Genomic DNA, 43,639 nt, shown 5'->3' on the forward strand with positions numbered 1-43,639 from the left:
TGTCCGTGCCGTCCTGCGGGCGGGCACCTGCGCCGGTGTCCGTGCCGTCCTGCGGGTCGGCACCTGTGCCGGTGTCTGCGTCGTCCCGTGCGGCGCCCTCCCGAGCGGGGCCTGGAGCGGTGCCGGTGTCCGTGCCGTCCTGCGGGCCTGGGTCGTCCTGCTGAACGGGGGTCGCCTCTATGCCCGTGCCGCCCTGTGGAACTGAGGTCGTGTCCTTCGTCATCGCCGTCCTCCCGGTGCGCGCCCCCTGTGCGCCGTGGCGGACGCACGTTATGCGGTGGCGCGCCGGAGTTCGCGCGAGTTGGGCGGGAAATCACCCGAACGGGGGGCTGGCCCTGGACACCGACCCCCTTTCCCTACGGAGGCGCGGCTGCGATGATCGGTGCGGACGTTGTTAACCCGCGTTAACCGGAGGGTGTCATGAGCGAGGAGCGGTTCGGGGAGTTCGTGCTGGTGCGGCGGCACGACCACGTCGCGGAGCTCGTCCTCGACCGGCCCAAGGCCATGAACGCCGTGTCGACGGACATGGCCCGCTCGATCGCCGGGGCCTGCGCCGCGCTCGCCGCCGACCGGGACGTGCGCGTCGTCGTCGTGTCCTCGTCGCACGAGCGGGCGTTCTGCGTCGGGGCCGACCTGAAGGAGCGGAACTCCTTCAGCGACGCCGACCTGGTGAAGCAGCGGCCGGTCGCGCGCGGGGCGTACACCGGCGTACTGGAGCTGCCGATGCCGACGATCGCCGCCGTGCACGGGTTCGCGCTCGGCGGGGGCTTCGAGCTGGCGCTGTCCTGCGACGTGATCGTGGCCGACCGTACGGCCGTGGTGGGGCTGCCGGAGGTGTCCGTCGGAGTGATCCCCGGCGGCGGCGGGACGCAGCTGCTGCCCCGCCGGGTGGGTGCCGCGCGGGCGGCCGAGCTGATCTTCACGGCGCGCCGCCTGGAGGCCGCCGAGGCGCACGAGCTGGGGCTCGTGGACCAGTTGGTGGACGAGGGCCGGGACCGGGCGGAGGCCCTGGAGCTGGCCGCCCGGATGGCCGCGAACTCGCCGGTCGGTCTGCGCGCGGCCAAGCGCGCGCTGCGCCTCGGGCACGGGCTGGATCTGCGGGCCGGACTCGAGGTGGAGGACGCGGCATGGCGTGCGGTGGCGTTCTCGGCGGACCGGGCGGAGGGCGTGGCCGCCTTCAACGAGAAGCGCGCACCGCGCTGGCCGGGTGAGTGACGACGACTCGCGGCGGCCGGCGGCTGCGCCGGCCGTGTCCCCCCGCGGGCATCGATGGATGCGGCCCACCGACAGATGCATCAATGTCCCGGAATGCGCAAAACATCCCTAGCCTGGGGTAATGGGCGAGAACAGGCGGCTGGCCGCCGTCGTGGCGTTGGCGCAGGGGATGGCCGCGGCGCACACTCCGCGTGAGTCGTGGCGGGCGGCGGCGCTCGGTGCCTGCCGGGCGCTGGAGGGGAGTTTCGCCGCGCTGTCGGTGTGGGAGCGCGAGCGTGGTCGGCTGCGGGTCCTGGTGAACGTGGGGGATCGCGCGCCCGAGGAGGAGGAGTTCCCCGAGGATGAGACCTACCCCGTGCACCAGTTCCCGGAGATCACCGAGTTCCTGCACGAGCGGTGGGCTTCCGGCGGTGAGCCCGACGCCTGGGTGGAGACCGCCGAGGGGTCCGCGGCCGGCCGGTCCGGCTACTGCCACCAGCGGGTCGCGGCCCTGCGCCGGCGCGGTCGCGGCTGCTGCGTGGTCGCGCCGATCGTGCAGCACGGACGCGCCTGGGGCGAGCTGTACGTCGCCCGCTCGTCCGGCGACCCCTTCTTCGACCGGGCCGACTCCGACTTCGCCACGGTGCTCGCCGCCGTGGTGGCCGCGGGCCTCGCGCAGACCGAGCGGCTGGAGGAGGCCCGCAGGCTGGCGTTCACCGACGCGCTCACCGGGCTGGCCAACCGCCGTGCCGTCGACGTCCGGCTGGAGGAGGCGATCGAGCGGCACCGCGAGGACGGGACGGTCGTCAGCCTCGTCGTCTGCGACCTCAACGGCCTCAAGCGGGTCAACGACACCCTCGGCCACGCCGTCGGCGACCGGCTGCTGGAGCGGTTCGGGTCCGTGCTGTCGCTGTGCGGGGCGATGGTGCCCGGCGCCCTCGCGGCACGCCTGGGCGGTGACGAGTTCTGTCTGCTCGCGGTGGGGTCGTCCGCGGACGAGGTGGTCAAGGCGGCCGACGAGCTGTGCCGGCGCGCCGCCGAGCTGGAGCTGGGGGAGGGCGTCGCCTGCGGGGTGGCGTCGACCGAGGACGCGATCGGGCCGGTGCGGTCGGCCCGGCGGCTGTTCCGGCTCGCCGACGCCGCGCAGTACCGGGCGAAGGCGCTGCGCGCCGAGCGGCCGGTGGTCGCCGGCCGGGAGGGACCCGAGGATCCGGTGGTCCGCCTCGCCGACGAGCCGTCTCCCGCGCCGCAGGGTCGGGCCGAACGGCGCCGCTTCCGTGGCCGCCGGGCGTGAGGTGCCCGATGCGTCCGGCGCCGGGCGTGAGGGCCGCAAGGGCGCCGGACGTGATGTGCGTGGGGCCGTGGCGCGGGTCACCCGGGAGGTAAGGGGGGGCGCACCCGTCACCCACTAGTGACATCTTCGCATTCACTGCGTACGCTCCTGAATATGGATATGCACACTGTGGTGGTGGGGACGTCCGGTGTCACCGCGTCCGACGTTCTCGCCGTGGCGCGCGGCGGCGCACGGGTCGAGCTCTCCGGGGAGGCGGTGGCGGCCCTCGCGGCGGCCCGGGAGACCGTGGAGGCACTGGCGGCCAAGCCCGATCCCGTCTACGGCGTCAGTACCGGTTTCGGTGCCCTGGCGACCCGGCACATCAGCCAGGACCTGCGCACCCGGCTGCAGCGCAACATCGTCCGCTCGCACGCCGCCGGCATGGGCCCGAGGGTGGAGCGCGAGGTCGTACGGGCCCTGATGTTCCTGCGGCTGAAGACCGTCTGCTCCGGCCGCACCGGCGTGCGCCCCGAGGTCGCGCAGACCATGGCCGACGTCCTGAACGCCTCGATCACCCCGGTCGTGCACGAGTACGGCTCCCTCGGCTGCTCCGGCGACCTGGCCCCGCTGTCGCACTGCGCCCTCACACTCATGGGCGAGGGCGACGCCGAGGGCCCGGACGGGACCGTCCGCCCGGCGGCCGAACTCCTCGCCGAGCACGGCATCCAGCCCGTCGAGCTGCGCGAGAAGGAGGGCCTGGCCCTGCTCAACGGCACCGACGGCATGCTCGGCATGCTGGTCATGGCCCTCGCCGACCTCGACACCCTCTACAAGTCCGCCGACATCACCGCCGCCCTCAGCCTGGAGGCGCTCCTCGGCACGGACAAGGTCCTGGCCCCCGAGCTGCACGCCATCCGCCCGCACCCCGGCCAGGGCGCCAGCGCCGCCAACATGCTGGCCGTTCTGAAGGGTTCGGGTCTCACCGGCCACCACCAGGACGACGCCCCGCGCGTCCAGGACGCCTACTCCGTGCGCTGTGCCCCCCAGGTGGCGGGCGCCGGCCGGGACACCATGGCGCACGCCCGCCTGGTCGCCGATCGTGAACTCGCCTCCGCCGTCGACAATCCGGTCGTGCTGCCCGACGGCCGGGTGGAGTCCAACGGCAACTTCCACGGCGCCCCGGTCGCCTACGTCCTGGACTTCCTCGCCATCGCGGCCGCCGACCTCGGCTCCATCGCCGAGCGTCGCACCGACCGGCTGCTCGACAAGAACCGCAGCCACGGCCTGCCGCCGTTCCTCGCCGACGACGCCGGCGTGGACTCCGGCCTGATGATCGCTCAGTACACGCAGGCCGCGCTGGTCAGCGAGATGAAGCGGCTCGCCGTACCGGCGTCCGCTGACTCCATCCCGTCCTCCGCCATGCAGGAGGACCACGTCTCCATGGGCTGGTCGGCGGCGCGCAAGCTGCGCACGGCCGTCGACAACCTGACCCGGATCATCGCGGTCGAGCTGTACGCCGCCACGCGCGCCATCGAGCTGCGCGACGGTCTGATCCCGGCTCCCGCGAGCCGGGCGGTCATCGGCGCGGCTCGCGAGGCGGGCGTGGGCGGGCCCGGCCCGGACCGCTTCCTGGCCCCGGACCTCGCCGCCGCCGACGCCTTCGTGCGCGACGGCCGCCTCCTCGCCGCGGCCGAGACCGTCACCGGCCCGCTGCAGTAGGGGCGAAGGAGCGCCGGGAACGTCAGAGGCCGAGGCGTTCCCGGCGTACCGAGTACACGACGAAGCCCGCGCCGACGGCGAGGAAGAGCGTGCCGCCGACGACGTAGGGAGTGGTGTCGACGCTTCCGGTGTCGGCGAGTTCCGTGCCGCCCTCGGACGAGGAACCGGCCTGGGCGGCCACCCCGTCCCGGGGCGCCGACCCGGCGCCGGACCGTTGCCCGGCCGTGACCGCCCGCGCCGCCACGGACGTCGAGGCGTCCCGCCCCTGCTCCCCGACGTGTGCCGTCGACTCCACCGCGGTCACCGCCGCTCTCGCCGGCGCGTCCGTCGCGTTCGCGGAGGGGACGAACCACAGGGCGCCCAGCAGGGTGCCCGCGGCGGTGGCGGTCAGCAACGTGCGGCGAGCGGATGACACGGAATATCGATCCCCTTGTGGCGCTGGCGAATTGGCCGTGTGGGCTGATGTTAGTGAAAATCGCGGGTCACAGGAAAGTCACGGGAGGTTTGTGTCTCCGGGCAGCGTGTGACTGGACATGCGGACGAAGGGCAACGCAGGACAGGAAAACGGGAGATCGGCGGGAGGCGCCGAGGCCGTGTGACGGAAGACACAGCGGCAGTCTCGTGGAATCGGCGGATCCGTTCGTACTGATCGGGGAACGGGTGGCGGCGGAGCCGTGGCGGACGCCCGGACCGGCATCCCGCCGGCCGGCGGGCCGGCGGCCGGGCGGCTCCGGATCGTGGCCCGACCAGCACAGGGCCGGCACCGGGCCCGCCGACGGGGCCGGTACCACCCCCGGTTCGCGGTACCGGGGGCCCGGCGAGGATGATGGCGACCGGCACGCGCACCACTCGGCATCCACCCACCCGACCGCCCCCGGCGGACGTGGTGAGGCCCACATCTGTGCGGCCTGGGGAACCGGACGAAACGGTCTTAGCGTTGATGATTCGTGACGGGGGACGCGTGGGGTCTCGGGGTTTTCGTAGCGATGGAGAAGCGTTTGATGACGAACAGTAAGCGGCGCAAGGCCCTGTTGGCCTCGTCCGCACTGCTCGGTGGTGTACTGGTGCTCTCGGCCTGTTCCGGCGGCGGCAAGGCGGCCGACGGGAAGGGCGGCGACACCTCCCAGGCCAAGGCCGACAAGGCGGCGGCGCAGGAGTCGTCGGAAGCCCAGATCAAGATCACGCCGGCGGACGGCTCCGACAACGCCTCCATCAACAACTCCGCCGCCGTCACCGTGGCCAAGGGCACGCTGACCGCCGTCACCATGACCACGGCCGACGGCAAGGCGGTCCCGGGCGGGATATCGGCCGACAAGACGAGCTGGAAGCCCAGCGGCCAGCTCGAGCGCGCCACCACCTACAAGGTCTCCGCGACCGCCACGGACGCCAAGGGCCGCGCCGCCCACGAGAACGCCTCCTTCACCACCGTCGCCCCGGCGCACAGCTTCATCGGTTCCTTCACGCCGGACAACGGCACCACGGTCGGTGTGGGCATGCCGGTGTCGATCAACTTCGACAAGGCGATCACCAACAAGGCGGCCGTCCAGAAGGGCATCACGGTCACCTCCTCCAGCGGCCAGCAGGTCGTCGGCCACTGGTTCGGCGCCAACCGCCTGGACTTCCGGCCCGAGCAGTACTGGAAGGAGAACTCCACCGTCACGCTGAAGTTGGCCCTCGACGGGGTCCAGGGCGCCCCGGGTGTCTACGGCGTCCAGCAGAAGACGGTCACCTTCCACATCGGCCGCAACCAGGTCTCCTACGTCGACGCGAAGACCAAGCAGATGAAGGTCACGCAGGACGGCAGGACCATCAAGACCATCCCGATCTCCGCCGGTTCCCCCGAGCACACCACCTACGAGGGCCGGATGGTGATCTCGGAGAAGTTCCAGCAGACCCGGATGAACGGCGCGACGGTCGGCTTCAAGGACTCCGACGGCAAGGGCGAGTACGACATCAAGGACGTGCCGCACGCCATGCGCCTGACCAGCTCCGGCACCTTCATCCACGGCAACTACTGGGGCGGGCCGGGCGTCTTCGGCAACGTCAACACCAGCCACGGCTGTGTGGGCCTGCAGGACGCGAAGGGCGCGAACGACCCGAGCACGCCGGGCGCGTGGTTCTACAACCACTCGCTGATCGGTGACGTCGTGGTCGTGCAGAACACCGGTGACAAGACCGTCCAGCCCGACAACGGCCTCAACGGCTGGAACATGAGCTGGGCGCAGTGGACGGCCGGCTCCGCCGCCTGATCCACCGTCAACCCACCGCCGATGCCGCCCTCCGGGGCGGCATCGGTCGTCTCCGGGCGCGGCGGCGTGCGCGTCGCGGCGGTGGCGAAGCCTCCCCGGGCGCAGACAGCGCCCCTCGGAGGCTCTCTTCTCATGGTTCTCTGATGCGGGCCTTATCCCTTCATCACGGTGCGTCCCTACTTTGCGGCGCATGTTCTTCACCTACCTGAGGCGCGAGTTGCGCCGCCGCAGAAAGGCGGCCCTCGTCGTCGCCTCCGGCCTCGCGTTGGGCATCGCGCTGGTCATCGTGGTCAACTCCGTGTCCAACGGCATGGGCAAGGCGCAGGACAAGGTCCTGCAGTCGCTGTACGGCCTGGGCACGGACATGACCGTCACGAAGGCGGCGAGCCCGACCGGCGACAGTGCGCAGCGGCCGCGCTTCAAGTTCGACGCCAAGGGCGACGACGACAACTCGACGCAGAGCAACGATCTGGTCATGGCGCAGGGCTTCACCACCCTGCCCTCCTCGACGGTCACCAAGGTCGGCTCCCAGAACGGCGTCTCGTCCGCCGTCGGCGGGCTGAGCCTGCGGGTGGTGAAGGTCAGCGGCCAGTTCACCCGCGGCAAGTTCCAGCAGGAGGGCGGTGCCGGGCAGTTCGGGCGCCCGAACGCCCAGCAGTCGCCGCAGGGCAAGGTCACCGGCGGTGGCGCCGACTTCGACGTCAACCAGTACTCGGTCTACGGCACCGACGTCACCCAGCCGGCGCTCGGCCCGCTGACCTCCTCGAAGATCACCAGCGGCCGTACCTTCAAGACCACCGAGACCGACGCGAAGGTCGTCGTCGCCGACTCGGCGTACGCCAAGGAGAAGGAACTCAAGGTCGGCAGCACGGTCACCGTCAAGAACGTGAAGTACGAGGTGATCGGCATCGCGACCGCCGACAGCGGCGACGCGGCGGCCAACCTCTACATGCCGCTGAAGCAGGCGCAGACCATCAGCGACAACAAGGACAAGGTCACCACGGTCTTTGTCAAGGCGACCGACTCCCAGCAGATCGACTCCGTCAAGAGCGCCATCCAGAAGAACGTCTCGGGGACCACCGTCACCACGTCCGCCGACCTGGCGAACACCGTCTCCGGCTCGCTGTCCACCGCCTCCGGTCTCGCCACCAACGTGGGCAAGTGGCTGTCGATCGCGGTGCTCGTGGCCGCGTTCCTGGTCGCCGGGCTGCTGACCTCCTCGGCGGTCTCCCGCCGGGTCCGCGAGTTCGGCACGCTGAAGGCGCTGGGCTGGAGGTCGGGCCGGGTCACCCGGCAGGTGGTCGGCGAGGCCGTCGTCAACGGGCTCGTCGGCGGCGCCCTCGGTATCGCGCTCGGCCTGGCGGGCGCCTACGCGGTGACGGCGGTCAGCCCGACCCTGCAGGCGCAGCTCGGCACCTCCGCCGGCGCGGCGGACCGTGCCGGCGGAGGCTTCGGCGGCGGCGGCGGCTTCGGTGGGGGCGGGGGCTTCGGCGGCCCCGGCCGGCAGGCCGCGAAGTCCCTGGAGGTCGCGCTCACCGCACCGGTCAGCCTCACCACCATCGCCGTGGCGGTCGGCCTCGCCGTGGCCGGTGGCCTGATCGCGGGCGGGTTCGGCGGCTGGCGGGCCTCCCGGCTGCGGCCGGCGGACGCGCTGCGCCGCGTCGAGTGACACCCGCGCCGCCCCACCCCGTCACGCACCCCAGGAGAGCACCATGTACGAACTCACCGGCGTCACCAAGCGCTACACCCGCGGCAAGGAGACCGTCCTCGCCCTCGACGGCGTCGACCTGACCGTCCCCGACGGCGACCGGCTGGTCATCCAGGGCCCCACCGGCGGCGGCAAGTCCACACTGCTGCAGATGCTCGGCGGCCTGGACCGGCCCACCTCCGGCGAGGTCGTGCTGGACGGCACCGACATGGCCCGGCTGCCCGAGGCCAGGCTCACCAGGGTGCGCAGCGAGAACATCGGCTTCGTCTTCCAGTCCTTCAACCTCATACCGACGCTGACCGCGCAGGAGAACGTGGAGACCGCCCTCGTACCCCTCGGGATCAAGGCGAAGGACCGGCGCGAACGGGCCGCCGAGGCGCTGAAGTCGGTCGGCCTCGGCGAACGGCTCGGCCACCTGCCCGGCGAGATGTCCGGCGGCCAGCAGCAGCGCGTCGCCATCGCCCGCGCCCTGGTCAAGCAGCCCAAGGTGCTGCTCGCCGACGAGCCCACCGGCAACCTGGACGAGTCGACCCGCGACGAGATCATGGACGTGCTCGAACGCATGTGGAAGGAGCACGGGCTGACCTTCGTCATGGTCACCCACGACTCCACCCTCGCGAAGAAGGCCCCGCGCCTGGCGACCATCCGCAAGGGCCGCATCACCGTCAAGGACAACCCGCAGGCGTGATCCCACGCCGAGAAAGCCGGCGCCCCGCGGGCGGCGTTCGCGACGGTGCGAACGCCGCCCGCCGGGGCATTCGGTCAATCGACCCTAGCTTCCGGTGCCCGCCCGGGTGGCGTCCGTGCCCCAGCTGGCCAGCAGGCGCAACGCCTCCGCCGACGGGGAGCCCGGCTCGGCGTGGTAGACGACCATGGACTGGTCGGCGTCGTCCGCGAGCTTGAACGACTCGTACTGCAGGGCCAGTTCGCCGACCAGGGGATGGCGCAGGCGCTTGACGCCGTGGCTCTTCTCCTTGACCTCGTGGGCGGCCCACAGGCGCCTGAAATCCTCGCTCTTGACGGACAGTTCGCCGACCAGCGCGGACAGCCGTGGGTCCTCCGGATAGCAGCCGGCCTCCATGCGCAGCCCGCACACCACGTCGATCGCCTTCTGCTCCCAGTCCAGGTACAGATCCCGGTACTCGGGCTTGAGGAAGACCATCCGCGCCCAGTTGCGCTCCAGTGCCGACAGCTCGGACCAGTCGCCGAAGACCGCCGCCGCCATCCGGTTCCACGCCAGCAGCTCCGAGCGCCGCCCGACGACGTACGCCGGGACCCCGTCCATCGTGTCCAGCAGCTGGCGCAGCGAGGAACGCACCTGCTGGGTCCGCACGGTCTGCTTCTTCTTGTGCTTGGGCTTGGCCAGATGGGTCAGGTGGGCGTGCTCGGCGTCGGTGAGGCGCAGCGCGCGGGCGATGGAGTCGAGGACCTCCGCCGAGACGTTGCGCCCGTTGCCCTGTTCCAGGCGTGTGTAGTACGCCACCGACACACCGGCCAGCTGGGCCAGCTCCTCCCGGCGCAGGCCCGGCACCCGGCGGTGGCGGCCGTAGTGCGGCAGCCCGACGTCCTCCGGCTGGAGCCGGGCGCGGCGGGTGCGCAGGAACTCGCTGAGCTCGGCCCGCCGGTCCAGACCGGCACGGGCCTCCGTCGAGGTCGCCGGTGCGGTGCCGGGCACGGTCCCCGGCCGGGTGCCCGGCGTGAGGTGGGCCATTTCGTCCATACGTCCAGTATCCGTGGTCGTACGTACGGCAGCCTGACCCCGCCAGTAGTAGGAACCGCGAACGTAGGCAGAGCCGTGACCTGGGTGAACGCCCACAGGCGAGGCACTGTGGAGAACGTGCCCGGCCAGAAGGCGGCCGGGTGCGACAACCGCTAGGAGAACCCTCGTCATGACCACCGTCGCCGCGTACGCCGCACCGGCCGCCAAGGCTCCGCTGGAGCGCACCACCATCGAGCGCCGTGCCGTCGGCGAGTTCGACGTGCTGATCGACATCAAGTTCGCCGGCATCTGCCACTCCGACATCCACCAGGCAAGGGAGGGCTGGGGAGAGGCGATCTTCCCGATGGTCCCCGGCCACGAGATCGCCGGCGTCGTCTCCGAGGTCGGCCCCGGCGTCACCGGGTTTGCCGTCGGCGACCGCGTGGGCGTCGGCTGCATGGTCGACTCCTGCCGCGAGTGCGACAACTGCAAGGACGGCCTGGAGCAGTACTGCGCCAAGAGGCCGACCTGGACGTACAACGCCGTCGGCAAGGACGGCGAGCCGACCTACGGCGGCTACTCCGAGAAGATCGTCGTCGACGAGAACTACGTCGTCCGCATCCCCGACGGCCTGTCCCTGGACGTGGCCGCCCCGCTGCTGTGCGCCGGCATCACCACGTACTCCCCGCTGCGCCACTGGAACACCGGCCCGGGCAAGAAGGTAGCGGTCGTCGGCTTCGGCGGTCTCGGCCACATGGGCGTCAAGATCGCGCACGCGCTCGGCGCGGAGGTGACGGTCCTGTCCCAGTCCCTGCGCAAGCAGGACGACGGCCTGCGCCTGGGCGCCGACCACTACCACGCCACCAGCGACCCGACGACCTTCGAGAAGCTGGCGGGCACCTTCGACCTGATCCTCAACACGGTCTCGGCCCCGCTGGACTTCCCGGCGTTCCTGTCCCTGCTGCGCACGAACGGCGCGATGGTGAACGTGGGCCTGCCCGAGGAGCCGGTCCAGATCCCGCTGTCCGGCCTGTTCGGCAACCGCCGCAACCTGACCAGCTCCAACATCGGCGGCATCCGCGAGACCCAGGAGATGCTGGACTTCTGCGCCGAGCACGGCATCGGCGCCGAGATCGAGCTGATCGGCGCGGACCAGATCAACGAGGCGTACGAGCGGGTCGTCGCCAGCGACGTCCGCTACCGGTTCGTCATCGACGCGGCGACGATCTGACGCCCACGGGCGCCGCGGCCGCCCCTGGCCGGGCTCACTGGCCGGCGTCCGCAGCCGGCATCAGTGGGCGGCGTCCCTGAACGGCGTCCGGCACGCCCGGCACCCGTGGGACCTCGGTCTGGCCCTCGGCGACGCCGCGCAGACCATCCGGGGACCGGACGTGAGCCTCGCCGACGTCTCCTGGCCGGCCGCCGCGTACGTGATCGGGCACGTCGGCCGCGAGCCGGCCTTACGGCTCCTCGGCACGGTGGAGCGGCTGCGCGGCGGACGGCACCGGGCTGTCCTCGGCGCGCTGCACGGGGAGCTCGAGACCGTCTACGGGCAGGCGGCGCTGCGCCGCTGCCTGCGGACGCACCCTCTGCTCAGGCACGTGCTGACCACGGCCGAGGACACCGCGTCACGCTCCCGGAACCAGCGGCGGCCGGGTGACGTACTGCGGGTCGGAAATGTCTGGAGGACGCAACGGTCCCCGTCCACCCGGTACGCCGGCAGCGTGAGCGGCAGGGGCCCGGACCCCGAGGGGAAGGCACGCGTCAACGCGGTGATGCTACGCCGTCGCTCCGCGGGCCGGCTGGGTAGCGCCCGGCCGGTCGTCTCCACCCGCAGCGGGCGGCTCCCCGGAGCACTCCTACTGCTGTCGGCGCCCTCGGGATCGGAGTGCCAGACGGTGAAAGCTCCGCCAGGCGCCGCCTGCCCGCGTCCCGGTCGAGCGTCTCCAGCCGGCCCCCCACCCGCACCTCGGCCGCCCGCACCTCGGCCGGCCGCGCCCGGTCGAGCTGCGCCCGGATGTGCGGACGGAACCGAGCGGCGAAGTCGTCGAGACACGTCACCTCGAGACCCCCTCCCAAAAAGCCACCCACTGGCTCTCCGGGCCGTGCGGCGCCGGGAGACACGCGCGCCACCGGCATTCCGCGGCCGTCCCGTTCCGCGGCCGGCCTGGCTGAGGATCCGACAGCGATTGCTGGATAGAGTCGTCTCGTGACAACTGGTTGTGGGGACAACCAAGGCCGCCCTCGCGCGGCCGCTGTCCTGGGGAGGGCTTGCAGTACATGAGTCGTCGCTCTTCTGGCTTCGTCGGCATCTGGGCCGAGATGCAACGACAGCAGCAGCGGCAGCGGGAGGCCGAGGCCAGGCAGCGAAGGCAGGAGGCCCAGCAGGCGCGCGCCTACCAGCGGCAGGCGGCCCAGAGCCACCGCGAGTACAGGCAGGCGGAGGCCCTGCGCCGCACGGAGGAGCTGGACGCCCAGGTCGCCGCGCTGCAAGGGCTGCTCGCCTCGGGCTGTGGGGCTCCGGCCTTCAGAGCGTCCACCCTCCTGCTCCCCGAGGAGGTCGAGCCCTTCGACCCGGGAGAGTTCGCACGGCCCGTGCCGATGCCGGACTTCCGTGCCTACCAGACGCAGAGCGGCTGGACCGCGAACCGCCGGGCCCAGGCGCAGGCGGAGGCACGGGCGCGCTTCGACCAGGACTGGCAGGCCGCCCAGGAGGCGGAGGCCCGGCGGCAGCAGCAGCTGGTGTCGTACCAGCGGGAGTACCAGCAGTGGGCGGACGCCCGACTGGCCGAGATCCGTCGGCACAACGCCGGTGTCGTCGCGGTCACCGAAGGCGTACGGCGCCGGGATCCCGAGGCCGTCGTCGAGTACTTCACCGCCGCTCTCTACGCCTCCACCGCCTGGCCCGAAGGATTCCCGCGGCAGGTGGCGGCGGCCTACGACCCGTCGGCTCTGCAACTGGTCGTGGACTGGGAGCTGCCCGGCTTCGGCATCGTTCCCGAGGCCAAGTCGGTCCGGTACCTTTCCGGAGCCGATCAGCTCAAGGAGACCGCCCGTCCGGTGAGCCGGCGCCGCGCCCTGTACAAGGAGGTGCTCGCGCAGTGCATGCTCCTCGTGCTGCACGAGCTGTTCGCCGCGGACGAGCCGGAAGCGCTCGAGTCGGTGGTCCTGAACGGGTTCGTGGACGGGCACGACCCCACGACGGGACGGCCGGGGCACATCGTCCTCGCCACCGTCATGGCTTCGCGCTCTACCTTCCTCGACCTGCACCTGGCCCAGGTGGACGCCGGAAGCTGCCTGGCCGACGGACTGCGAGGGCAGCTCTCCGCTCGCCCGGACCAGCTCACACCCGTACGGCCGAGCCGGCGGCCGCACGACGTCGGCCACCGGGTCGTCGCCCACGGCGGCGACGACGAACCGGACCTGTATGCCATGGACCCGATCGAGTTCGAGAACCTCGTCGCCGATCTCTTCCGCGCCATGGGGATGCAGGCGGTGACGACCCAACGCTCGGGCGACGGTGGCGTCGACGTCGACGCGCTGGATCCGGCGCCGATCCGAGGGGGCAAGATCGTCGTCCAGGTGAAGCGCTACCGCAACACGGTGCCTCCCACCGCCGTGCGCGACCTGTACGGGACCGTCCAGGACGCCGGTGCCAACAAGGGCGTCCTCGTGACGACCTCGGGATTCGGCCCCGGCGCGCACGCCTTCGCGCGCGGCAAGCCGCTGGAGCTGATCTCGGGCACCGAACTGGTCGACCTGCTGCACCGCCATGGGCTGAGCGGCCGACTGGGCGAGACCGGCCGTGGGACCACGGCCCAGCCGGTGCCGTCGGCGCCGGCCCCGCAGCCCGGGCCGCCGGAACCGCCGGGTTCGGACAGTCCCCTGACCGAGGACCACAACATCCTGGGCATGGCGTGGAGCGGCAGCGTCGCCCTGGACGTGTGCGCGCTCGTCTGCCGTGGCAACCGCGTCCTCAGCGACGACCACTTCGTCTTCTTCAACAACCCGCGCACGCCCGACGGCGCGGTGCGGGCTCTTTCACCCGCCGCGCCCGACCGGGCCGCGATGGCCGTCTCCTTCGACGGCCTGCCGGACGCGGCCGACCGGCTCGTGCTCGTGGCCGCCGTCGACCCCGAGGCCGACCCGGACGCCGATCTCTCCGGTTTCACGGACGCGTGCATCCGCCTGCTCGACTCGGGGGCGGCCGAGCTGGGACGGCTGGAGGTCTCCGACGGCCGGCCCGGTGAGACGGCCCTGGTCCTCGGCTCGTTCCGGCGAAGGTCCAACGGGGACTGGGACTTCGTCCTGGGCGGCAAGGGCTACCCGGGCGGCCTGGAGGCACTCGTTCGGGACTACGGCATCGAGGTGGAGTAGGCCGGCCGTGACGGCGCTCGACGCCACGGCCGGCCCGGACCGTCAGGGCAGCTTCACGAACGGGGACAGGAAGGCGCGGGCCTCGGCGGTGTCGAGGCGGTAGGCCACGTTGGTGGCGTAGCAGGGGCTGTCACCGGTGATCGTGGTCGCGGCGAGGATGTTCCTGCCGCCGACGACCGCGAAGTTGGGGCCGCCCGAATCGCCGTAGCAGGCACCGCCGTTGCCCTGCGGTGCGGTCATGGCCAGCCGGATCCAGGCCTTGTTGAGGGCGTCGAAGGTCAGGGGCGCCTTCATGCGCACGCCTCCGCCGGGATGGGTCTGCCCGCCCGGCCCGTTGACGGCCTCCTGGGTGCCGTACCCGGCGACGAACCAGTCGGTGTCGTTGAGCCCCTGCGGGCCGAGCGCGTCGAACTGGCCGGCGGTTGGAAGCGTGGCGGGCGTGAAGGTCCAGCGCGCCTTCATCTTCTGCGCGGGCAGATCGATCACCGCGATGTCGTGCGGGTCGGAGGCGGGGCCCGGGTAGGCGGGGTTGGTGTGGGCGACGCCCTCGACACCGACGGCACCCGCCTGCGCGGCCGGATCGCCGGGGTACTTCTTGGCGGCGGCGTCGAGTCCGGCCTGGACGTTCTGGTCCAGGGACACGTAGAACCTGACATTCGCCGGCCAGTCCGTGGTGCAGTGGGCGGCGGTCAGGAAGGTGTCCCTGTCGATCATGGTGCCGGAACAGACCCAGTCGACGCGGTCCGGGGTCGCCGGGTTCCCGTCGGCGTCCCAGGTGGCGACGAGGGCGCCGACCTCGGTGCGCTCCGGCGCGGGCGTCGCGTTGTAGGAGTTGATCGCGGACGAGGGCAGCGCCGTCGCGAGCACGGCGGCGCAGGCGGCCGCGACGACGGCGGTGGTGCGAGCCATGGTGGTGGCACGTCGCTCGATCAAGAGAAGACCCTTCGGATGGGTGGGACGGGTGTTCTCCTGCGGGGGGTGTGAGGCGTGATCAGTGAACCGTCTGCGAACGACCACGACAAGAGGCCGGTGCCCGCCTTCGTCCACCCGTCAGCTCGCCCGTGCCGTCCTGGCGCCCCTCGGATCGGGTCGCATGCCGGATCGGGTCGCATGCCGGTCCGGGTCGTCCGTGATCGGACCGCATGCCGATTCGGCAGATGGGCTTATATCGTGACATGAAGCGATGAATCTGCCCGTAGCGGTCGAGCGGGCCCCCCGGTCCGCCCCTGTGGGGCTGGAGCGGTGTGCGACCCGTCCCCAGGAGGACGCGAGATGACGGACGTGGCGAGCAGGCGGGACGCGGGCGAGCGGCCTGCGCCCCCGGAGCGGGTCGTGACACTCACCGTGAACGGGCGGTCGTACGCCTTGCGTATGGACACGCGGGTCACCCTGCTGGACGCGCTGCGCGACCGGCTGGGTCTGGTGGGCACGAAGAAGGGCTGTGACCAGGGCGCCTGCGGCGCGTGCACCGTCCACCTGGACGGCCGGAGGGTGCTGGCCTGCCTGACTTTGGCGGCTCAGGCCGAGGGCCGGGCGATCACCACCATCGAGGGCATCTCCGGCACCGACGGTCCGCACCCGGTGCAGCAGGCGTTCATGGAACACGACGGCTTCCAGTGCGGCTTCTGCACGCCCGGGCAGATCATGTCCGCGGTGGCGCTCATGGCCGAGGGCCGGGCCGGCTCGGACGAGGAGATCCGGGAGTTCATGAGCGGAAACCTGTGCCGGTGCGGTGCCTATCCCAACATCGTGGCGGCGATTCGCGAGGCGGCCACCCGGGGAGGTCACGATGCGCGCCTTTGACTACGTCCGGGCCACCGACACCCGCGAGGCGGTGCGGTTGCTGGCAGACGATCCGGCGGCGTCCTGCCTCGCGGGCGGCACGACACAACTGGACCTGATGAAGGACGGGATCCTGGAGCCGCCGCGGCTGATCGACATCACGCGGCTCCCCCTGCACGGCATCGAACACCGTGGCGAGTCCGTGCACGTGGGTGCGCTGGTCACCATGGAGGAACTCGCCGCCGACGCCACGGTGGCCGAGCGCCTGCCCATGGTGCGCGAGGCCCTGCTGCTGGGTGCGTCGGTGCAGTTGCGGAACATGGCCACCATCGGGGGCAACCTGCTTCAGCGCACCCGATGCCGCTACTTCCGCGACCCCACGGTCGGCGAGTGCAACAAGCGCTCGCCGGGCTCCGGCTGCGCCGCGGTGCAGGGTGCGGCGCGCATGCACGCCGTGCTCGGCGCGAGCGAGCGGTGCATCGCGCTGCATGCCTCCGACCTCGCCGTCGCCCTGGTGGCACTCGACGCTGTCGTGCACATCCAGGGGCCGGCGGAGTCCCGTAGCGTGCCGCTGACGGAGTTCTACCTGACGGCGGACGTGAGTCCCGAGCGCGAGAACGTCCTGGAGCATGCCGAGCTGATCACCGGGGTCGAGATCCCGCTGCCGCCGTCGGCCGCCCGGTCGGGCTACCTCAAGGTCCGCGACCGGGCATCGTACGAGTTCGCCCTCGCCTCGGCCGCGGTGCTGCTGGTCGTGGAGGGCGGCACGATCCGTCAGGCCCGGGTCGGCCTGGGCGGCGTGGGGACGAAACCCTGGCGCGCTTACGAGGCCGAGCACGTGCTGACCGGGGCGCCCGCCACGACGGCCACGTTCCTCCAGGCGGCCGAGGCGACCATGCGCGACGCCTGGACCGTCCCCGGAACGGAGTTCAAGGTTCCGCTCGCCCGGCGCACCCTGGTGCGCGAGCTGCAGAACGTCTCAAGGGTGATGGCATGAGCACCGTCGAGAGCAGGCCGCGGATCGGCGCGGGCGTCAACCGGGTCGACGGCCCGCGCAAGGTCACCGGCACCGCCCCCTACCCGATGGACTTCAGCGTTCCCGGCCAGGCCTACGGCGCCCTGGTGCAGAGCACCGTCGCCGCGGGCCGGATCGTCCGCATGCACACCGAGGCCGCCGAGGGCGCCCCCGGTGTGATCACGGTCATCACCCACGAGAACGCCCCGAAGGTCGGGACGGGACCCGTGACGGTCCTCGGGGCGTCACCGCCTCCACCGCTGCGCGACGACCGGGTCGTCCACCACGGGCAGCACATCGCCTTCGTGGTGGCCGAGACCCCGGAGCAGGCCACCGCCGCGGCACGCCTGGTGCGGGCCGACTACGAGGCCACGGAGCCGCTGCTGGACCTTCAGGACCCGCGGGCCGAACAACTCGTCGACCCGTGGGGGACGGACACCTCCCGTGGCGACAGCGCCGCGGCGCTGGAGTCCGCCGAGGTGACCCTCCGGGCCACCTACACCACGGCAGACAACACCAACAACCCCCTCGGGCTGTTCGCGACCCTGGCGGCGTGGGAGGGCGAGACCCTCACCGTGCACGACACCAGTCAGTGGCCGTCGATGGTGCGCACCTGTCTCGCCATGGTCTTCGGCATCCCCGAGAGTTCGGTGCGGGTCCTGGTGCCCTACGTCGGCGGGGGCTTCGGCGCCGGGCTGCGCGCGTGGCCGCACGTGATCCTGACCGCCATGGCCGCGCGCATGATCAAGCGACCGGTCAAGCTGGTCCTGACCCGGCCGCAGATGTTCACCTCCGTCGGGCACCGGCCCAGCGGGGTGCAGTGGCTGAGCGTCGGCGCCACGCGCGACGGCGAGCTGGTCGCCCTGGACCACCGCAGCCTCAGCTCCCTGAGCATGGAGGACAACGACTACGAGCCTTTCGCCTGGGCCTCCTCCTTCGCCTACCGCTGCCCCAACGTGACCACCCAGGACCGGCAGGCCCGGCTGAACGTCGCCGTGCCCACGTCCATGCGCGCCCCGGCCGAGGCGCAGGGCAACTTCGCACTGGAGTCGGCACTCGACGAGCTGGCCCACAGCCTGCGCATGGACCCTCTGGAGCTGCGGCTGCGCAACCACACGGACGTCGACCCGCGCAACGGGCTGCCCTGGTCCGGCAAGGCGCTCCTGGAGTGCTACGAGGTCGGCGCGCGACGCTTCGGCTGGTCCGACCGGAACCCCGAGCCGCGCTCCATGCGTGACGGCAACTGGCTCGTCGGCTACGGCATGGCGAGTGCGCTGTTCCCCTATTTCGCGCAGCCCTGCGCGGCGCAGGCGACCGTCAACAGGGACGGCAGCGCGCTGGTGCGCAGTGCGGCGACCGACATCGGCACCGGCACCTACACCGTGATGGCCCAACTGGCCGCCGAGGAACTGGGGCTGTCCCTGGACCTGGTCCGCTTCGACCTGGGCGACTCCGACATGCCCAATGCGATGATGGCGGGCGGTTCCGGCCTCACCGGCGCGCTGGGCAACGCCGTGCACGACGCCTGCCGACGACTCGTGCGCTCGTTCGCCGAACTCGCGTGCGGCGACGCCGACTCGCCCCTGCTGGGCTTCTCCCCGGACGACGTGGAGTGCACCGACGGGAAGGTCCACCCCGTGGGCCGTCCGCACCTCGGGGAGTCGTACGCCGACATCCTCGCCCGGCACGGGCTGTCCGAGCTCACGGCGAACGGGAACAGCACGCCGCCGGTCGCCACCGAACTGGGCATGTCCCTCGCCGGCGCGTACGGCGCGAAGTTCGTGGAGGTCCGGGTCGACGCGGATCTCGGTCTCCTCCGGGTGGCACGGGTGGTCTCGGTGATCGACGGTGGCCGCATCCTCAACGAGAAGACGGCGAGGAGCCAGATCATCGGCGGGACGGTCGGCGGCATCGGTATGGCCCTGTTCGAGGACACGGTCACCGACCCGCGCACCGGACGCATCGCCAACGGCACGTTCGCCGACTACCTGGTCGCGGTCAACGCCGATGTCCCGGAAATGGACGTGGTCTTCGTCGGCGAGCCCGACCGCGGTACCGCCACCGGCACCAAGGGCGTCGGCGAGGTCGGTCTGGTCGGCATCGCGCCCGCCATCGCCAACGCCGTGTACCACGCCACCGGAAAACGCCTGCGCGAGCTGCCGATCACCCTGGACGCCCTGCTGTGAGCCGGGGTGACGGCTGTTTCCCGAGGTGAGGTTCCGAAGCCCGTGGGTGGCTGTCAGGCCGCGGCCTCGGCCACGCCGATAGGGCGGACACCCGTCCCGACGAGCCGGTGCCGTTATGTGCTTCGCCGGCGGCAGCCTGCCGTTCGGCGAGTGTCCCGGTCACGGGCGCAGGTGCGCCGTGAGTTCGTCTCCGGCGGGGTAGGGCCGCTCCTGGGGCAGCAGCCGGGCCGCGGAGTCGAGGTCGCCGTCGCCGACGAGTGCGTGGATCTCGTGGGCGAGCGGAGTCACGTCGCTGATGGAGACCGTCCACTCGTCCGCGTATCGCCGTGCGGCCTCACCGGAGAGCCCGAGTTGCAGCGAGCGGTAGGGCAGGGGCCGCAGGCGCAGATCGCGCTCCGGGTCCCACTGGACGCGGGCCGGCGCACGCTTCAACTCGCGTTGCCACGCGCCGCGGTCGGAATGCAGCCCGCGTACGTAACTCGACATGCACGCGTTGCGCAGCGCCCACTCGAAGCCGTCGCGAGCGATCTCGACGGCAACCACGGTCTCCTGCCCCGCCTTCGTGCCCCAGCCGCAGCGGTACATAATCCAGAGGAACGAGGGTTTGATCCACGTCAAGCCGCGCCCACAAACCATTCGTCGAGCTGTGACCAGAACCCTCACCGGTCTCAGTAGCGACGACCGGGGGGCCAAGTTGACTGCTCCGCGAGCAGCTCATTCGGCTCCATCAAGTGCGCAGCACCGTGGCGTTACCGCTTGCTCAGGTAGACGATCACTCCCATGGCGACGGGAACGCCGAATGTTCAGATCCAGGGCATCGGATGGCTGTAGTTCCACGTCCGGCCGCACCCGATGCGTTTGGGAACGGCAAGCCGTGGATCACCCCTGTTGATGTAGAAGATCCCATGCCAATGGTGATCGTCGTCCCGACTCACGCTGGCCCCCAACTATCCGACCGGCGGGGACAAACCTACCTCGTAGGAGAAACCACCAGCCGGTGAGGGTTCCTGGTTACAGCACGAGACCACACCAGGTGGCCGGCCCCAGACAACAACATCATTCACCACTACCGCGGCTGTGGCCTGGGTCGCGAGTCCACAGGGACAGACCGCTGCTCGTCGCTACGGCAAGGGTCTGACCGGAAGGCGAGAACCCAGCGGCACGTAGCTCGGAGTAGTTGGAGTGGAAGATGTGCCACCAACGCTCCTCGTGCGGACCGGAGTGCGGCAAACCGCCGTCCCGGGAGAGCAGGACACGCTCGTTCGGCCAGGCCGGAGCAACGACCTCCAGCTTCCAACCGTCTCCGCTGGTGGTGTGCAACCCTCCTCCGAAAAGCCCGGCGATGCGCACCCTGCTTCCGGCGACCGGTCCCAATCCAGGACACTGCAGAGCGGGATCCGCGTCGGGACTGCTGTCCTCGGGGTCGGCGTCACGATCCCGCGCGATCTTCTCTCCCGTGACGGCGTCGAAGAGACCGTGACCGTCGTGCGAGACGACCATCACCAGGTCCTGGCCGGTGCCGGGGTGCGAGGCGAAGCCGATCCCGATAAGTCCGCCGACCGGGGCGTAAGCGCTGCGCCGCCAGGGCTCGGGGGCCTGTACCACCGGGGCAGCGAGAAGCCTTCGCCTCATCGCCTGCTGGTAGGGGGAAAGCTCCGGTTCAGGCCCTGGCTGCTCAACCGGAGGTTCGTTCTTCGTCCACTTCGCCACGCAGCCATGATCCATACTTCGGCGGGTTCGCCCAACCGAGTTGACACAGGCCAACACCCAGCAACCAGCCCCCGGTCTGTCAGCGCGGCTTGATGACCAGGAAACTCGACCTGACCGGGGTAATCACGCGCACTGAGGAGAGAGACTCAGGCGGGGCAAGCGAGGATGAGGTAGCTGCCGCGTTGGCCGCTGTCGGTGCGTTGAGGCGTCGCCAGCCAGCTCCGCAGCGAGGGTGCAACGCCAGGAACCTTGAACAACCGCTCATAGGGAAAGTAAGTCTGCGCCGGCCGTAGACCTTGGCGCGATGGTGTGGCCTTCTGAGCCCCCTTCCTCGATCAGCAAGCGGCTCAGTGGCCTTTAATCCGTGTCCCTCCGGTAACAACCTGAAGAGCTGCCGGACGAGGCGAACTTGGGCAGGTCGTTGCGGAAGAAGCGGATCGTCTGGTCCGGTGGCTGTGGATTTTGCAGCTCATTGACAGCTGCCGCAGAAATGATCAGGCAGAAACTCTTGGTCAAGGGAGTGCGATCCCCTGAACGAAGCAGCTCAAGGGAGCCTTCGTACCGGCCCGCCTGGTACATCCAGTTGTCGGCACGGAACTGGAAGGATGGCTGTTGTGGTTTGTCTTGACTGACAACAAATGGGGCAGGATCGCCACTCCAGTGGTTATTTACCGTGTCCGTAGTCGGATCGTAATACCACGTGTCGCTTTCCTTCCAATAAAAGACCGGGCGCTTCGAATGAGAGATTGAGTCACTAGGGGTAAGCTCTAAGTGCGCGTCACGAATCACTTCGACATTCTCGCTCTTAAATCTGGTGGAAACTGTCGGCTGCACGTAGAATCGCACATCGTTTCCGAGCTTTTCGAGGCGAAAAAGATGAGGAAGCGCCATATCGACGTTAGGTTGGCGCTGCAACTCAGCGAAGTTGTAGAGCGAAATGGCCAGGGCGACGACAGCTGCGGCCGTTGCAGACCACTTGTGCACGGCCTCGAATCGTTGCCTCCCACGAGACCTCGCCGGCCCCGCCGCAGCCTCTTCCATTCCCCTACTCTCCGCGAAGGACGCAGTCTTGTGCGTGTTGCATTACTCCGTATGGCGTTCACGGGGCCCCGCCGCAACCGACTGGGCTGGAGCCTCGACTTCGGCTCGCCGGCGACGCACACGAGTCTGTCAACGCGGCTTGATGACCCACGTCAAGCCTCGCTCGCAAACCTTTAGCCCAAACACCGGAAGCCGACACCCGGTGATCAAGGAAGATGTGCACATGCTTGATCGGTCTCCCGCGCTGTCTCCGATGTCACTCGTGAATGACGTGCAGGCGTATGCGCTCTGCGGTGACAGGGCGGCCGCAGAGAGTTTCCCCTTCGGCAGCGCCACCGTCGTCATCGGCAACGCTGGGACGGTGATTGTCGTGGAAGCAGGCGACGCACTCGACAGGAGCTGCGTGTGGAACGCCGACGAAGTCCGGCTCCTCGGTCCCGCGCCACCGCCAGTCAAGGAAAGACTCGTGGGGCGGCCCTCGGCGTTGGGTGCGGACGAGGCGAAGTTGCCCATTCATCTGATGGTCCGGGTCTCGGAGAGCCTCGTGTACCTCGGCACCGGATCCGCGACTCGGACCACCACGGTGCTACCTACGGGCTGCAACGAGCACGTTCTCACCGACTGTGCCGTGCGGCTCGATTCTCCCCTGAGCAAGCTCGACCTGGACCAAGTCCGTCCTCTCCTCCCCCCGGCGAACCTCCCGAGCCTGGAATGGCTCAGCCACGTGAACGGCGACAGGGCCAGCGCGCTCGAACAGTTCATCGCCGGCTGGTATCCCGCTACGTCCGAGACTCCCGAGCCACCCTCAGCTCAGGCACCTGGCCGAGACCTGCCGGACGGACTGCGGCAGTTCTACCAACTGGCACAGCACCGCCCAGGCTCCCTGGGAGCGCAGAACCGAATCCTTCCCGCTTCCGAACGCCAGACCGACCCCAGGGGAGAGATGCTCGTCTTCGGCGAGGAGAACCAGCGATGTTTCTTCTGGTCGCTGCTGTGGACGCTTGACGGTCTCGAAACCGATCCGACCGTCTGGTTCCGTGAACACGACGAACCTCCCATCGCCGAGCAAGAGCCGCTCAGCGGCTTCCTCATCCAGTTCTCGCTCTTCGAAGCTTCAATGGGCGCCGACTACGTGGCACTGTCCCGCCAGCTCACCGCGCAACAGGTGAACCGGCTCACCGAAGGGCTCCACCCCGTGCCCCTGCGGCCTTTCTGGCCCTGGGCTCCCACGCGCTTCTACGTGGCCCCAGGGCTCGTCCTGCACGTCTCGGACGAGGGAGGTAACGACGATTTCCGCGCCTGGGCCGGCGCAACCCACCGGAGCGCTCTCGCCCCGCTGACCGAGGCCGCGGTCGAGTGGGTCGAGTTCGACGGCTGACATCGCGTCGACGCGTGGCCGCCCTCGGCCGGGCAGAGACGGGGGCTGCGAACGCGGCTTGATGACCCACGTCATGCGGTCCCGCTTCCACGCGGCGGGGAAACGGCCCAGGCGAACCGCGGGCATGCCGATCTCGGGGGAGTACGCCTGATAGACGGTGATCGTGGACACCGTGTAGAACGCACGGATCCTGCGCTGCGGTTCTTCCATGGAGCACAGGGTGAGGCCGACGGATCCTCGTCGGCCATTGATTTTCACTGCGGTCGACCTGACGGGGTGCCGGATCTTTCTCCTGGATCGTGTCCATGACGGCCTCGTGCCTGTCCGCGCCCCTATGGGCTGTGAGCGCGGCGAAGGACCGGCATTCGGCGAAGCGTCTCGCGCGGGTGATGGCGCACCGCGGGAGCAGTCCAGCAGCAGCCGTGCACGATCTGGCGAGTGCCATCGCCTCCGCGCCCGAGAACCCCGAGCCCTATACGGTTCTTGCCGAGTTGTGGAGGGACAGGCTCGGAGCTGGCCGAGGTCGTTCAGGGTGCCGACTCCTTGAGCACGGTACCGGGGCAGTCATACATCAGCTTCCTCGAGGGTGACATGGACGGTCCGGCGCTGGCGATCGGATCGGTCACGGGTGTGCGACCCGACATCGCGTGGGCGCACGCTCCCTGGTTCAGCGATGAACGATCAGCAACTCCAGGTGCCTCGGAGTCAGCGGCGGTCAAGTCCGCGGTCGTGGCGAGGGAGATCTGCAGCTCGCGGGCCCCCGGTGGACAACTCATCAGCCCTAGTCTGAGCACCATGAGCGACAGTGACTTCACCGGCTTGCGCGGTACGGAGTTCGAGCGCGCGGACATGACGGGGGCGCGGTTCACCACGGTGAGCCTGAACGAGGCGACGTTCCGGGCGTGTGAGTTAAACCGGGTCGTGATGCGCGGTGTCGAGATGGTCGACGTCACCATCGACGGTGAGATCCAGAACCTCGTCGTCAACGGAGTCGACGTCGTGCCGTTGCTGGAGGCCGAGCTGGACCGCCGGTACCCCGACCGCCGCAAGTTCCGGCCGGACACTGCCGAGGGGTTTCGGGATGCCTGGGACCTCGACGAACGGCTGTGGGAATCGACCGTCGCGCGGGCGCGCCGGCTGCCCCCGGAGCTGCTGCACGAGTCGGTCGGCGGCGAGTGGTCGTTCATCCAGACCCTGCGCCACCTGGCGTTCGCCACCGAGTCGTGGGTCGGCCGCTGCATCCTGGGCGATCCCAGCCCTTGGCACCCGCTGTCCCTGCCGTGGGACCAGATGGGTCCCCGGCCGGGAGTGCCGCACGACCGTGACGCGCGCCCGTCGCTCGAAGAGACGCTCGCCTTGCGGCTGGAGGCGATGGCGATCATGCGGCGCGTGGTCGACGGCCTGACCGACGAGCAGCTCGACAGCCGGACCGAGCCGCTCGTGGGTCCCGGCTGGCCGGACGAGGGTGAGACCTTCCTCGTCCGCGAGTGCCTGCTGGTCGTCCTCAACGAGGAGTGGTGGCACCGCATGTACGCCGAGCGCGATCTGGCCGTCCTCGAGGAACGGGGCTGACGCCGTGGATCTCGTCTTCACCGGTCGGGTGATCGAATGGCGCGGGCCGTCTCCGTACCACTTCGTCCGTGTGCCCGACGAGGAGTCCGCCGATATCCACGAGGTGGCTGCGACGGTCACGTACGGCTGGGGCGTGATCCCGGTCAGGGCTCGGATCGGCGAGGTCGCGTTCGGCACGTCGCTCTTTCCCAAGGACGGCGGCTACCTGCTGCCACTGAAGAACGCGGTGCGCGGGCCGCAGGGCCTCGCGCCAGGGGATGACGTGACCGTGGAGGTGACCGTCCGTCTGTAGCCCCAGACAGTCCGTGCGGCGATGGCCGGGTCCGTTCTCGATCCACGGGAGAGGGCGTGGTTCGATATGGCTGACGGCGTGGTGGTCCAGGTGTTGGCGAGAGCGCTCGCGGCCTGATCAGAGCACCGCGAGCGCTTTGTCTATGCGCCGTGCCGTGCCCTTGTGCGTGACCCATCTGCTCAGGGTCTCCAGTTCCGCCCGTGCTGCCCCGTTCCCGAGCAGAGCCAGCGCGACGATGCCCGCCTCCGCCACTTGCGGCGAGCGGGGAGCGCCTCCGGAGCGATGGTTCAGGGAGGTCTCGACGAGGCCGACGAGGGCATGGACGGTGTCCGGCTCAGGCGGAAGGAGGGAAAGCATCCAAGCGAGTCCACGGAGCACATGGGAGTTGTAGGGGTCGAAACACGCGTTCACATCGAACGGGAGGTGCGGATGACCGAGAAGCGGGAAGGTTCGATCCAGATGAGCCAGCTCCAGCCACCTGAGCACTGCTCGTCGTGCCTCCTCCGGGCCGACGGCGTCCAGCAGGGCCGATCCGGTCCGTCTCCACTTCGCCGATGGTGCGTCGGCCGTCGCGGGGGCCGCATGCTCCAGCAGCCGCTGCCACGGCTCTCCTCCGGCAGTTGCTTCCTTGAGAGCCGCGTCGGCCCACGGTTCGCCGGGATTGAGCACCGGACCAGGAAAATGAGCCAGTAGGTTGCGCATTTCGGGTTCCGCGCCGTTCGCGGCCGCCTGCGTGCGACGGAAGCCCGGCAGGTTCACCGCCGCACTCGTGCGCCGGAAGGCGGCCAGGACGGCCGTGTCGGGAGTACGCCCGGCTGCGAGTTCCGCGTCGGCCAGTTCCCAGATCCGGTGGCTCGACCAGATGAGGTACTGGTCCCTCAACCGGGAGAGCTGTTCCCGGCGTTCGGCAGCCAACAGGTCCCCGTCGAGGCCACGGACGACTCCGGAAGCGACCATGAGGAGTTCGGTGCGAAGGTATCCCCGATCCCGCCTGAACTCCTCGGCGGACCAGTCATCTTCCACGTGGGCGTACCAACGGGCCCATATGCCGGCGAGCTCCTGCCGGTCCTTGTCGGGCAGCGCCCTTAGGAGCTCCATGTTCTCGGACCCCACACCGGTCATGGAGCCGTTGTTGCAGGCGGCCCGCATGACGGCGCGAGACAGCTCAGGCAGGTCGCCTCGCTCCGCCAGGGCCCGGTACTGAGCGGCCTGTTCCGCCAGGACCTGGGTGTTCCCCATCCATCTGCTCATGACCGGCAGCCTAGAAGGGGCCGCTGACATCCGACCTGTCCCCTCGGGTAGGGCTCAGCCGCTCTCCCGCCTCGGAAGAGCGTCGATGAATACTTCCCCGTGGCTTCAGGCGCGGTGATCGGAGTCGCTGGACGCCACCGGGGGACCGCTGGCCCTCCCCGCCAGGCCGAACGTCACTGGTCGCCGGAGCGGCGCGGTGTTGTCATTGGTAGAGACGGGCGTGGACGAGCGGTCGCGAAGGCCGGGGCACGCGCCGTCGCGAAGCGGAGGAGGCCGATGCCATGCTGCACCGCCGCACGGTCGGTGACGTGATGACCGAAGAAGTCATCACCCTCCGCCCCGACACGCCGTTCCAAGAGATCGCCTCCCTGCTGGACGCGAACGACATCGCCGCGGCACCGGTCATCGATGACGAGGGCGCCCCCGTCGGCGTCGTGTCCGCGTCCGATGTACTGCGGCACGAGACCGGCATGCCCGATCCACAGGGGCAGGACGGGAACGACGAGCGCGCGTGGGGCAAGGCCCGGGCCCGGACCGCGGGCGCGCTCATGAGCAGCCCTGTCTTCACCGCCCGTGCTGACTGGACGATCCCACGGGCCGCGCGGGAACTTCGCAGGCGGCACGTCAAGCAACTGCCGGTCGTCGGCGACCACGGGCTCCTGACCGGCATCGTCAGCCGTAGCGACCTGCTGAACGTCTTCATCCGCTCCGACGTCGAAATCCGCGGCGAGATCGAGCGGGACGTCCTGGGGCGCATCCTCGGCCTGGAAGAGGGCAGCGTCGCGGTCGAGGTCCAAGAGGGTGCCGTTACCCTGCGGGGTCACGTTCCGGAACCGCGTCTTGTCCCGGTGGTCGTGGGCCTGTGCCAGGGCGTCGACGGTGTCGTCGCCGTGGACGCCCACCTCGTGGCGGCCCGGACGGACTAGTCGCTGGTGACTTCGCACGCCGGAGCGATGCACGTCGGGCTGTCCGCCCGTGCTTGATCGCTCGACGTCCGGGACTCACGGAACTGCCCGCCCAGCTTGAAGAGCCCGGTCACTGCGGCACTGCCTTCGTCTGCGGTCAGCGACCGGAAGCGCGATGTGTCGACCGCTGGCCGTACGAGGCGGAGAGCGAGTGCTCTCCGGACGAGGTTGGTGCCATGGCACAGGTCTTCGGCGAGCCATTCGCGGAAGCCCGCGAGCGCCGTTCGACCGCTGCCCTCGTGGTAGCCGTCGAGGTAGGCCGCGTAGGGCCAGAAGGGGCCGTCCAGGCCGTAGGCGCCCGGACGTCATCGGATGTCCGCCGACAGATCCAGGGGATCCAGCCGTACTGCCTGATCCCCCGGAAGCGAGTCGGCGGTCTGGCGGACGACATGATGTGACGTCGGCACGTCGACTTCCGCTCAGGACCCGTAATCGGCCCGGGGGGCGGCGAGCCGGCCGGCGGCGACCGCGAGCCAGCCGCCGGGGGAATACGGTGCCGGCGGATCGACCTCCATGCCCAGTTCGGCGACGGCGAGGGCGTAGTCGGACTCGTCGAGATCCAGCGCGAGGAGTTCGTGCAGCTCCCCTACGAGGTGAGCGACGAGCTGTGGGTCGGTCGAGGCCCGATAGTCCTCGAGGGCTGCGTCGTGGTTGTCGAACTCGTCCGGCATGTCCTGCGAGAACCAGCCGCCGAGGAACTGGCCGAGCTCGGGGAAGCGGGCGTGCCATTCCCAGTGGGTGACGGGGGCCGCCGGGAGCGGGACCTCGCCTTCTTCGACGCTGTGCCTGATGCGGTCGGCGAGGCAGAGCAGCCACTGCTGGACCGCGCCATCGGCCAACCCGACGTCGGGGATCACGTAGAACTCCCCGAGGCGCTGCCGCAGCCGCCCCGGTGGATTCTCGGCGTAGTCCCGCAACTGCCGCTCGGCGATGGCGAGGGCCCACGGGCGGCTGTGCCAGGTCTGCCGTAGGTAGGCGGTCAGGGCTTGGCCGGGCTTGTCGGGGGTGTCGTCGGCCGGCTGTCCGGCGTAGGCGCGCAGGACGTGGTCGAGTTCGCCGTATCGGCGGTCGTGTTCGAGGGGGCTCAGCGGCACGGTGGTCTGCCTCTACGGGTTGCTACAGGTAGATGGGGAAGGTGGCGTGGACGGCGAAACCGTGGGGGCGGGAGGCGTCCCGCTTGAGGATCACACGGGCCGCCCGCACATCGACGGACCCCCGTCCGGCCAGCATCATGGCCTGCAGAAGGACGCGTCCGACCGGCTCGGACCGGGACGGCCAGGACGCCTCGATGGTCAGGCGCGGGCGCGTCGACTGCGCGAGCCAGCGGTGGATGAGCTGCTCGTTGGCGGTGACGACGTGCTGGGTGGCCCATTGGGCGGTCTCGTGGTCGGGGTAGGTGGCGGAACGGGTGCGCACCTTTGGTCTCTCCTGAATGCTGCGGCGGGTGATTGTCGGATGGGCGCGAACGGCTAATCGTCCTCGAACCGCCAGAGCACCAGGACGTTCTCACCCGAAACCCCGATGAGACAGACGTCGATGGTGGTGTCGGCAAGGGCATTGGTGTGAAATGACGAGGCAAGGAAATCTGCCTCTTCGCCGTCTTCCGCATGCCCATGATTGGTGAAGAAGCGTGCGCCATCCCCTACGGCCTTCAAGATGTCCCGCAGACAGGAATCGCGTTCCGTATTTGGAATGCGAAGGGATGCGTGAGGACCGTACAGAAGAGATCCGACCGAGATCAGCCGGGCCAGATCCAAGGCTTGGGCAGGCGAGACCTCCAGAAGGTTGTTCCGCAACTCGCTGCGGTCTACCTGCCGGAGCACGGGATTCCCCTGGATCGTTTCTATTACGGTGCCGTGCCAGTCCGTGCCCCTGCGGGCTACGAGCGCGGCGAAGGACTGGCGTTCCTCGAAACGTCCCCGCGCGCAGGCGGGCAGACCCGTCTCCCTCTCCGTCACAGATCCTCCCGATGTGTGCTCACGGCAGCGTGGGCATGGACGTGTAGACAACATAGGGCGGGTGAAGGCCGTTCTTGTACTTGAGTACGACCTTCACCGTGTGCGTGTCCTGCGCCGCACTCGCCCTGGGGTTGCCTGCCTCAACGGTACGACCGGTCACAGCATTGAACTCCACCGGATCGAGGGTCAGAATCGAAGTGTCGCGACGCGGTCTGGAGAGCCATCTCTTTATCTTTTCCTGATTGTCCACTCCGGCGTTCTGCTGACCAGAATGAGCGGGCGGCCCCACATATTCCAGCGTGTCTTGAGTGTACTTCTGGGCGGATGTCAGGTTCGTGAAGCTGGAAGCGGCATCGATCGTCGGCTGATCCCTGAGCCGCTGCGCGAGCTGCTCATCGGTCTTGCCCACATGTTTGTCGATGATGTGGCTTCCGTGGACTCCTTCCTGATTCGCCAGATCGACCGGATACGCGTGATTGGCCTCGCTGTCCCCGGGCACCGTGTAGAGCGGATCGCCCTTGAAATCAGTCAGGGCGCGCGCACCGAACGCCTCCGCCCTGGCCGATTCGGCATCAAAGGTCGGTGCGCTCGAGTATGCCTCGTCCAGTGCCGGCAGCAGCGCCTTGATTTCGCCGACCTGTCGATGGACCCGGTTGTTGTAGGCCGCCACGGCGTCGTTCAGGGCGGCCTCGTCGATGTCCAGGACGATGCCGACCGAGAGGTCGGTGACCAGGCCCTTGCCCGCGTGCCACAGTCCTTTCACCAGGCTCTTGGCATCCGTGATGTCCAGTTCTCGCGGATCGAGCTGCTTGAGGCTGTCCAGGACGGCTTGGCGGTAGATCCGGTGTAGATCGTCCCGGACGTCCTCGGCCGCCTTGGCGACGGCATAGACCGCATCGACCATGGCGTCGCAGGTGTCGAACAGGACGGCGAAGACGGGATGGCTGGTCCCTCTCTTCTTCGCGTCGTCGTTGGACCAGTCGTAACCCTCGCGGTCTTTGCCCCAGGCGGAGGTTCCCCACAACGTGCTGCAGAACGTCCGCATCGCGTTGTACCACTCCTGGTCGGCCTGGTCGGTGATGCTGCCGACGAGGCCCGTCAGCGTCCCGTCCACCAGGCCGAGCGTGGTCTGCGGCATCCGCCATGTCTGGGAGATCGAGTACAGACGCAGGTGGTTGGGCAACGGCAGGATGGTAGCCGCCTTGCCCCAACGGCACTCGTGCTCCAGCAAGGGGCGCAGGACAGCCAGAACCGCTGCTTCCAGGCCTTCCAAGGCCTCCTGCATGATGCTCTGGCCGGGGTCGAGGTCACCCCACTTGAAGTCCGTGACCGGACCGTATGCAGGGGGTTTGTCGATCACGTACGGGATCGGCCGGGGCGCCGGATGCGCTGACGGAGAAGGGTGCGTGGCAGCGTCCGCCGCCGCGTAGTTGTTGGCGGTGGTGGTGAATCCGACAGCGGCGCCGCCGACACTCACCACGGATCTGGCCCAGACTTCGAGGAACCTGTTGGCGACCTTGACGTAGGCGGCCGTGAAGTCCTTCATGGCCGATCCGTTGCCGCCGCCGTCCGGGTAACGTGCCAGTTCGTCGAGGAACGACTTGATGCCCTGGTCAAGAGGGTCCTGTTGGCCCGCCACATTCGTCGAGACCCCGTAGAGAACAGACGGAGTCACATCGATCGTGCCGTTCTGTGGAGCCGGCGGAGTGGCCATCAGGCGGCTCCCCAGCCGCGCAGCACCGCCCGGTGTGCCGCCGCGTAGTTGGCATGACCGGTGGTGACGTAGGCGTGCAGCCACTTCTGAGCGGTCTGAAGGTCCTGTGCAGAGCGGTCCCACTCGTCGAGCTTCTGTACGAAGACCTCGCGAGCCTCGCCCTTCCACGACAGCACGACGGGTTCGACGCGCTCGTAGAGGCCCTCCAGCTTGTCATTGAGCTGCTTGAGGATGTCCTCGAGTTCGGTGGCGAGTTCCTGGAGAGCGGAGAAGGAGACGCTTATATGGCCGTCGCTGCCATTGGTGGGCCCGGTCGACATGATCCCCCTTGGTGTCGGCAACTGGGTCTGAGCTGAGACTTGGCCTTCGCCTCAGCTCAGAAGAGGTCGAGGCTGCTGCGCGGCGGTGGCGGTGCGCCGCCTGTCCCGGCCTCCGGATTGGGCGTGGAGAGCTTGTCGACTTCGGTGCTGAGATCCACCTGGACACGCTGTATCTGTTCGAGCACGTCAAGGTCGTGCTCGCTGAAGCCGTCCCGGCTCAGGCGCACGGCCTCCTCCAGCAGCTTCAGCACTTCACGGATGCGCACGGCGTCCTCGGCCGCCGCCCGGTGGAACTCGCGGTACGCCGTCGCCGCCGGACCGCGCCAGCCTGCCTCGATGCGGTCGACGATCGCGTCCATGCGTTTGACCTGCTTGTCGAGATGGTCCTGCATGTCGCCGAGGTCACCGGCGAGCTTCGTCAGGCCCTTCGACGACACGCGCAGATCGGGGCCGCCTTTCTCGTCCGCGCCTGTGTCGGGTACTCCCATGCCGCATCCCCCATCCTGTCGGCATCTCGTGTCTCAACAGACTTGGGGATCTTACGGAGGGAGCACCGGCAGGAATGCATGGGGCCAATACAGCAAGACTCGGAGGGCGGACGGACGTGCCGGGGAACGGAACGGGAACGCGCCCATGGTTCGCCTCCTTCCCCCGGCCGTGGTACCGCATCGCCCATCGACCCCACGGCCGGTCAGCGACGGCCTCAGGCTGGTTCTGCTACTCCTCCAACGCCTCGGGCACCGGAGCGATGCCCGTGGGGCAGGACACCCCTGTCCCGCCCAGCCCGCAGTAGCCCGCCGGGTTCTTGTCGAGGTACTGCTGGTGGTAGGCCTCCGCCGGGTAGAAGGGGCGGTCGGTGGCGGGGAGGATCTCTGTGGTGATCACGCCGTGGCCGGCGGCGGTGAGGGCCTTCTGGTAGGCGGCGCGGGCGGCCTCGGCGGTGGTGGCCTGGGCGGGTGTGTGGGTGTGGATCGTGGAGCGGTACTGGGTGCCCACGTCGTTGCCCTGGCGGAAGCCCTGCGTGGGGTCGTGCGACTCCCAGAACGTCTTCAGCAGGCGGTCGTAGGAGATGACCTCGGGGTCGTAGACCACGCGGACCACCTCCGCGTGACCGGTCAGGCCCGAGGAGACCTCCTCGTACGTCGGGTTCTCGGTGTAGCCGCCTGGTAGCCGACCAGGGTGGTCCACACGCCCGCGGGGAGCCGCCAGAACTTGCGCTCGGCGCCCCAGAAGCAGCCGAGGCCGAAGTCCGCGATCTCCAGGCCCTCGGGGTAGGGGCCGAGCAGCGGGTTGCCGAGGACCGTGTGGCGGGCGGGGACCGTGAACGCCGGCTCCGGGCGGCCGCGCAGAGCCTGCTCGCGGGTCGGCAGCTGGGGCGTACGACTGTGCAGGAACATGCGGTCTCCAATCCGGGGATCGGGAGGCTTCAACGAGTGCGGGCCCAGGCGAATTCCGGGGTCCGACGCCCCCGCGCCCCGCGCGGGAGCGTCAGTGCGGCAGGGTCGCCGGGCTGCCGCCGTTCGCCTCGTAGCCCGCCACCGCCAGGGCCCGGTAGACCGCGAACTCCGCCGCCGGGTCCTGGGACAGGGTCCAGGGCAGCGCGCCCACGTGGCCGTCGACCTGTATGAGCTGGCTCATGGCCTCGGCCCAGCGCTCGGAGCGGACCAGGAAGAAGATCAGCAGATGGCGGACGTGCGCCGCCACGGGGTCGCCGGGACGGGCCGAGTGGACCGCGTGGAGCGCGCCGTGCACCGCCTTGGTCACGACCTCGCTCTGGTAGAAGCTGCTGACCAGGTTCACCTCGGGCAGGTGCTCGAAGACCGCGAACAGAGGCATCGCCGCCAGCAGGGAGCCCCGCGGAGCGCGGGCCGCCGCCGCCTCGGCGAACGCCATCGCCAGCTGCCGGGAGCCGTGCCACTTCTCGCACCAGTAGTGCAGGGCCGCCAGGTGTGCGCCCATGTGGGTCGGCGCGCGGTCCAGGATCTTCAGCCACAGCTTCTCGAAGTCCGGCTGGGAGTAGGCCAGTCCGCGCGCCACCGACAGCTCGACGATGTACGGGATCGGGTCGCCCGGCGCCAGCAGCGCGGCCTGGCCGCACGTCTCCCGGGCCTCCTCCATGATGATCCTGAACTCGTCCGTCCCCGGCGTCGACGTCCGCCACGCCTGCTGCGCCAGGAACTCGGCGTGCACCGCCGCACCGCCCGGGTCCTTGGGCTGCTCGGCCCGCCACACCCGCAGCCACTGCCCGCCCGGCGTCTCGTGGACCCCGCCCGGCCGCTGCTGCAGCTCCAGCGCCGCGGCACCGGCGAAGGCCTGCACGCGCTGCCAGCGCAGCTCGCCCTCCCTCTCCGTACCCGCCAGGAGTTGGGCGGCCGCGCGGTAGTCCTGCGTGCGCTGCACCAGGTCCAGCACGTCCAGGAGGTCCTGGTCGGGGCCGGGCATGCGGACGTCGAGCTCCTCCTGGGGCGCGAATCCGTAGTTCGCCGGGTCCGCGGCGTCCGGGTGCCCGGGCGGCACCTGCTCGATGACGCCACGCCTGCGCCTCAGGAACGGAAGCAGCACGAAGCCCAGCATGACCAGCGCCATCAGGACCCAGAGAATCTCCATGACTCAAGCGAACCAGACCGTGCCGACAATTGGCCAACCCGTGCCGCGGGCCTGTGGAAAACTCCCGCGTCCCGGCCCCTTTCCGCGCCGGGCCCCACCGTCGCGGGCCGCCACGCACCGTTGTCCCGCACCAGGCCCGTGGGCGCACTACCCTCGGGCCCATGAGCGACAGGCACATCAGTCAGCACTTCGAGACGCTCGCGATCCACGCGGGCAACACCGCCGACCCCCTCACCGGCGCGGTCGTCCCGCCGATCTACCAGGTCTCGACCTACAAGCAGGACGGCGTGGGCGGTCTGCGCGGTGGCTACGAGTACAGCCGCAGCGCCAATCCGACCAGGACCGCCCTGGAAGAGAACCTCGCCGCCCTGGAGGGCGGTCGCCGCGGGCTCGCGTTCGCGTCCGGACTGGCGGCCGAGGACTGCCTGTTGCGTACGCTGCTCAGCCCGGGTGATCACGTGGTCATCCCGAACGACGCGTACGGCGGCACGTTCCGCCTGTTCGCCAAGGTCGTCTCCCGCTGGGGCGTGGAGTGGTCGGTGGCCGACACCAGCGACCCGGCCGCCGTGCGGGCCGCGATCACCCCGAAGACCAAGGTGGTGTGGGTGGAGACCCCCTCCAACCCGCTGCTCGGCATCACCGACATCGCCGCCGTCGCTCAGGTCGCCCGGGACGCCGGCGCCCGGCTGGTCGTCGACAACACCTTCGCCACGCCGTACCTGCAGCAGCCGCTCGCGCTCGGCGCGGACGTCGTCGTGCACTCGCTGACCAAGTACATGGGCGGCCACTCGGACGTCGTCGGCGGCGCGCTGATCGTCGGCGACGCCGGACTCGGCGACGAGCTGGCGTACCACCAGAACGCCATGGGCGCCGTCGCCGGCCCCTTCGACTCCTGGCTGGTGCTGCGCGGCACCAAGACGCTCGCGGTGCGCATGGACCGGCACAGCGAGAACGCGACGAAGGTCGCCGACATGCTGTCCCGGCACCCGCGCGTGACGCGCGTCCTGTACCCGGGCCTGCCGGACCACCCCGGTCACGAGGTCGCCGCCAAGCAGATGAAGGCGTTCGGCGGCATGGTCTCCTTCCAGGTCGAGGGCGGCGAGGAGGCTGCCGTCGAGGTCTGCAACCGGGCCAAGGTGTTCACGCTCGGCGAGTCCCTGGGCGGTGTGGAGTCCCTGATCGAGCACCCCGGACGGATGACGCACGCTTCCGCGGCGGGCTCCGCCCTGGAGGTCCCAGCCGACCTGGTCCGTCTGTCCGTCGGCATCGAGAACGTCGACGACCTGCTGGAGGACCTGAAGCAGGCCCTCGGATAGCGAGCGGCCCGGCCACCGGCCCGATCGGTCCGAGCAGGACGGCCGAGGGCCTGAAGAGGGCGGCCGCGGTCCGGTCCGGCCACCGCGGCCCTCACCAGCCGCTCACGGGTGGAGTCGTCTGCGACGGCGGCTCCACCCAGGGCCGTACCGTCAGCGCCCACACGGTGAACGCGACCACCGCGGCGAACAACAGCAGCCACATCGTGCGTCGGGCGAGTGTCCTGCGGCGCAGCATGCGGCCCCCGCGGCGCACCACGTCGGCGTACAGCTCCGCAGGCACCTGCGGAGGCGTCTGCTCCAGGAGCCGCCGCACGGCGGCCTCACGCTCCATCCGGTTCACGTCCGCCTCCCTTCACTCCGCCCGCCGCCACCAGCTACGCGTCTGCCTGTTGCCTCGTGCGCCGCTACGACGGGGCCACCTCCGGGTCGCGTACCGCGGGGGCGGGGCGCGCGGGTGGCCGGGCCAGGGTGGTGATCGCGCGGTCGCAGATGACGCGGACGCGTTCCGGGGGCAGGCCGAGCAGCGCCGCCGCCTGCTCCTCGGCGACCCCCTCGTACAACCTGAGGACCAGGACGAGGCGCTCCTGGGGGGTGAGGGCGGCCAGGGTGCCGGGGAGTCTGGACCGGCCGCGGCCCGGTCCGCCGTGCTGGTGCCATGCCTCACGGGCGAAGCGGCCGGCCAGGTGCTGGCGGGCACGCTCGTACGGGTCCTCGCCGCGCAGCCGGTCCCAGCACGCGTACGTGTGCGCGAGGGCCAGGGTCAGCAGGCGGCACGCGCGCGGGTTGTCATTCGGGGCCTCCGCGGTGAGCAGCGTCGCGGCATGCAGCAGCCGCCCGGCCGCGCCCGCGACGAACGCCTCGAACTCCCGGGCCCGGCGAGCGCCTTGGAACGCCTGCCGTTCTCGCACCGCGCCTCCCCCAAGGGCGATCCTGAAGAAGCGGGACCCCGTTCGCGTACGGGATACGGAACCGTTGTGCGTCAAGGCCCCGGTCTCACTATCACGCCAGGGGTGGCCCGGGGGTCAAGAGCCGCGCGCCACGCCGACGGGACGGCCGGCGGAGTGCGGCTCGCGGGCGCGGCTCAGGAGGCCGGCGTCGTCTCCGCCCCGGCCCCGGTCGCCGCACCCGACCCCGGCCCTACCCCCGCTTCCGGCGCCGGGCCGGAGCCCTGGGAGGCCTGACGGGTGGAGAGCGCGTGGTTGAAGCGGGTCAGGAGAGAGCAGAAGGTCTCGCGCTCCTCCGGGGCCCAGTCGTGGGTCAGCTCCGCCATCAGCCTGCGCCTGGACGAGCGCACCTCCTCAAGCCGCGACAGCCCTCGCGGGGACAGCTGCAGCACCACGGCCCGCCCGTCCTCGGGGTGGGAGGTGCGCTTGACGAGTCCGGTGTCGACGAGCGGTGCCACCTGCCGGGTGACGGTGGAGGAGTCGATGCCCATGCTCGCGGCGAGCGCCTTGACGCCCATCGGGCCCTCCCGGTCCAGCCGGTTGAGCAGCAGATACGCGGCACGGTCCATGGAGTTGCGCACCTGGCCGACCCCGCCGAGCCGGGTCTGTTCCGCACGGCGGGCGAACAGCGCCACCTCGTGCTGGAGGGTGTCGAGGAGACCGGGATCACCGACGGTCGTCATGTCCATCGACATTTCAGGTGTTGTGGGCATGGCCGGAGGCTCACTTCTGACGGGCTGCTGGGTTGGGGGACAGGGTACGCGGCCCGGCGGCAGGTCGTACCGGCGCTGCGCAAACCGGTCCCAGAGGTTGGTCACACCGGCCCGTCGCGCCCGTGAACTGCGAGACTTGGGGCATGAGCTATGGCACGGCTGTCTCCTTCCCGCTCGTCACCCTCGACGACGTGCGGGGCGCCCAGAAGATGCTCTCCGGGGTGGCGCGGGCGACCGCGATGGAGAGCAGCAGGCACCTGTCCCAGCTGGTGGGCGCGCCGGTCCACCTCAAGTGCGAGAACCTGCAGCGGACGGGCTCCTTCAAGCTGCGCGGCGCCTACGTCCGGATCGCCGGTCTGCTGCCCGAGGAGCGCGCCGCCGGCGTGGTGGCCGCGAGCGCCGGCAACCACGCGCAGGGGGTCGCGCTGGCGTCGTCGCTGCTCGGCGTGCACGCCACGGTGTTCATGCCGAAGGGCGCCCCGCTGCCGAAGATCAGCGCGACCCGGGACTACGGAGCCGAGGTGCGGCTGCACGGTCAGGTGGTCGACGAGACGCTGGCCGCCGCCCAGGAGTACGCGGCCGAGACGGGCGCGGTGTTCATCCACCCCTTCGACCACCCGGACGTCATCGCGGGTCAGGGAACGGTCGGGCTGGAGATCCTGGAGCAGTGCCCGGAGGTGCGCACGATCGTCGTCGGCATCGGCGGTGGCGGGCTCGCGGCCGGTATCGCGGTCGCGGTGAAGTCGCTGCGCCCGGACGTGCGGATCGTCGGGGTGCAGGCGGCGGGCTCGGCGGCGTACCCGCCGTCGCTGGCGGCCGGGCGCCCGGTGGCGATCGAGAACCCGGCGACGATGGCCGACGGCATCCGGGTGGGGCGGCCGGGCGACGTGCCGTTCGGGATCATCGACGAGCTGGTCGACGAGGTGCGCACGGTCAGCGAGGACCAGCTGTCCGCCGCGCTGCTGCTGTGCCTGGAGCGGGCCAAGCTGGTCGTCGAGCCGGCCGGGGCGAGCCCGGTCGCCGCGCTGCTCGGCGCGCAGCGCGACATCGTGGGCCCGGTGGTGGCGGTGCTGTCCGGCGGCAACGTGGATCCGGTGCTGCTTCAGCGAGTGCTCCGGCACGGTATGGCCGCGCAGGGCCGCTACCTGGCCGTTCGCCTGCGTCTGACCGATCGTCCGGGGGCGCTCGCCACGCTTCTCGGGGTGTTGTCAGTGGTCGACGCTAACGTCCTCGATGTGAGCCACGTACGGACCGACCCACGGCTCGGGCTCACGGAGGCGGAGGTGGAACTGCACCTGGAGACGAAGGGCCCGGAGCACTGCGCCGAGGTCGGTCGGGCCCTGCGCGACGCCGGTTACACGGTCATCGACTGAGCCGTCGGGCAGCGGAACACCGAGGTCAGAACCCTCTTCGTCACTCGTTCGGGCAAAATCGTTGAGAGACGCGATACATCGCGTTATGGTGTGTCGCACGTCATGGCATCCATGGCATCCATGGAGTCGTGACGTATCCCCGCGGGTCTGGAAAATTCCAGCGCATCACGGCCAAGGCCTGCGAACCTAGCCTTTTCGACCCATCCCCGATGACGTGGAGACTCACATGCCAGGCGCCATCTACGCCGAAGGCCTGGTGAAGACCTTCGGTGACGTAAGGGCTCTGGACGGCGTCGACCTCGATGTCCCCGAGGGCACGGTGCTGGGACTGCTCGGGCCGAACGGCGCGGGCAAGACCACCACCGTCCGCTGTCTGACCACCTTGCTGCGCCCCGACAGCGGCAAGGCCGTCGTCGCGGGCATCGACGTGCTCAGGCACCCCAACGAGGTCCGCCGCTCGATCGGCCTGTCCGGTCAGTTCGCCGCAGTCGACGAGTACCTGACCGGCCGCGAGAACCTCGAGATGGTCGGCCGGCTGTACCAGATGCGGGCCAGGGCGGCGAAGGACCGGGCGCAGGAGCTGCTGGAGCAGTTCAACCTCGCCGACGCCGCCGACCGGCCCGCGAAGACCTACTCCGGAGGCATGCGCCGCCGGCTCGACCTGGCGGCTGCGCTCGTCGTGTCCCCGCCGGTGATGTTCATGGACGAGCCGACCACCGGCCTCGATCCCCGCAACCGCCAGCAGCTGTGGGAGGTCATCAAGCAACTGGTCTCCGGCGGTACGACCCTGCTGCTGACCACCCAGTACCTGGAAGAGGCCGACCATCTGGCGCACGAGATAGCGGTGGTCGACCACGGCCGGGTCATCGCGCGCGGCACCTCCGACCAGCTCAAGGCCCGCACCGGCGGCGAGCGCGTCGAGGTCGTGGTGCACGAGCGCGAGGACATCGCCACCGCCTCCGAGGTGCTGCGCGGCTTCGGCAAGGGCGACACCACGGTGGAGGAGCACACCCGCAAGCTCACCGTGCCCGTCACGGGCGGCGCGAAGCTGCTGGCCGAGGTCATCCGCGAGCTGGACGGCCGCGGCATCGAGATCGACGACATCGGACTGCGCCGGCCGACCCTCGACGACGTGTTCCTCTCCCTGACGGGGCACGTGGCCGAGGTCAAGGACGGCGAGGGCGGCGCGTCGGGCACCGGCGCCAAGGACCGCAGGCGCAAGAAGGAGACCGTCAAGTGAGTGCCGTCACCGAGACCGCGCGGACCGTTCCGCCCGGCAACGCCGTCACCCAGTCCGTCCGCGACTCCCTCGTCGTCGCCAAGCGCAACCTGATCCGCATGTCCCGGATCCCCGAGATGGTGATCTTCGGGCTGATCCAGCCGATCATGTTCGTGGTGCTGTTCACCTACGTCTTCGGCGGCTCCATGAAGATCGGTGCCACCACCGACGCCACCACGTACAAGAACTTCCTGATGGCCGGCATCTTCGCGCAGACCGTCACGTTCGCCACCGCCAGCTCCGGCGCGGGCATCGCCGACGACATGCACAAGGGCCTCATCGACCGCTTCCGCTCGCTGCCCATGGCGCGCGGCGCGGTGCTGACCGGGCGCACCTTCGCCGACCTGGTGCAGACGGCGCTGACCCTGCTCGTCCTGGCCGTCGTTGCCCTGCTGGTCGGCTGGCGCGTCGGCTCGGACTACGACACGAACACCGGCCGGGTGCTGGCCGCCTTCGGGCTGCTGCTCCTGCTCGGCTACGCGTTCACCTGGATCGGCGCCCTGATCGGCCTGTCGGTGCGCACCCCCGAGGCAGCGACCTCCGGCGGACTGATCTGGCTGTTCCCGGTGACCTTCATCTCCAACGCGTTCGTGGACTCGGGCAAGATGACGCCCTGGCTGCGGCACATCGCGGAGTGGAACCCGTTCAGTGCCACTGTCCAGGCCTCCCGGGTGCTCTTCGGCAACCCGGGCCAGTCGCAGTCGGACGCCTGGCCGATGCAGCACCCCGTCTGGGCCTCGCTGATCTACTCGGCCCTGATCATCCTGATATTCCGCACCCTGGCCGTACGCAAGTACCGCTCGGCCACGGCCTGAGCACGGCCGGCCCATGGCACGACGAAGCCCCCGGCACTCGATCGGGGTGCTGGGGGCTTCGCCGAAGAGAGGGGTTGTCCGCGCGGGCGCTCAGCCCGTGTACGGCTCGGCCTTGAGGATCGTCACCGAGGCCTTCTTGCCGTTCGGCAGCTCGTACTCCGCGTCCTCACCGACCTTGTGGCCGATCACGCCGGACCCCAGCGGGGACTGCGGCGAGTAGGTCTCGATGTCGGCGCTGGCGTACTCGCGCGAGGCCAGCAGGAAGGTCAGCGTGTCGTCCTCGTCACCGTCGAAGGCGATCGTGACGACCATGCCGGGCGCGACCGCGCCGTCCGTGGAGGCCGGAGCCTCGCCGACCTTGGCGTTCTCGAGGAGCTGGGTCAGCTGGCGTACGCGGAGCTCCTGCTTGCCCTGCTCCTCCTTGGCCGCGTGGTACCCGCCGTTCTCGCGCAGGTCGCCCTCCTCGCGCGCGGCCGCGATCTTGGCGGCGATCTCCGTGCGCGCAGGACCAGTAAGGTACTCAAGCTCGTCCTTGAGCTTGTTGTACGCCTCCTGGGTCAGCCAGGTGACGTTCTCGCTGGTCTGGGTCACAGGTGCTCCTCGTCGGTACTGGGAATACAAAGCATCGCCCTACCCAGAAGAATGTTCCCTCATGGATGGGCGAAACCACGAGCCTAACAATTCACGGGGGAAAGGGGGAGGACATAAGCCTCAGATTCACGTCAACGCAGGTCAGTGCCTACGTATTCCGGATGGCACCGGAGCGTTCAGTCGGCGTGGCAGCCCAGCAGCTCGCCGGTCGTCCCCCGGGACGTCGTACGCAGAGTGAGGACCTTGTCGATCTGCTTGGCGTGCTCGTCGAAGCGGAAGTCGGCCCGGCCCACCTCGTTGCCGTTGGCCGCCTGCGAGCGCAGCGTGCAGTAGCCGCGGGCGTCGGCGTCCTTGTGGACCTCCAGATGGACCCGCACCGCGTTGTCCGAGGTCTCGAACGAGACGACCTGCGCGCTGATCTTGTTCTGCGCGACGTAGTGGTAGGCGAAGTAGCCGATCAGGGCGAGCAGAACCGCGCCCAGGGCGACGCCTGCGATCTTGAGCTTGTGGTCGGCACGCTCGTCCGAGGAGCGGCCGTAGCGGCCCTCGGGCAGCCGCGTGCTCGCCGTACTCATGATCGTCCTCTCGGCCGGGGCGGGACGCACGTCCCGCGGGGGGCTCCCGGAGCCGTACTCCGGAATTATTCCGCCCCCGATTCGGTCACTATAGAAGCCCCGGCGCGCCGCTCGGCCGCCACCCCGCGACGACGCACACCCACCGGGGTGGGACCCGCACACGCCCGCCGACACCGGGTATCGACCTGACCTTGAGGAATGAGCCTTGACTGACCAGCTGCGACTGATGGCCGTGCACGCGCACCCCGACGACGAGTCGAGCAAAGGCGCGGCCACCATGGCGAAGTACGTGTCCGAGGGGGTGGACGTGCTGGTGGTGACCTGCACGGGCGGAGAGCGCGGCTCCATCCTCAACCCCAAGCTCCAGGGTGACAAGTACATCGAGGAGCACATTCACGAGGTGCGCAAGAGGGAGATGGACGAGGCCCGGGAGATCCTCGGCGTCAAGCAGGAGTGGCTCGGCTTCGTCGACTCCGGGCTGCCCGAGGGCGACCCGCTGCCCCCGCTGCCGGAGGGCTGCTTCGCGCTCGAGGACGTCGACAAGGCGGCCGGTGAGCTGGTGCGGAAGATCCGCTCCTTCCGCCCGCAGGTGATCACCACCTACGACGAGAACGGCGGCTACCCGCACCCCGACCACATCATGACCCACAAGATCTCGATGGTGGCGTTCGAGGGCGCCGCGGACGCCGAGAAGTACCCGGAGGCGGAGTACGGCCCGGCGTACCAGCCGCTGAAGCTTTACTACAACCAGGGCTTCAACCGTGCCCGCACCGAGGCCCTGCACAAGGCCCTGCTCGACCGCGGCCTGGAGTCCCCGTACGGTGAGTGGCTCGAACGCTGGGAGAAGTCCGGCCACAAGGACCGCACGCTCACCACGCACATTCCCTGCGCCGACTTCTTCGAGGTCCGCGACAAGGCGCTGATCGCCCACGCCACGCAGATCGACCCCGACGGCGGCTGGTTCCGCGTGCCGATGGAGATCCAGAAGGAGGTCTGGCCGACCGAGGAGTACGAGCTCGCGAAGTCCCTCGTGGACACCTCGCTCCCCGAGGACGACCTCTTTGCGGGCGTCCACCGCCTCTGAGGGACAATGCCTGACATGAGCGCAAGCGCGAGCCTGGCAACGACGCATCTGGTCACTCTGGCCGAGTTCGACCAGAACAAGGTCACCCCCGGCGTCCTCGGCTTCATCGTCTTCGCGGCGATGGCCCTGGCCGTGTGGGGCCTGATGAAGTCCATGAGCCGCCATATGGGCAAGGTGGACTTCAAGGAGCCCTCGGAGACCGAGAAGAACAAGCCCCGCAAGGGCACCCCGGGAAGCGGCACGGCCCAGCCCTCCAAGGGCTGACCGAGGCCGGCTCTTGGAGGGCTGAGACACCGGCTCACGCCCCGCCCGCACGCGCGGCGTGCCGTCGTGACATCCAGCCGGTCGACGTGACCCCGCGCCACCCGGCCGGGTGACACGGGTCACGCAACCATGCCCGGTCACGCCCGGACCGGTGTCGGCCGTCCCCGCATCGGGGCCCCCGCGCCCGGCAGGCCGGGTGATCGACCCCGCGCCGAACTCTCACACGGGACGGGCGATCGGTCCCCGCGCCGAGCCCCACACCCGGGACGGCGGGCCATCGGCCCCGCACCGAGTTCTCATGCCGGGACGGCGGGCGGTTTGCTCGCCCGCCGCGTCTTCAACGCCTGTACTGGGTGCTCGCCCGCCCGGACACCCTGCCCGCGCCCGGACCGGGGCGGTCCGCCTCGTGCCGAGGTGCTGCACGCCCGAGCCGGTGCGGTCGGTCACGCATCGAGGCCCCTCGGCCCGCGCCGTTCCCTCACGTCCTGGCCGGGGGTGGCCCGCCTCGTGTCGAGGTGTACGTCCGCGCTGGTGTGGCCGGCCTCGCATCGAGGCCTCCCGCCTGCGCGGGTCGTCCGGCCGGCGCCGATCCTTCACACCTGGACCGGGGCCACCCGGCCCGGCCTCAGCCCTCACCCCCAGCTCCGGTTCTCCCGGCCCGCGCCGTTCCCTCAC

41 protein-coding genes and 2 pseudogenes are annotated in these 43,639 nt (G+C 70.1%); 22 read left to right on the forward strand and 21 right to left on the reverse strand.

Going from position 1 to position 43,639, the window contains the following annotated elements; translation table 11 throughout:
• The 4 genes from BZY54_RS50885 to hutH form a co-directional block, all read left to right on the forward strand.
• The coding region (locus BZY54_RS50885) for a hypothetical protein (protein ID WP_158103872.1) at positions 1-205 on the forward strand (205 nt) is incomplete at its 5' end.
• Between the two features lie 215 nt (positions 206-420).
• Positions 421-1,215 (forward strand): enoyl-CoA hydratase/isomerase family protein, encoded by a 795-nt coding sequence (locus BZY54_RS15580; protein ID WP_086725791.1) that lies wholly within the window; start codon positions 421-423, stop codon positions 1,213-1,215.
• A gap of 121 nt (positions 1,216-1,336) precedes the next feature.
• Complete coding sequence (locus BZY54_RS15585) at positions 1,337-2,488, forward strand: GGDEF domain-containing protein (protein WP_086725792.1); 1,152 nt, start codon at positions 1,337-1,339, stop codon at positions 2,486-2,488.
• A gap of 159 nt (positions 2,489-2,647) precedes the next feature.
• The gene (hutH, locus tag BZY54_RS15590) at positions 2,648-4,186 is read left to right on the forward strand and encodes a histidine ammonia-lyase (RefSeq protein WP_086725793.1); all 1,539 of its coding nucleotides are present in this window, start codon (positions 2,648-2,650) and stop codon (positions 4,184-4,186) included.
• A 22-nt stretch (positions 4,187-4,208) separates the two neighbouring features.
• Here hutH and BZY54_RS15595 read toward each other — a convergent pair whose 3' ends face one another.
• On the reverse strand, positions 4,209-4,601 hold the full coding sequence (locus tag BZY54_RS15595; RefSeq protein ID WP_086725794.1) for a cell wall protein: 393 nt from the start codon (positions 4,599-4,601) through the stop codon (positions 4,209-4,211).
• A gap of 571 nt (positions 4,602-5,172) precedes the next feature.
• On the opposite strand from BZY54_RS15595, the gene BZY54_RS15600 reads away from it, so the two are divergent.
• The 3 genes from BZY54_RS15600 to BZY54_RS15610 all read left to right on the forward strand — a co-directional run bounded on the left by BZY54_RS15600 (position 5,173) and on the right by BZY54_RS15610 (position 8,831).
• Complete coding sequence (locus tag BZY54_RS15600) at positions 5,173-6,435, forward strand: L,D-transpeptidase (protein WP_208640668.1); 1,263 nt, start codon at positions 5,173-5,175, stop codon at positions 6,433-6,435.
• 190 nt (positions 6,436-6,625) lie between these two features.
• Complete coding sequence (locus BZY54_RS15605; RefSeq protein ID WP_086725796.1) at positions 6,626-8,104, forward strand: ABC transporter permease; 1,479 nt, start codon at positions 6,626-6,628, stop codon at positions 8,102-8,104.
• A 43-nt stretch (positions 8,105-8,147) separates the two neighbouring features.
• A complete protein-coding gene (locus tag BZY54_RS15610; RefSeq protein WP_086725797.1) occupies positions 8,148-8,831 on the forward strand; it encodes an ABC transporter ATP-binding protein in 684 nt (227 codons plus the stop codon).
• 84 nt (positions 8,832-8,915) lie between these two features.
• On the opposite strand, the gene BZY54_RS15615 is transcribed toward BZY54_RS15610, so the two are convergent.
• The gene (locus BZY54_RS15615; protein WP_086725798.1) at positions 8,916-9,863 is read right to left on the reverse strand and encodes a helix-turn-helix transcriptional regulator; all 948 of its coding nucleotides are present in this window, start codon (positions 9,861-9,863) and stop codon (positions 8,916-8,918) included.
• Between the two features lie 169 nt (positions 9,864-10,032).
• On the opposite strand from BZY54_RS15615, the gene BZY54_RS15620 reads away from it, so the two are divergent.
• Together BZY54_RS15620 and BZY54_RS15625 are read left to right on the forward strand one after the other, a co-directional pair.
• Positions 10,033-11,073: an NAD(P)-dependent alcohol dehydrogenase gene (locus BZY54_RS15620; protein WP_086725799.1), complete on the forward strand. Its 1,041-nt coding sequence runs from the start codon at positions 10,033-10,035 to the stop codon at positions 11,071-11,073.
• Positions 11,074-12,122: 1,049 nt separating this feature from the next.
• Positions 12,123-14,219, forward strand: coding sequence for a restriction endonuclease (locus BZY54_RS15625; protein ID WP_208640669.1), 2,097 nt, complete (start codon positions 12,123-12,125; stop codon positions 14,217-14,219).
• Between the two features lie 42 nt (positions 14,220-14,261).
• Here BZY54_RS15625 and BZY54_RS15630 read toward each other — a convergent pair whose 3' ends face one another.
• Positions 14,262-15,152, reverse strand: coding sequence for a trypsin-like serine protease (locus BZY54_RS15630; RefSeq protein WP_244217181.1), 891 nt, complete (start codon positions 15,150-15,152; stop codon positions 14,262-14,264).
• A 339-nt stretch (positions 15,153-15,491) separates the two neighbouring features.
• Here BZY54_RS15630 and BZY54_RS15635 point away from each other — a divergent pair, with 339 nt between their 5' ends.
• Genes BZY54_RS15635 through BZY54_RS15645 form a run of 3 tightly spaced genes read left to right on the forward strand, consistent with a single transcriptional unit; the run spans position 15,492 to position 19,202 of the window.
• Entirely contained in the window at positions 15,492-16,022 is a 531-nt protein-coding gene (locus tag BZY54_RS15635; RefSeq protein WP_086725801.1) for a (2Fe-2S)-binding protein, read from the forward strand.
• Positions 16,009-16,998 (forward strand): FAD binding domain-containing protein, encoded by a 990-nt coding sequence (locus BZY54_RS15640; RefSeq protein WP_086725802.1) that lies wholly within the window; start codon positions 16,009-16,011, stop codon positions 16,996-16,998. The genes BZY54_RS15635 and BZY54_RS15640 overlap by 14 nt, the downstream gene beginning before the upstream one ends.
• The gene (locus tag BZY54_RS15645; protein WP_086725803.1) at positions 16,995-19,202 is read left to right on the forward strand and encodes a xanthine dehydrogenase family protein molybdopterin-binding subunit; all 2,208 of its coding nucleotides are present in this window, start codon (positions 16,995-16,997) and stop codon (positions 19,200-19,202) included. Before BZY54_RS15640 ends, BZY54_RS15645 begins: the two co-directional genes overlap by 4 nt.
• Before the next feature lie 159 nt (positions 19,203-19,361).
• On the opposite strand, the gene BZY54_RS15650 is transcribed toward BZY54_RS15645, so the two are convergent.
• The 3 genes from BZY54_RS15650 to BZY54_RS15660 all read right to left on the reverse strand — a co-directional run bounded on the left by BZY54_RS15650 (position 19,362) and on the right by BZY54_RS15660 (position 21,953).
• Complete coding sequence (locus BZY54_RS15650; RefSeq protein ID WP_086725804.1) at positions 19,362-19,838, reverse strand: DUF4291 domain-containing protein; 477 nt, start codon at positions 19,836-19,838, stop codon at positions 19,362-19,364.
• Between the two features lie 420 nt (positions 19,839-20,258).
• The gene (locus tag BZY54_RS15655; RefSeq protein ID WP_167414001.1) at positions 20,259-20,834 is read right to left on the reverse strand and encodes a hypothetical protein; all 576 of its coding nucleotides are present in this window, start codon (positions 20,832-20,834) and stop codon (positions 20,259-20,261) included.
• Positions 20,835-21,269: 435 nt separating this feature from the next.
• Positions 21,270-21,953, reverse strand: coding sequence for a hypothetical protein (locus tag BZY54_RS15660; protein WP_086725806.1), 684 nt, complete (start codon positions 21,951-21,953; stop codon positions 21,270-21,272).
• Between the two features lie 142 nt (positions 21,954-22,095).
• On the opposite strand from BZY54_RS15660, the gene BZY54_RS51650 reads away from it, so the two are divergent.
• Positions 22,096-23,331 carry a hypothetical protein gene (locus BZY54_RS51650; RefSeq protein ID WP_167414000.1) on the forward strand — a complete coding sequence of 412 codons (1,236 nt, stop codon included), beginning with the start codon at positions 22,096-22,098 and terminating at the stop codon, positions 23,329-23,331.
• Between the two features lie 54 nt (positions 23,332-23,385).
• Here the strand turns inward: BZY54_RS51650 and BZY54_RS15670 are convergent.
• Positions 23,386-23,541: pseudogene (locus BZY54_RS15670) on the reverse strand (DUF4291 family protein); the annotation flags it as partial.
• Positions 23,542-24,126: 585 nt separating this feature from the next.
• Between BZY54_RS15670 and BZY54_RS15680 the strand changes: the two are divergent.
• The gene (locus tag BZY54_RS15680) at positions 24,127-24,903 is read left to right on the forward strand and encodes a DinB family protein (protein ID WP_086725830.1); all 777 of its coding nucleotides are present in this window, start codon (positions 24,127-24,129) and stop codon (positions 24,901-24,903) included.
• Between the two features lie 4 nt (positions 24,904-24,907).
• Complete coding sequence (locus BZY54_RS15685) at positions 24,908-25,195, forward strand: DUF1905 domain-containing protein (RefSeq protein WP_086725808.1); 288 nt, start codon at positions 24,908-24,910, stop codon at positions 25,193-25,195.
• Positions 25,196-25,312: 117 nt separating this feature from the next.
• Here the strand turns inward: BZY54_RS15685 and BZY54_RS15690 are convergent, their stop codons facing one another.
• A complete protein-coding gene (locus BZY54_RS15690; protein WP_143668059.1) occupies positions 25,313-26,446 on the reverse strand; it encodes a hypothetical protein in 1,134 nt (377 codons plus the stop codon).
• 281 nt (positions 26,447-26,727) lie between these two features.
• Here BZY54_RS15690 and BZY54_RS15695 point away from each other — a divergent pair, with 281 nt between their 5' ends.
• Positions 26,728-27,372: a CBS domain-containing protein gene (locus tag BZY54_RS15695; RefSeq protein WP_086725810.1), complete on the forward strand. Its 645-nt coding sequence runs from the start codon at positions 26,728-26,730 to the stop codon at positions 27,370-27,372.
• Between the two features lie 458 nt (positions 27,373-27,830).
• On the opposite strand, the gene BZY54_RS15705 is transcribed toward BZY54_RS15695, so the two are convergent.
• The 8 genes and pseudogenes from BZY54_RS15705 to BZY54_RS15740 all read right to left on the reverse strand — a co-directional run bounded on the left by BZY54_RS15705 (position 27,831) and on the right by BZY54_RS15740 (position 34,010).
• The gene (locus BZY54_RS15705) at positions 27,831-28,505 is read right to left on the reverse strand and encodes a contact-dependent growth inhibition system immunity protein (RefSeq protein WP_086725812.1); all 675 of its coding nucleotides are present in this window, start codon (positions 28,503-28,505) and stop codon (positions 27,831-27,833) included.
• Between the two features lie 22 nt (positions 28,506-28,527).
• On the reverse strand, positions 28,528-28,902 hold the full coding sequence (locus tag BZY54_RS15710; protein ID WP_279634684.1) for an RNase A-like domain-containing protein: 375 nt from the start codon (positions 28,900-28,902) through the stop codon (positions 28,528-28,530).
• On the reverse strand, positions 28,881-29,369 hold the full coding sequence (locus BZY54_RS15715) for a hypothetical protein (RefSeq protein ID WP_086725814.1): 489 nt from the start codon (positions 29,367-29,369) through the stop codon (positions 28,881-28,883). Before BZY54_RS15715 ends, BZY54_RS15710 begins: the two co-directional genes overlap by 22 nt.
• A gap of 19 nt (positions 29,370-29,388) precedes the next feature.
• Complete coding sequence (locus tag BZY54_RS15720; protein ID WP_143668060.1) at positions 29,389-31,083, reverse strand: RNase A-like domain-containing protein; 1,695 nt, start codon at positions 31,081-31,083, stop codon at positions 29,389-29,391.
• The gene (locus BZY54_RS15725) at positions 31,083-31,403 is read right to left on the reverse strand and encodes a WXG100 family type VII secretion target (RefSeq protein ID WP_086725816.1); all 321 of its coding nucleotides are present in this window, start codon (positions 31,401-31,403) and stop codon (positions 31,083-31,085) included. Before BZY54_RS15725 ends, BZY54_RS15720 begins: the two co-directional genes overlap by 1 nt.
• 56 nt (positions 31,404-31,459) lie before the next feature.
• Positions 31,460-31,891 (reverse strand): WXG100 family type VII secretion target, encoded by a 432-nt coding sequence (locus BZY54_RS15730; RefSeq protein ID WP_086725817.1) that lies wholly within the window; start codon positions 31,889-31,891, stop codon positions 31,460-31,462.
• A gap of 229 nt (positions 31,892-32,120) precedes the next feature.
• Positions 32,121-32,800: pseudogene (gene msrA, locus BZY54_RS15735) on the reverse strand (peptide-methionine (S)-S-oxide reductase MsrA).
• 91 nt (positions 32,801-32,891) lie between these two features.
• Complete coding sequence (locus BZY54_RS15740) at positions 32,892-34,010, reverse strand: hypothetical protein (protein WP_086725818.1); 1,119 nt, start codon at positions 34,008-34,010, stop codon at positions 32,892-32,894.
• A gap of 161 nt (positions 34,011-34,171) precedes the next feature.
• On the opposite strand from BZY54_RS15740, the gene BZY54_RS15745 reads away from it, so the two are divergent.
• Entirely contained in the window at positions 34,172-35,326 is a 1,155-nt protein-coding gene (locus BZY54_RS15745; protein ID WP_086725819.1) for a cystathionine gamma-synthase, read from the forward strand.
• 91 nt (positions 35,327-35,417) lie between these two features.
• On the opposite strand, the gene BZY54_RS15750 is transcribed toward BZY54_RS15745, so the two are convergent.
• The 3 genes from BZY54_RS15750 to BZY54_RS15760 form a co-directional block, all read right to left on the reverse strand.
• Positions 35,418-35,666, reverse strand: coding sequence for a hypothetical protein (locus BZY54_RS15750; RefSeq protein ID WP_086725820.1), 249 nt, complete (start codon positions 35,664-35,666; stop codon positions 35,418-35,420).
• A 64-nt stretch (positions 35,667-35,730) separates the two neighbouring features.
• On the reverse strand, positions 35,731-36,234 hold the full coding sequence (locus tag BZY54_RS15755; RefSeq protein ID WP_208640670.1) for a sigma factor-like helix-turn-helix DNA-binding protein: 504 nt from the start codon (positions 36,232-36,234) through the stop codon (positions 35,731-35,733).
• A gap of 173 nt (positions 36,235-36,407) precedes the next feature.
• Complete coding sequence (locus BZY54_RS15760; protein ID WP_244217183.1) at positions 36,408-36,965, reverse strand: MarR family winged helix-turn-helix transcriptional regulator; 558 nt, start codon at positions 36,963-36,965, stop codon at positions 36,408-36,410.
• Positions 36,966-37,126: 161 nt separating this feature from the next.
• On the opposite strand from BZY54_RS15760, the gene ilvA reads away from it, so the two are divergent.
• The 3 genes from ilvA to BZY54_RS15775 all read left to right on the forward strand — a co-directional run bounded on the left by ilvA (position 37,127) and on the right by BZY54_RS15775 (position 40,450).
• Complete coding sequence (ilvA, locus tag BZY54_RS15765; RefSeq protein WP_086725822.1) at positions 37,127-38,356, forward strand: threonine ammonia-lyase; 1,230 nt, start codon at positions 37,127-37,129, stop codon at positions 38,354-38,356.
• Positions 38,357-38,582: 226 nt separating this feature from the next.
• Entirely contained in the window at positions 38,583-39,596 is a 1,014-nt protein-coding gene (locus BZY54_RS15770) for an ATP-binding cassette domain-containing protein (protein WP_086725823.1), read from the forward strand.
• Positions 39,593-40,450, forward strand: a complete 858-nt coding sequence (locus BZY54_RS15775; protein ID WP_086725824.1) for an ABC transporter permease — start codon at positions 39,593-39,595, stop codon at positions 40,448-40,450. Before BZY54_RS15770 ends, BZY54_RS15775 begins: the two co-directional genes overlap by 4 nt.
• A gap of 90 nt (positions 40,451-40,540) precedes the next feature.
• Here BZY54_RS15775 and greA read toward each other — a convergent pair whose 3' ends face one another.
• Both greA and BZY54_RS15785 read right to left on the reverse strand, forming a co-directional pair.
• Positions 40,541-41,041, reverse strand: a complete 501-nt coding sequence (greA, locus tag BZY54_RS15780) for a transcription elongation factor GreA (protein WP_086725825.1) — start codon at positions 41,039-41,041, stop codon at positions 40,541-40,543.
• Positions 41,042-41,217: 176 nt separating this feature from the next.
• Entirely contained in the window at positions 41,218-41,616 is a 399-nt protein-coding gene (locus BZY54_RS15785; RefSeq protein ID WP_086725826.1) for a DUF4307 domain-containing protein, read from the reverse strand.
• Between the two features lie 205 nt (positions 41,617-41,821).
• On the opposite strand from BZY54_RS15785, the gene mca reads away from it, so the two are divergent.
• On the forward strand, positions 41,822-42,700 hold the full coding sequence (gene mca / locus BZY54_RS15790; protein WP_086725827.1) for a mycothiol conjugate amidase Mca: 879 nt from the start codon (positions 41,822-41,824) through the stop codon (positions 42,698-42,700).
• Between the two features lie 6 nt (positions 42,701-42,706).
• Complete coding sequence (locus BZY54_RS15795; RefSeq protein ID WP_167414002.1) at positions 42,707-42,964, forward strand: hypothetical protein; 258 nt, start codon at positions 42,707-42,709, stop codon at positions 42,962-42,964.
• Positions 42,965-43,639 lie beyond the last annotated feature (675 nt).

It is taken from the genome of Streptomyces carpinensis (assembly GCF_002154505.1).
In the GTDB taxonomy this organism is placed as follows: domain Bacteria; phylum Actinomycetota; class Actinomycetes; order Streptomycetales; family Streptomycetaceae; genus Streptomyces; species Streptomyces carpinensis.

Coding starts and splice junctions, on each gene's coding strand:
- BZY54_RS15580 (WP_086725791.1), top strand. CDS start 421: ATGAGCGAGGAGCGGTTCGGGGAGTTCGTGCTGGTGCGGCGGCACGAC.
- BZY54_RS15655 (WP_167414001.1), bottom strand. CDS start 20,834: ATGAGGCGAAGGCTTCTCGCTGCCCCGGTGGTACAGGCCCCCGAGCCC.
- BZY54_RS15760 (WP_244217183.1), bottom strand. CDS start 36,965: ATGTCGATGGACATGACGACCGTCGGTGATCCCGGTCTCCTCGACACC.
- BZY54_RS15690 (WP_143668059.1), bottom strand. CDS start 26,446: ATGAGCAGATGGATGGGGAACACCCAGGTCCTGGCGGAACAGGCCGCT.
- BZY54_RS15680 (WP_086725830.1), top strand. CDS start 24,127: ATGAGCGACAGTGACTTCACCGGCTTGCGCGGTACGGAGTTCGAGCGC.
- BZY54_RS15625 (WP_208640669.1), top strand. CDS start 12,123: ATGAGTCGTCGCTCTTCTGGCTTCGTCGGCATCTGGGCCGAGATGCAA.
- BZY54_RS15725 (WP_086725816.1), bottom strand. CDS start 31,403: ATGTCGACCGGGCCCACCAATGGCAGCGACGGCCATATAAGCGTCTCC.
- BZY54_RS15785 (WP_086725826.1), bottom strand. CDS start 41,616: ATGAGTACGGCGAGCACGCGGCTGCCCGAGGGCCGCTACGGCCGCTCC.
- BZY54_RS15660 (WP_086725806.1), bottom strand. CDS start 21,953: ATGGAAGAGGCTGCGGCGGGGCCGGCGAGGTCTCGTGGGAGGCAACGA.
- BZY54_RS15600 (WP_208640668.1), top strand. CDS start 5,173: ATGGAGAAGCGTTTGATGACGAACAGTAAGCGGCGCAAGGCCCTGTTG.
- BZY54_RS15695 (WP_086725810.1), top strand. CDS start 26,728: ATGCTGCACCGCCGCACGGTCGGTGACGTGATGACCGAAGAAGTCATC.
- BZY54_RS15650 (WP_086725804.1), bottom strand. CDS start 19,838: ATGGTTTGTGGGCGCGGCTTGACGTGGATCAAACCCTCGTTCCTCTGG.
- BZY54_RS15615 (WP_086725798.1), bottom strand. CDS start 9,863: ATGGACGAAATGGCCCACCTCACGCCGGGCACCCGGCCGGGGACCGTG.
- BZY54_RS15730 (WP_086725817.1), bottom strand. CDS start 31,891: ATGGGAGTACCCGACACAGGCGCGGACGAGAAAGGCGGCCCCGATCTG.
- BZY54_RS15640 (WP_086725802.1), top strand. CDS start 16,009: ATGCGCGCCTTTGACTACGTCCGGGCCACCGACACCCGCGAGGCGGTG.
- hutH (WP_086725793.1), top strand. CDS start 2,648: ATGCACACTGTGGTGGTGGGGACGTCCGGTGTCACCGCGTCCGACGTT.
- ilvA (WP_086725822.1), top strand. CDS start 37,127: ATGAGCTATGGCACGGCTGTCTCCTTCCCGCTCGTCACCCTCGACGAC.
- BZY54_RS15740 (WP_086725818.1), bottom strand. CDS start 34,010: ATGGAGATTCTCTGGGTCCTGATGGCGCTGGTCATGCTGGGCTTCGTG.
- BZY54_RS15605 (WP_086725796.1), top strand. CDS start 6,626: ATGTTCTTCACCTACCTGAGGCGCGAGTTGCGCCGCCGCAGAAAGGCG.
- BZY54_RS15795 (WP_167414002.1), top strand. CDS start 42,707: ATGCCTGACATGAGCGCAAGCGCGAGCCTGGCAACGACGCATCTGGTC.
- BZY54_RS15720 (WP_143668060.1), bottom strand. CDS start 31,083: ATGGCCACTCCGCCGGCTCCACAGAACGGCACGATCGATGTGACTCCG.
- BZY54_RS15645 (WP_086725803.1), top strand. CDS start 16,995: ATGAGCACCGTCGAGAGCAGGCCGCGGATCGGCGCGGGCGTCAACCGG.
- BZY54_RS15770 (WP_086725823.1), top strand. CDS start 38,583: ATGCCAGGCGCCATCTACGCCGAAGGCCTGGTGAAGACCTTCGGTGAC.
- BZY54_RS15620 (WP_086725799.1), top strand. CDS start 10,033: ATGACCACCGTCGCCGCGTACGCCGCACCGGCCGCCAAGGCTCCGCTG.
- BZY54_RS51650 (WP_167414000.1), top strand. CDS start 22,096: ATGACCCACGTCAAGCCTCGCTCGCAAACCTTTAGCCCAAACACCGGA.
- BZY54_RS15745 (WP_086725819.1), top strand. CDS start 34,172: ATGAGCGACAGGCACATCAGTCAGCACTTCGAGACGCTCGCGATCCAC.
- BZY54_RS15610 (WP_086725797.1), top strand. CDS start 8,148: ATGTACGAACTCACCGGCGTCACCAAGCGCTACACCCGCGGCAAGGAG.
- BZY54_RS15585 (WP_086725792.1), top strand. CDS start 1,337: ATGGGCGAGAACAGGCGGCTGGCCGCCGTCGTGGCGTTGGCGCAGGGG.
- BZY54_RS15635 (WP_086725801.1), top strand. CDS start 15,492: ATGACGGACGTGGCGAGCAGGCGGGACGCGGGCGAGCGGCCTGCGCCC.